This window comes from Weizmannia sp. CD-2023 (assembly GCF_036225245.1).
In the GTDB taxonomy this organism is placed as follows: domain Bacteria; phylum Bacillota; class Bacilli; order Bacillales; family Bacillaceae_C; genus Weizmannia; species Weizmannia faecalis.
On sequence record NZ_JARTJQ010000061.1, the window covers coordinates 1 to 40,741 of the forward strand.

Sequence of the window (40,741 nt, forward strand, 5' to 3'; positions counted from 1 at the left end):
TGCGGAATATGCGTTTTAAAACCTCCTGCTTGTTTTTAGCAGCCATTCTTCCAAAAAATCTCATGACTTCTTCATTAGCATATAAACTGAATAAACCGTCTAAGTCTTTTTCAGATATGCTCCTCAATATAATTTTATTATTTGCTAATAATAGCATAATATGATCCCTCATTTTTTAAATATTTGAGTCTATTATAATGAAAAGGTGACACAAGAACGAATGATAAGACATTGTTGTTGTGTAAAATATTACCCATTGAGAAAATTACCCCCCTTTTCCTACAGGGAAAAAATCATTCAGATACACCAACTTTATTACTATGATTTATCCTTAACATCCCGTACAATGCATGACTTAAAACATTTAAAAGGCGGCAACTTTGGCATTGATGCCAAACGCCAAACACTTTATAATATTTATTATCAAAAAATTCTTTCCAAAGGAGCCGTTGTCCAATGTGATGTAAGCCTCTTAAACAGCTATAAAAACTGAATAAAGGGGCTTGATCACAGTGAAGCAACGCTCATTCGGATGTCTGGTGTTTGGCCAGTGCCTGGCGAATGCAGGGGATGTGTTTTATATTGTCGCATTGATTTCCCTTGTCTATTCTGTCACGGGATCGACGCTGTTTGTGTCGCTTGTTCCATTCACCAACACGTTGACGATGTTTGTCAGCGGCTTGATTGCACCGATATTGTTGGACCGTTTTTCGCTCAAAAAGGTGCTGGTGTATTCGCAGTTGATCAAAACATTGCTCTTAATGGCATTAGCTGTTTACGCAATGGTTTTCATTCAGCCTGCTACAATTACCTTGCTGTTTCTGCTCGTTGGGCTGATTTCATTTTTTGACGGGTGGGCTTCACCTGCCAGGAGTTCCATGATCCCCCGGCTTGTTCCACGGGATCAGCTCGTAAAAGCAAACAGCCTTGTCTCTATTACAGACCAGTCCATCCAATTAGGGGGTTGGGCGCTTGGCGGGATCATCCTGTCCTCATTCGGTTCAACCGGGATGTTTTGGATCACCTTTAGTGTGTATATGCTTTCCACCTTGATGATGGGTTTCATTGTGGACAGGAAGCACGCAAACTGGCAGGAAAAACAGGGTAATGCTTTGAGGAAAGCAATGGTGGAAGGATGGCAGATCATTTTTAAAAACAGGGCGTTAAGAACGATTCACTTGCTGATGGTTTTTGAAACAGTTGCGAGTACGGCCTGGCTGTCTGCCGTCCTGTATGTTTTTATTCGGGAACGCTTGAAAACAGGGGTTGCGTGGTGGGGGTACTTAAACACGGCCTTTTTTATCGGCATGTTGCTGGCCGGCTTTGTCGGCTACAGGTCCGCCCTCATCAAAAACCGGCCGATCCTGACTGTGGTCACCGGTAGTGGGATGGTGTGCCTGACCACACTGTTTTTCGGTTTCAATACCGTTCCATGGGTAGCATTGCTGCTCATTGCGGCCAACGGGATATTCGACCAGCTTAAAGGTATCTCTTTACAAGTGATCTTGCAAACTACTGCAGACGACCGGATGCTGCCGAAAATCTATTCCACCCAAAATGCTTTGGTCACACTCGTTTTCGGGCTTTCTACCGTGGCGGCCGGGGCAGTCTCAGACCGGTTCAACATTATTTTTACATTCATCGGTGCATCCGTGCTTTTGATGATTTCTTTTGTTATTCTTTTAAAAAAGAAAAATACTTTAATCACGGAACAGCATGAAACCACCTCAGATGTACAGTAAAATAGAAACCTGCTCTCACTTCGAGCAGGTTTTTGCCAATTCGGGTGATAAAGCGGGAAGGCGGGAAGATTGGATCAGGAGGAGATCTGGTTGAAAAAATTTGCGGTTATTGAAGTGGTATTTGGATTGCTAGGTGTTCAAGTATTAAAACCATTTGCATCAATCCCACTTGATCACACTCCTAACCAGTTGTCTTAGGATTTCCAAACTCATTGGAAAACATTGACTTGGTGACGGGAATAACCTGGCCGATTCCTTTCTTTGCATGCGTTGTTCTGTTCATACTTGGGTTAACAACGCTGGGGATATTAGACCCTTTTCACCTCTCCCAATTCCGATTTTGTCATGAAATGGATGGATCTACGAGAAAAGGCACTGCCTCTGTTTCTAAAGACGGGTTATAGTTGTAGTGTATTTTTTATTAAACAATGCTTCTTTGGATCCATTTATTTTTTCGGCTATAATACTACTAAAAATAAATGATGAAACAAGATATTTCGTTATTTTCATGAGAATATCCCCAATAATAGTAAACATCTGTGCCTTTCACGTAATGTACTTTGACTTTCTCTTGACTTGGTTTATCCCATACTTCCTTTACATGCTTAGAACTTTTCCCGAATATTAAATTACCTTGAAGCACGAGAGCGTTTAATTGACAATCCGCTGGTTAGATAGAACTGTCTCGATAAAACCTCTAATTAGGGCTTGCTGAATTGAATAAGCAAAATTTCTAGATTTGGCAAGGATGCTGGCAGCTTTGGCAAGAATTAATGCAAGGGTTTTATAAAAAATGAAGGGAAAAGCTTACACTTTGAAACGCGCCCTATGTGAAGAAAGGACGTCGTTTTTTCGTGCTTCCTTAACATAGACGCGCTCTATGTAAAGAAAGGACGTCTTTTTTTCACGCTTTCTTAACGTAGACGCACTCTATGTAAAGAAAGGACGTCTTTTTTCCACACTTCCTTAACATAGACAGCCTCTATGTAAAGGAACAATGTCATTTTTCCGCGCTTCCTTAACATAGGGCTTACTGAATAACCAAAATCCCCAGATTTTTACAGTATGCTGACAGCTTTGGCAAAAAGTTCTAGAGCTTGCTGATAAATTGGGTGAAAACTAAAATCGGATTCGTTCAGCAAGCCTTCATTAGACATTTGGCGAGTTAGGGGAGCATATAGATAAAAGCCCACATCTTCCATCAATTAGGAAAAGTGGGCTTTTATTGCCGCTAAAGGCCATTCAGTACTTTGCTTCACCCCAGCACTTCTTCCGCAATAAGCCTGTAAGAATGGATCCGGTCCTGGGGAGAATGGGCAATCGTCAAAATCATGATTTCATCCGTTCCGTATTTTTCCTGTAACCTGGTGAATGCCGCGTGTACTTGTCGCGGATTCCCGATTACCATGTTTTGCTTCATTTTTGCCAATTTCTCTTTGTCTTTTCCGGTTAATGGATAAGATTTTGCTTCTTCAATAGACGGCACGGATGCTTGTCCCCCTTTTTCCGCCTGCAGCTGCCATATCAGGGAACTCCATGCCACTTCTTCCGCTTTCTCAGCTGTTTCGGCACATACTGCGGAAACGGTTAACAAAGTTTGTGGCACATCCCCCGGCTTACGGGGCGTAAAAGCCTGCTCATATTGCTTTAAAATTGCCGTGCCATCCTGTTCGCTCATGAACTGGCCAAACGCATACGACATGCCGTACCGGGCAGCCAACACGGCACTTTTGCCACTTGTGCCAAGCAGCCAGGCACGCGGCGGATCGGCCGGGACAGGGGCAGCCTTGACGCGGGAAAAAATATTGTCTTCCGGAAAATCGTGATGGAGAAAATGAAGCAATTCTTCCACCAGTTCCGGCATCTTGTACACTTTTTGCAAAAATTGATCGGATAATGCGCTGGTTGCTTCGGCAGAACCACCCGGCGCCCGGCCAATGCCGAGGTCAATGCGGCCTGGAAACAATACGGAGAGCAAATTGAACACTTCCGCGACTTTGTACGGTTTATAATGCGGCAAAAGCACGGCCCCGGAGCCGATCCGGATTGTGCTCGTATGCGCGCCGATAAATCCAAGCATCACTTCGGGCGCACTGCTGGCAAGACCCGGCAAATCATGATGTTCCGCAATCCAGTACCGCGTGTATCCGAATGACTCTCCTGCACGGGCCAGTTCCATCGCGTTGTTCAGGGCGTCTTTCGCTGTTTGACCGGAAGAAATAGGCGCCTGGTCTAAAATACTGAGTTTCACGCTTTGTTCTCTCCTTCTTTCACTTCCAGCAATGCTAAATGGTAGTCGCCGACCTGGCCTTTTTCATATAGATTCGTAATGGAAGTAGAATATTCCCGGATCGCACCCCTGAAAGCAAGCCCCTTTTCAGGCACTTCCACATCAAATTTTCCCTGATACAGCAAGGTGGCAATATCATGATAATCATCGCTTGTGACCTTGAAGTCAACCACGATCTGCTTCAGCCCCTGTACGTCCTCTTCCCGATAACGTTCCACATCAATCTTCCGTTTGTTTAATACGATATAGGATACCAAAACAACACCTGCTTTCACCTTTTGTCTCCTTTTAGTCTACATGCACGGCTGCACCAAGTACAGGAGAGAGGCTTGCCCGTGCGGCCGGTGTTTCTCGAGGGACGTGCCCAGACTAAAGCAACCCGTTGCGCTTGAAATGCACCTTAGCTGCTTTCTAAAACAAACCGGCCGAATCAAGCATCAATCGAAAGCCTTTAAAAATTGCTCCCCTTCTAGTTGTTTTGCCCAGCGCCTGAACTCGCTATGATTGATAAAGTAAATATTATGGCTTTTTTGCTTGGTTTCCGTGATGAGCTTGCAACTTTTCAAAATGTTCAGGTGCCTGGAGATCGTGGCAGGGTTCAGGTCTAATTTTTCGGCCATCTCCTGGGCTTTGATTCCTTCCTTTCTTGCAATCAAAGACAAAATCCGTATACGCATCGGCTCTGATAACGCTTTGCCAAAAAAGGAGATTTCATCCAATGTGGCCGGCGTGTCATTGATCTCAAAAGGGGAAGGAGCGGGCAATGGCTGGTCCACATATGCTGTAAGATCATAAACGAGATTTAATTCGCCCCATCCCCAAATCAGGATGAACTTTGGTGAAACAAAGTAAGAAGGAAAAAAGCGAACCACTTCGGTTTGCTTATTCTCAGGAAATTGTTCAGGAATCGTTTTTCCCTTCAGCAGCCTTCTCAAAACCTCATTTAGCCCTTTCGTATTCAGGTCCCTTGCCAGTTTGTCATTCGCTTGCTCCCAAAAAGACGCCACATGCCTTGCTATTTTAAAAAAATATTCCTCATAGTATGCAGACCATAAATCGACCAACTCTTGATGCCAAACAGGCCAATTTTCCGCAAAAGCCAACTGTTCCTGGTGCACGAATCCGCCCTTTTTTTCAATTCTTTGCTTTATTTCATTTGACGGTTCGGGCGAGTTTTCAAAAATGGTTTCAATTTCCTCCACCTCCAGATACCGGCCCAATAAGTAATAAAGAAAACGGGGACGATCCATCTGTTGAACCCAATGGATAAAATCCTGAATAGAATGGGGCTGGCTTAGCCCAATCACAAGCTCAGCAAGCTGGGCCCCCATCTCAAAACCGCCGTAGTACCTTTTGAGTAATCCTTGATTTTCCGTATAAAAATTTTGCAAGTTTATATCTTCCCATTCCAACCGCCCTTGCATGAGATAGCATTTTCTTAAAGATGCCATCATTTCAAAGACAGGAGAGGTTAAAAACTCCAATTTAATTTGAAATTCATTTGAATCAGGGGTTAATACTGCCATATGACCACAACTTTCTTATATTTTATCTATTTTCCATACAATACGAGAATAAAAATCATCGATGGCTTTAGCGACAAGTGCTTTGGAATCGGATGAAGCAATGATGTACCCGCCTCTTGTAAACGAGTCACGGCTTCCGGGGATGTGCTCCCCTACTTGATAAGCAATTTTCCATTCCACAACAGGCTCCGGGACAGAGGACCTCAGCTCCAAAGCACTCAATCGCCCTTCTTCAAGCATAAAAACTTCACTTGTGAAAATTTTGTATGCTGTGGCTGCATATCAAGATTGTGTTTCCCTTCAAAGCTTAATATGCCAAGTTCGTATTGGTTGAGACCGCTGGACAGAAAGTGCAGAAACGGAATAAAGTCCCCGCCCCGGTCTCGTATGTGCTTCAATTACAACCGGGCGTTTGTTGACAACATCCCATTTTACTTCAACATGCCCGGGACCGTATTGAACGCCCAGAACAGTCAGTGCTTTTTTGACGATCTTTTCTATTTGCTGTTTTTGCTCAGTTTCCAGGAGCGCAGGCACAATATGCCCGGTTTCGATAAAATTTGGCATACCACTCGTTTCCTTTTCCGTAATGCCAAGTACCGTATGCGTCCCTTCAGATGAAACTGTTTCTACGCTAAACTCCGGGCCTTCAATAAAAGGTTCCAAAATCCACTCAAGTTTACTTTGGGCATGAGTCCGCAGCCATTTTTCCCAATCCGATTGGTTTTTTATATAAGCAACATTTTGACTGCCAAATCCGTCATTGGGCTTGATGATCATCGGCAACAGACCGGAAATTTTTTCGGGGAGTCTGTCTGCCTTTCCGCAAAAAGTTTGCAGTTTCAAATCATCATGAGATGCAAAAGCATTTCTCATCAGATTTTTGTTTCTTGTCCGCCTTACTGTTTCAAACGGATTGGTTTTTAAATTGTATCGCTCACTCAAGTAAGCTGCTGTTTCAAGTCCCAGTTCCGTAAAACTAAGGATGAGTTTAATATCTTCATACTGGGAAAAAATTTTTTCGACCACTTTATGCGCGGCATCGGTATCCCAAATATCCGCAAAATAGATGGCCTCCGCTAATGCAGTTACTTTTTCAGAAATGCTTTTCTTTGGACGCTCAATTACGATAACATGATACCCGCATGCGTGAGCAGCTGAAATTCCCTCCTCACTCGCGCCCAATAAGATGAGCCGCTTCAATGTTTCCAACCCCCCATCGCAATTTCTTAATTTTCACCTTTTCTCATGGACAGTGATCGCAAAATCAAACTTAAACCGATTATCACAGTCATGACAGTCAACAGCAAGTATAATCTCCCCGGAAAGAATTTCAACAAACTTAACCCTGCATAACTTCCAAAGGACTCCCATAGCCCCCATACAACGCCGGCAATGCCAAAGGCCCATGAAGAGCTCAAATTTCCATGCTTTTGTAAAACCTCCGTATCTATCAATGGTGTCCAAATGATTTCACTCAGACTGAACAAGAACATAGATAAAAAGATAGAAAACACTGTTCGGTCAATCCATAGAAGAAAGAAGGAGCTACCGAACAACAAAAAAGACAACGAATACCATTGTTCCTTTTTCAGCTTTGGCTGAACGGAAGGAAAGATTCCTTGAAAGGCAATAACCGTTACAGCATTCAGTGTGAAGACAAGCCCCGTTGTCTTGCCGCTGATTTCACCCGATACATATACAGGCAGAGTGGAAAACATTTGAATATAAAAGAACCAGAGTAAGCCTGATCCGAATAAAAAACGGAAAAACGGACTCTTCAGCAAATGATACCTCTCTGAATACAGGTATTTAAATAGATTTAAACGATTCTCTTCTTTTTCCAAGGGTGGTTCAGGCAGTAGACAAGCCACTCCTCCCGCTATAAAGTAACTGCCAGCGGCAAAAAACATCACCCACAATGATTTTATATCCAAGATCCAGCCGCCTGCCAAAGGCCCAATCGAAGCTCCGAGGTTTACGGCTATATTTAATAACGCAAATGCGCGCAGGCGCTTATGCTCATTCATAAACGATATTTGCGTTTTTAAGGCGACATTGTATAAAGAGATGGTAGTACCGAGCAATGCGGACAGGGCAATGAATAACGAAAAAAAAGGAACGACTGGAATAAGCATCAGTATACCACCGCTGGACCATAATCCAAGGATGAGGCTTAAACGCACCCCCAGCCGGTCGATCAACCCGCCAACGAATGCACCCCCGGCTTTTGAAAACAAAGTCAGACTGGCAACAATGATACTGGCTTTGGACAAATCCAAGGACTTGGTTTCGGTTAGCCATAGTGCCAAAAGCGGGGTAAAGATATAGAACCCCAGGGAATTGAAAAATCTTACTAAAAAGGACATCCATCCTTCGTTCACTTTTCTAAACATATAAGGCGCTCCTCTTAAAACTTGCATAAACATCTTTTATGATGCGGGCTGCTTGTTCAACTTGCTCCTCCGATATGTTTCGGTGAACCACAATCCGTACAATGTCGGGTAACCAGGGAAATAATGGGAGCCCTTTTTTCTTACCCAATTCTATTAAATTGTATAATGAAACCCCTCTATCATTTGCACCGGAGGACATACGCTTTTTTTCCGGCAATAAGAGGGCTTCTGTTTCAATGCGCCTCATCCATTTCCGCCGGTTTTCTAAGGGCATAGTCATAACATGTCATCTCCTTTATTTTTACTATTGCGCAATTGTACAATTACGCAATCAATTATATAAAGCGGGAAACAACACGTCAACCATAAAACGTACAAAAACCGTTAAATTACTGTCAATGAAGCGCGGCCGCATTTGGGGTTTCCCTTTTTACCAGTAAAGAACGGCAACCATTTCATTATGGGGATGCCGTTATGTTAAGAATCAAATCCGTTTCATCCCATTACCCCGGTCAGAATACCGCGCGTATAAATGTCCTCCGTATTCGGCAAGCTAACTTAAATGGGCTTTTTAAAGGTGGATAAGATGGACAATTATCGTAACGATAATACAGCCAGGCGATATAAAGCACATGTTAGTATTTTAGGGACTACGCAATTGCATTTAAGAAATCCTTATATCATTGCATGGTGGTCCGCAGCGTTTCCCGGATTCGGGCATTTGCTGTTATTCAAATATATCAGGGGATATGCTTTATTTATCTGGGAAGTTGTCGTTAATTTGAAAGCAAATGTGAACCTTTCCATGATTTACTCGTTTCAAGGAAATATTGACATGGCAAAAGCCGTACTGGACACAAGATGGCTTCTCATGTATATTCCTGTTTACCTTTTTGGCATTTGGGACAGTTATCGCACAACCGTGGATATGAATAAGATTTATCTGTTAGCAGAACGGGAGGAACACCGTTTTAATTCTTTTTCATTGGGCGCATTGGAGATTAACTACCTGGATAAGCGCAACCCCCTACTTTCCGTTATGTGGTCATTATTTGTCCCGGGATTGGGGCAGCTCTATATACACAGAGTTTTAACAGCAATTTTTGTCATCGTATGGCTGGTGGTGTTTTATTACCAGTCCCATTTCCAGGAAGCGGTTATACTTTTATTTTGGGGCAAAATAAAAGAAGCAACTTCGGTTATAAACCCGGAATGGCTTCTTTTCATCCCTTCACACTTTGGGTTTGCCGCTTATGATTCGTATATGAATACAGTCGAAAACAACAAACTTTTCGATAAAGAATTACGACAATATTTAACCCGGCATTACCAGCCGGACGGTTTCCGGATACGAAAAGAACAAAAAGTGAAGTGATTGGTTTGCAGCTTTTTTCTACATTCGAAAGTAACGGATTTTTGGAAATGGCCATTTCAACACTGGAAAAGAAAGGGATTCCGAAAGAAAATATATTTGCGGTCCCGCTGGATAACCGAAAAGAAGAACGGAAAATTTTTGATACGCTCCACCGCTCGGACGGTACAAGCCTAATTGATATCGGCATGGGGATCGCCACTGCATTTTCTGTAATCGGCGCAAGCATCGGCTTTAAACTCGCCTGGGGGCCCATTTACTGGGGGCTGATTAGTGCATTTGCCGGGTTTATTGTGGGTTTTGCCATCCGGCTTGTAATGGAGCTGTTCATAAAGAAAAAGAAGCGTGTTTTAAAAGGGAAACACGCTGAAATCATTTTAATTGTTGAATGTGATTTGTCACAAGCAGAATCGGTTGAAAATATACTTTGGAGCCATTTTGCATTAGGGGTAGCAAAATTAAAATAATGGGTTTTGTAAGTACAAACAGGCCATACTCATTGCCAAGGGGATGGCCTCTCTTTACATCGTGAAAAACATTCCGCAGTGTTTTCCCTTCCCCTTGCCATTCTCTCAACAAGTGTACATGCATGGCGAGTGACCATAAATTTATCCGTCATGAAACAAATGTGATATAGAGCAGGTCCAATATTTCCTCGGGGGAATATCCGCGCACTTCCCGTTGATACAAGTAGGCATCACTTTTTAATGCCTCGAGCAGCATGTCCGCTTTGAAGACATTGTTTCGAACGGCTTCTTTTTCATTATTCATCTCATGATACAGTTCTACCAGCAACCGGTGCAATTCATCATATAAAGGGCTGCGTGTTCCTGCCTTTTTTCGATTTGTTGTACCGGCGTCCTCCACACCTTTAAGCAATTGCATTTTGCTTTCCCTGAAACGGAGAAATATACGGAGAGCGCCTTTTAATCGCTGTTCCGGCGGCTCTTTCCGATTGTGTTCCAAATACGTTTGAATGTCTTTGAAACACGAAACCACATTGCCTTTTATCAAATCCAGACATAATTCTCCTTTATTTCGATAACGGCGGTACAGCGTTCCCGGCCCAATCCCGGCTTCTGTGGCAATTTGATTCATGCTGACTTGTTCAACCCCGAACTGCTCAAACAGCCGGATTGCCGTAGCCAATATACGTTGGCGATTCTCAGCTGCATCACGCCGTTCCGCCCGTGCGGAGCCTGGTTTTTCATCCTTCAACTTTATCACTCCCGGAAAAAATCGTTGACAAACGGAGACATCTCCGTTTAATATGAACTGGAGAGCTCTCCACTTCTTAATATTAACCAAATGAACAGGAGTTGACAATTCATGCAAAATCAATCCAGTAAAGCTGCATTGTTGGTCTTGGATATGCAAAACGGCATGGTATCCCGTTTTGCCGGAAATGAAGCAATGCTGCGCCCGAATCAAAAAGCAATCGAAAGCGCCCGTGCACATCATATCCCGGTTATTTTCGTCCGTCTTGGATTTAGTAAAGGTTACCCTGAAATCAACCAAGGCCATCCAACTTATGCCCGGGTTGCCGGATACGGCGACATGACCATTTTCGATGAAGCGACACAGATCCACCCATCCGTTCAACCTTTAGAAAATGAACCGGTTGTTACAAAATACCGGGTAAGCGCCTTTTCCGGCAGCAATCTCGAAATGATCTTGAAAGCCCAGGAAATTGACACACTCATTCTTAGCGGCATTACCACAAGCGGTGTCGTTTTATCAACATTGCGGGAAGCCGCTGATAAAGATTATTCCTTAATCGTACTCCGGGATGCCTGCCATGATGGCAATCCCGACATTCACCACATGCTGATGGAAAAATTATTCCCTGTCCAGGCAAAAGTAATGACGGTCAGTACCTGGGCCGGCACTTTGGATTAAAAAAAGGGCCTGTTTTGAAATCAGCAGAACAGGCCCTGCCAACCAAGTCGAAGGAAGGAATGAAACTTGTTCCACACTGGTAAAAAGAAAAACGAAGCTGCAATTGAAAATCACTTTAATCAAAAACTGATATTGCCAATGATTTTGGGTTCCATTCTCAACCCCATCAACTCTTCTATTATGTCAGTGGCGCTAATTCCAATCGGACAGGCATTTCATGTTCCGCCTTCAGAAACCGCATGGCTTGTTGCCGCTTTATATCTTGCTACTGCCATTGGGCAGCCGGTAGTTGGGAAGCTGATCGATCTGTTCGGACCCCGTTCCCTTTTTTTAACAGCGACTTCATTGGTCGGAATTTCAAGTTTCATTGCCATTTTTGCCCTGGATTTTTGGTGGCTTGTTGCAGCAAGAATTTTGCTCGGATTGGGTACGTGCGCCGGGTATCCCGCATCTATGTACCTGATTCGCAGTGAAGCTGAACGAACAGGCGAAGCAAGCCCGGGAAGCATCCTGGCGACACTCGGAATTGCAAGCCAAACGATTGCCGTGATCGGGCCTGCCCTAGGCGGTGTACTCATCGGTGCCGGGGGTTGGAAAAGCATTTTTATCGTCAATATTCCATTATCGCTTGCTTGCATTTTATTGGGATACTTCCGATTTCCTAAAGCCCCGCCAGAAGCGGTGGAAGGGAAAAAGCTTCTTGCCATTGATTTTACGGGCATTGCCTTATTTGGCATCACATTAACTTCCCTTTTGCTGTTTCTCATGCATCCAAGCTTGTCGAAGATTGCTTTTTTGATAGTAGCAGGGATTGCAGGGGCCATTTTTGCTGCGGCCGAGTTAAAAATAAAAAATCCTTTTATCGATATTCGGGTATTCAGCGGGAATATCCCTCTGGTTCTCACTTATGCAAGAGGGTTGCTTTCAGGTCTGGTTGCTTATTCCTTCATTTATGGGTTTCCACAATGGCTGGAAGACGGAAGGGGTTTATCCGCATCTAGCGGCGGGCTGCTGATGTTGCCGATGTCTTTAACCGCCATTGCCGTAACCCGAGTGACCGGGAAAAGCCCCGCCATCCGTTTAAAATTAATAGCTGGCAGTATTGTTCAGTTTATCGCCGTCTCATTGCTGCTTTTTACTCATCATACAACGAGTGTTGTTTTGATCGCCTTTATTGTCCTTCTGCTGGGGATTCCACAGGGTCTTTTGAATCTGGGCAACCAGAATGCCGTCTATTATCAGGCGAATCCAAAACAAATCGGGGCTTCAGCCGGCTTGCTCCGAACATTTATGTACTTGGGCGCCATTCTTGCTTCGGCGGCAAACGGGCTGTTTTTAAAATCCGGGGCAAATACGCCGGGAATTCATCATATCGGCTTATTTTGTGGCGGCGTCACCTTGCTCCTCATCCTGATTACCGTGCTGGATCATTCGTTAAGCATCGTAAACGATAAAGCCGGAGTGAAAAGGTAAAGTTAAAAATGCCCGGTTTAATCAAACGTTTGATTAAACCGGGCAAATGCCGTTTCTTTCTGGCCATGTGCAGCGGGATATGTAGAATCCTTCCGCGTGAACTTTTGGCCGGATGTTGTCTGCTTTCCTTCGCTTAAATGCCTATGCCGCTTGCTATTTAAAAACCAGTTCACTTATAACTTAAATTTTGAAACAAGGGAATGAAGATGCTCCGCAATTTCCACCAGTTTATGCGCGCTTTCAGCCACTTCCTCCATAGAACTTCCAATTTGCTCGGTTGCTGCTGACGTTTCCTCAACACCTGCTGCTGATTGTTCAGTAATCGCTACGATTTCTTGTATAGAACCATTCATTTTTTCGGTTGTGCCGGAAATTCCTGACAAATTGGCAGCCACTTTTCGAATATGGGCAACCATGTCTGAAATCCGCTCATTGATCTGCGTAAAGGTTTCCTTTGTTACGCGAACGGTTTCTGTGCCTTGCTGTACTTCCTCATAGCTTTCATGCAAAGAATCCGTTACTTCTTTCACATCTTTTTGGGTTCCTGCAACAATCCCGCTGATTTCACTAATGGAACTTGCAACTTGTTCAGCCAGCTTCCGGACTTCTTCTGCGACAACGGCAAATCCTCTTCCGCTTTCTCCTGCCCGCGCCGCTTCAATTGCTGCGTTTAAAGCAAGTAAATTTGTTTGATCGGAAATCTCCTTAATGACCGTCACCAGTTTAGAAATTTTTTCCGAATGCTCATTCAAAGACTGAAGCTTCCCGGTAACTGATTGGATGACCTGATCAATTTTTTCCATTTGGCCCGAAGAGCGGTCCATTAGTTCATTCCCTTTATGCGCCAATGTCATAATTTCATTTGTAGATTGATGAACCTCATCCGCCTGTGCATTCGCCTCCTGCACATTGGATGTGAACTGCTTCATATTTTCAGACAGCTTTCCGGATTGATCTGCCTGTTCTTCAGCTCCGGATGCCAGTTCTTCCATCGTTGCGGTGATTTGCTGCGACCCTGTTTTTACTTCATTAGCCGCTTGCGCAAGCTCCTCGCTGGAATTTGACAACAGCCCTGAAGAATCTGCAATCTCATGGATCAGGCCCTTCAGTTCATCCTGCATATGGTTAATGCCGTCCGACAGCTTGCGGATCTCATCTTTCGTCTTGACCTTGATGTGCCCGGCCGTTAAATCATGGCCCGAAATTTTTCTGATATGATCCATTACCATTCCAAGCGGGGCTGCAATACTTCTCGTGAACAGCCATATGATGAACAGCCCGACGAGAAGTGTGATGCCCATAACGATTAAAAGTGAGTGAAGGATTTGTTCGGCCGGCTGGTTAAAATCTGACATATAGGCGCCTGCACAAACCGTCCATCCCCAGTAAGGATCCTTTTTTGCATACACCACTTTTTTGCCGACTTTGTGTTGATCATTCGGGTAACTGTATGAGAAATAGGTAAATCCGCCTGTTTTCCCGGCTCCAAGGACTTTATTGGCATAATGATTCCCGTCAGCATCTTTTTCATTTGAAATATTTTTTCCTTCTATAAAAGGATGCGCCACTTCAGTTCCTGTATCATCCAAAATAAACATGTATCCGTTTTTTCCCAAATCAATGCTTTTATTAACCGGACGTGTGCCATCCTTTTTCTTTTCACCGAGAATGGCAATTTTTACTTTTTCTTGTGCGTCACTTAAAGAAATTTTCCCACTTTTCACTTCCTCATCCAGTACAGCTATCAACCGGATTGTTTCATTGACATTATTTTTTAGATTGGTTTTTCCCAGTTCATTTAAACTGGCGGCACTGCGGTTATAGCTTAAGAAACCTAAAATAAGCATTGGCACCACCAAAAGAACAATGGAAATGGCCATAAGCTTTTGCCGGATGGAGTGAAAGTCTTTCAATTTGGCAATCTTCATTTTGCTATCCCTCTTTTTTCAGAATCATTCTTAGACCTCGCGTTTGGTCAAGAATATTCGGTTTTCTACCCTGTTTTATCGGATAAAGTTTGAAATCCTTTACTTTTATAATTTTCTGACCAGCGTTCCAACCTCGTCCTAGTGGATGTTTTCCAAAAATGGGTTTTTACACTGCCGCTTTCTTCCCCGGCACCAACTGCCAAAATTTTTTCCGGATTTTTGAAAAAAATGATTCCGGTACCTTGCAATAATTAATACTGTGTGTTATTCTCTTGTTAAACGCAGTACTGAATATAAAACAGTACTGGCCGGTGTGCAACGGGAAGGATGTGAAGAAAGTTTGAATGTCCAGTTTAAAAAGGGGGTTTTGGACCTCTGTGTGCTCGTTTTATTAGATAAACAGGACCGCTACGGATATGAACTTGTCCAAAAAATTTCGGAGCAGATTGACATTTCCGAAGGCTCTATCTACCCCCTGCTGAGGCGGTTAACAAAAGAAGGTTACTCTACAACGTATTTAAAGGAATCTACAGAGGGACCGCCGCGCAAATATTACAAACTGACAGACAGCGGGAGGACTTTTCTCCACAAACTGCTCCTGGAATGGAAGGCATTCTCTGATGGGGTGAATCAACTGATAAAAGAAGGTGTGACTCATGAATAAAAAACAATTTTTATCCAAATTGGAATCTTCGTTGAAAAGCCTTCCTGCCAATGAACGCCAGGATATTTTGCAGGATTTTGAAGAACATTTCACCATTGGCTTGCAGGAGGGAAAAACAGAAGAACAAATTTCAACTTCCCTTGGTTCCCCGCACCAGATTGCAAAAGACATGGTTGCGGCCTACCATCTGGAAAGAGTGGAGACAAAGGCAACGTTCGGAAATATTTTGCGCGCAGTATGGGCCACGATTGGATTGGGATTTTTCAACTTGGCCATTGTACTGGGGCCATTTATTGCGTTGGCCGGCATTATTTTTTCCGGCTGGATTACAGGAATTGTGTTTTTGGCTTCTCCTTTCCTGTTTCTCATAAACATCCTCCTGTATCCGGAAACATTCACGCTTTTTTACTTATTTGTTTCCATTGCCACTTGCGGGATCGGATTTTTTGTCGTCATCGGGATGTATTTTGCGACCCGTACATTAATGCAAGGCTTTATCCGCTATTTAAGATGGAATGTAAATCTGATCAAAGGGGGGCTGAAAAATGGATAAAATAAAGAAAATGTCACTTGTGGCGTTGGTACTGTTACTTGTAGGGATTGTTGGAAGCCTCCTTACATTCAGGCCCGTCTTCCGGCAAGAAGCCAAGTTGGAAGAAAAAGTCATCCACGAAAAGTTCAGCCGAATTCAGATCGCAACCGATAATACCGCAATTGAGATTTTACCAGCGACTGGTTCGGCAGCAAAAATCACAGTATCAGGCAGGGCCGAAAAAGGTTCTGCATATCACTTGTCTACGGATGTTAAGAACGCTGTGCTCTCCATCAATGTAAAATATAAACAACGAAATTTCGTCAACTTCTTCCCTTCATCCTCGTCTTTAAAAGTGTATGTGCCGAAAAAATGGTATGAATCATTGCAAATTAATAGTAACGACGGGCGCGTCCGGGCGGGGGATTTTCGGGCAAGAGAGATGCGCATCCATGTAAGGGATGGAAAAATTGAACTGAACCGTATCAACGCGGATACGATTACGACAGAGGCAAGTGACGGATCAAGCACCCTTGAAAATGTGAAAGCCTCCCTAGTCAAAGTAAAATCGGATGACGGAAAAATAGTTTTAAAGCATTTGGATAGCCGGGTTTCGGGTAAAACCACTGACGGAAGTATCCTTTTTATCACTCGTCACTTGAATCATCCGGTAGAACTGCGAGCAATTGACGGCAATATCAAAATACAAACGGAGAAAAAACCGGATAATGCTACAATCAGTGCAAGTACAGTAGATGGAAAAGTTAACGTTTTTGGCAGCTCTAACAGAAATATGACGTTCGGCAGGGGAAAATCTATGATCCAGCTTTTCACTGCAGATGGAAGTGTCACTGTGGAAAAAACAAAGTGAATTTCTAAAAACGGCGGGACGTTCGTGATGTCCCGCTCTTTCTATAGTGTTTTCGCATTTATTAAATCCGGGCACAAGCTACCGGAGTTGTGCTTCAATATTTGACAGCAATTCTAAGACCTGGTTGGAGGCTTCTTCCAACTGTTTTAGCGCACCTTCTCCAGTTTTCACCTCTCCCCTTTTAAAACTTTCCACTGCCTGTCTTGCATAATGATGGACTTCTTTATGCGGCTTTTCCAATTGTTTAAAAGCATCTATTTTCCTGATATTTTCAGGCAAATTTCCGTAATACCATTGGCCTAACCGGCAAGTTTCGTGAGAAGTCAACTCATTTTCATCAATATTTCCCAGTCCCATCAGCATGTTATATACTTTCCACTTCCAAAGCAGGTGATCCGTTTTCGTGATTCTTACAATATCTTTTGAGCTAAACTTAATGTTAATCGTAAAAAAGTTTTTCCTAAAGTGATCCATTTTTTTGCTTAAATCAAATACTAATTTTGCTGTTTTTCGTGCAATCTCCTGGGACTGCTGACTGTGATTTCTTATTGTATTATTTAAATTTGCAATTTCGTTAATGGTTGCGGATTGTTCTTCACTCATTGAGGCAATTTGTGTAATCGATTCATTGATACTTTCCATCATTTTTACAATTTCCATAATTTCTGTACCGGCAAGTTCGGCATGGCCGACACTTTCCTTTACAATTTTGCCTGTTTGCTGTATTTCTTGGATGACCTCATTGGCCACTTTTTGCAGCGCTTCCATGTTCGATGTAATACTGGAAATTTGAACTTTCGTATGTTCTGACAGCTCCCGGATTTCTGAGGCAACAACAGCAAAGCCAAGCCCGTTTTCTCCAGCCCTTGCAGCTTCAATGCTGGCATTTAAAGCAAGAAGATTGATTTGGTCAGCTATCCCCCTGATCACATTTATAACATCTTTCGTATTATGAATTTCTTTATCCAGCAGCTCCACTTTTTCAAACACGTTTTCATATACTTGCCCGACCATTTGAATATCCCCAAGCGCATGATCTACTACTCTTTTGCTTGTGAACACAGACTGGACTGCCTGGTCGGTCCCTTCCGCAACTTTGGTTGCATATTGGGCCACTTCCTGAATGGATGCGCTCATTTCTTCCGTTGCCGCCGAAACATTATCCGTCTCTTCTATTTGCCTGTTCATCGATTCAATTAATTGTTTGGTTTCATTAATTTTCGTTGTCTCATTCAGCATATCTGACATACCAAACAAAAAAGTTCTGAACGTTTCTTCCATATAAACTTCCACAATTAATTGTTGGTCAAACGCAGCTAACTTCTGAACAGCAAGGACAACCTTTGTCATTTTGTCGGGCGTATGATGTAAATGCTTCATGAGTATAGATCCCATCGATTGAATCAAAAAATGGTGGGCTGCAATAAAATTATCAGCCGTTAAATTAATCCTGCTATGGACTTTGCCAATTTTAATTCTTGTAAGCACATAGGTTTGATCCACTTCTGCTTGAAAAAACTGCTCCACATATGTTTTTAAAGTTTCATACAGCCTGTCGAGGGTGGAATATCGCATAATGAGTTTATGAAATTGTTCAACTGAAGTAAGCCTTTCATAAAAAATTTGAACCATCTTTTCCTTATAAGGCTCTATAATCGCTGCCGCTTCCCGAACATTTTGTAATGTTTCCTGATCCACACCGAGGTAATTTAATTTTTCCCGTGCCCTTCCTCCAATTTCCGTTATATCCGTATCATCGCAATAATGCATGTACTGGTCCCATGATTTTAACTTTTTTAAAAAGATCCCCATAACACTCTCCCTCTTTCCATTGATTTCCACATTATTACTATTTTCACAGGAAAAAAGTCACAAGTCAAGCGTTTCCATTCAATATTCTGTCTATATTTGGCGAATAGAAATGAACTTAAAGTCCTATTGTATGCCAAAAATATGACGCAAGGTTCACTAAAAAAGTAGAAACTCTGTATATTACTCGAAGGGGTAGATGAGCAAAAAAATGGGAGGGCACTCTGACATCTAAATGTACACTTTGAAATGAAAATGTAGGAGGTTTATATTCGCTTTTTGAAGTTTTCTGGCAGGTAGCGTACAATGATTTGTAGGGAAACTTATCTAACATAAATAAGGAGAGCGGATTTCATGTTAGAAGATTGGTTAAAGTCATCCCGTCATACGGTCGTCTTTACCGGAGCAGGGATGTCAACCGAAAGCGGACTACCGGATTTTCGTTCAAGACATAACGGACTGTGGAAAAAGAAAGATCCAAGTCAAATTGCCAGTACGAAAGCCCTGAATGAAAATGTCGAAGCATTTATCGCGTTTTATCGGGAACGCGTATTAGGTGTAAAAGAATTTGGACCGCATCAAGGTCATTATATTTTAGCCAAATGGGAACAGCAAGGGTTCATTCGCTCAATTATTACTCAAAACGTGGACGGCTTTCATCAGGAAGCGGGCAGTAAGCGGGTCGCTGAATTGCATGGGACCCTTCAAAAAGTCCATTGCCAAACGTGTGGAAGAGAATATAGTAGTGAAAACTATGTCAATAACGATTTCTACTGTGAATGCGGCGGGGTGCTACGACCAAATATCGTATTATTTGGTGAAGCGCTGCCACAAGAAGCTTTTCAATTTGCTCTGGAGGAAGCAGAGAAAGCAGACCTTTTTATCGTCTTAGGTTCCTCTTTATCCGTTACACCTGCCAACCAATTTCCTTTAATCGCCAAAGAGAACGGTGCAAAATTAGTGATTGTGAACATGGAACCGACCCAATTTGATCGGTATGCCGATCAAGTGATTCATGATAAAAAGATCGGTCAATTACTTATAGAACTGGATAAAAAGATATCATCCCCAATTAAAAAAGTGTGAAAATTCGATAGGTAAATATTTAGTAATTAGAATTATATGTTTGAAGGTATTGCTAAAAGTGGAATTATAATTGCCTGTTTTCGGGTTGTTATGGCCATACTCCCCCCTCCCCACATTTGCAGGCGTTTCAATTTCCAGTATTCCGTTTCAGCTTCGACACCCAGTCAATCAGCCGTATACTTTGAAATATTTGCCGGAATGCCTTTTTATGAGCGTATATTTCACAAATGTTCAAGATGACATTCGTACGCCAGCCGCATAGATAAATTCCCTTTGGAAACGATTGATCGTATAAGAGCGATACGCTGGCGTACAGTATTCTTTTTTAAAGATCTCAAATAAATTTTTTAAAAAAAGTTTGATCATTTTTTACTTCTGGTATTCCACAATCGTGTAGTTAATAGAACAAGTATTCATCAATTTAAGACGACTATACCTAGATCTTCTCATTAGCATGCTTCGCCAAAAATTGATAAAGTTTTAATCCAAGTTTAGCATTTTTAGTAGCCAGTGAAATTGACCTCTTTTTCCCAAAATCTATAATCGGCAAAGCGAAAAGTTGTTGATGATCGATATGTTTAGCACTTATTTCAGGAACAATTGTGATGCCCATTCCAGCCATTACGGCTCCAAAAATAAAATCACCAAAAGCTACTTCACTAATGATATTAGGCTTGTAACCCAGCGAATCCATTTGTTCTTTAATCCGCCTTCTTGTATCACAAGGAGCTTGATGAACAATGAGGGGTTCTTTGCATAGATCAACAAGCTGAACCGTTTTTCGTGATCGAAGACGGTGGTCTATGGGAAACACCGCATAATAAGGCTCCGTAAACAATTCCCAACTCCACAACGATTCCTTTGTACTCAGGGTATCGATTAAGACAACGTCAAGTCTTCCTTCCTCTAATGATTGTACAAGTTCATCTGAAGTGTTTTGAATCATTAATGTTGTTGGCTGATCCAAAGAACGTAACTCCTTAATTCTCGAGGGTAAATAATAAGTGGCCAAACTAGGTAGACTTCCTATCGCTATTGGTGCCGTCCGGGAAAACTGTCGTAATTCTTGACGAATCGAAGCTAGCTCATCTATGACTGGTAAAATCCGGGTGCGGAAATGTTGACCAGCCTCCGTTAGTTCAATGCCGGTTGACGTTCTATGAAACAACACGACGCCAAGTTCATTTTCCAAATTTCGTATATGCTTGCTCAATGCTGGTTGAGAGATGTTGTTGGATTTTGCGGCTTTAGATAAACTTTTTTGTTTCGCAGCCTCCACAAAACTTTGCAGCCACTCCGTATTCATTCACTTCACCTTATTCCGTTATAACTATTTGTTATATCCATCTAACACAATGATTATTCCTTTTATCCTGTCCTTGTAGTAATCTTGCACATATAGGGACCCATTCATTGTAACATATTGGTTTATCCTATACGAAGAAATATCCAAATAGTTAAATATTTAACAAGTATATAATAGAAGATTTGAGGAGGGGTAACATGAGGAGGGTATTTCTTCTTACCATAGGGATGTTTACGCTTGGGTTTGATGCCTATGTAATGGCTGGTTTGTTACCCGATATCGGGGCAACATTTAAAATCATCGATTCGCAGACGGGACAGGCTGTGACCATCTTCACACTTTGCTTTGCGCTCGCCGCTCCGATTTTCGCAACATTATTGGCCGGAAAACCAACACGTAGCATATTGGTACTGGCACTTGCGGTGTTCTCATTAGGCAATGCGGGCAGTGCACTGGCACCGAATTTTCTCTTTCTGCTTATTGCTCGTGCCATTGCAGGGATCGGAGCTGGTCTTTATTCTCCGCTTGCCACGGCAGCCGCTTCATCTCTTGTTTCCGATAAGAAGCGCGGACGTGCCTTAGGTATGACATTAGGCGGTATGAGCATGGGGACGGTCGTGGGGGTTCCACTCGGATTGATAGTTGCTGCGCATGCAGGTTGGGATGGGACGTTATGGCTCATTACGATACTTGGTCTCATTGCTATGATTGGGATTGTCATCTGGTTTCCAAACATTCCAGCTTCGCCCCCACCGTCATTACGGCAACGTCTTGCAATGCTGGCCAATGGAAGAGTAACAGCAACGGTTGGCATTACTTTTGTGACAGGCATTGCAAGTTTGGGGCTTTATACGTATATCGCTCCAATCTTGCAGAACTTGGATGGAATCCATTCTGTTACACCATATCTTTGGGCGTGGGGCATTGGTGGTGTTGTCGGCAGCTTATTCATTGGTACTCTTATTGATCGAATAGGACGTCCAGGCTGGATTACGGGCGGTATATTAATTCTATTAGCATTAGCCATGTTCAGTCTGCCGTTAGGTCTTAGAGTTCCTATTCTAATGTTTCTACCCTTCTTTATTTGGGGTGCAATGGGATGGGCTTCACTAGCCCCTCAACAGCATGTATTACTCGAGCTACAGCCTAAACACGGACCCGCTGTTGTCGCTTTAAACAGTTCCGCCAATTATTTAGGGAGCTCAGTAGGGTCTGCGCTTGGAGGGGTTGTTATGGTAGCTGGATTGACACCTTCCCAACTTCCATTTGCAGCCGGCTGTCTTGTGCTAGTGGCTTTACTAGGACAATTGGTGATTTTATCAACAAAAAGAAAGGGATAGAAAAATTGAATTTTGATTAAAAAAGACCATCTTGAAAACGAAAAAGGATGGTCTTTCTTGCCTCCTCTTAGAAAAGGATCAACCCCGCAACCTTTCTTAATAAAATGGTCTTATGTCGTAAATGACCTTTTTCTTGGGTCCAGATCATGATGAATGCCAATGCAATGTCATTCACCGACAGTCTTAAAAAACTTTTTCAATTCCCCTCCTAATCTGCATCGAGGATAGAAATTACACTGGTCAAAAGAAAAACTGAACCCGTTTTGGATCCAGTTTGAATTTGGTTTTCAATTGAATTTTGCCTGCCAAATCGGACTGTTTTCCTGTTGAATCCGGGACTGGCTATTTAGGACCTGTTGAATAAGCAAAAATTACAGATTAAAGAAGGATTTCGGCTACTTTTCGCGAATATAATGTGTAAGGAAAGCTGTCGGCAAATAGTTTCAATATGTAAAATGGGACACGGAGACCATTGGAATTATTTGGTACAAAAAGTTCTCCGTTACTTTTGAGCAGATAAGTATCTCCCTTTAAGGCAAGTCCTATAAGGTTGACATTTATTTGATGAACATACACATAAATTTCGGTAAGCCCTCATAGTTATAGTGATGTAGGAAATAAAATATGGGAGGTAAAGTATATGAGCAAACATTTTCCAAATGTGAGCGTGGACTTAATCGAGGCGGCTAGGAGGAGTGATGGGGTTTTAAGTAGGTTATCAGAAGAGGAACTTACATGTATAAAAAACAGATACTTGAAATTCCTATATTTAGTGAAAAAATATCCTCACACCTCAATCTGCCCTACGTATGATATTGACGAAATGTGGCACCTTCATATTCTTCATCCACAGAAATATTATAATGATTGCATGGATTACTTTGGTTGTATTTTAGATCATAATCCTGGTTATGGCAAAGAAGAATCTGAGCTTCCTCATTTATTGAATATATATAGGGAGTCTTTGAAAAAATGGTCCGTTGAATTTAAAGAAGACTATAATATACCGTTATCAGATAAAGTTAAAGAACTAGCCAAAAATAGCACGAATGCTGAAGTAAAGACTTGCTATAATGAACCATTGAAAGCTGGAACCTGCTACAATGAACCGTTGAAAGCTGCGACCTGCTACAATGAACCATTGAAAGCTGGAACCTGCTATAATGAACCGTTGAAAGCTGCAACCTGCTATAATGAACCGTTGAAAGGTGAACAAGAAAAAAAGACTTGCTTAAACGAACCATTAAAAACTGAACAAGCCAAGGTTCAGATTTAAGGTGAAAAGTCAGCAAACGATTGTTTATAAGGCAAGCCTATTTTAATTTAGGCTTGCCTTTGGCCATAAAAGCATTTTTTGGGGGTGCCAATATGTTAAACAACGCAGTAAACAGATTAATACTTGTTGATACCATTAATACGCTAGGTACCGCAATAACATGGACCGGTCTTCCCATTTTTGCCCTCAATCTAACAGGCTCATTCCTTTATGCCGGAAGTTTGTACCTTACAGAAACGATTGCGGGAATAATATCTACCATTGTAAGCGGACATTTTATAGACAAAGTATCTTCTAAAAAGATGATATTTACTTCCTTTTTTCTTAATTGCTTTGTTATGATAACATTATTTTCATTACTATCATTTAAACATTTTATTATTTTTTTATTCCCTTTGATGATCTTATCCCAATCACTTGGGCATTTTGCTAATCTGTGTCTTGAAGTATGGTTTAGAGATTTGACAATTAAAGATCCAAACATAGGATTAGCAAGGGCAATAAGCAAGAAAAACACGTTTACTACAACTTGTAAGACTGTAGGTTTTACTATCGGGCCACTCATTTTTGGTATTTTAAGTTCGTACGCCATTCTCATAGACTCTGCTTCTTTTCTCGTGTGCGCGTTTTTAATCATGAGGTTTGATGAAAAAATTCAAATCGAACACTCGCATGATACTGCATGGTTTTCCTTAGCATATTTGAAAAGGACTTTAAAAGATAAAATACTGCGGATTTACTTTTTCTCACATTTACTAGGTGGCATGATTGGCCCCGTAATGACGGGCCTTTCGGTGTATATTTTGGAAGGACATTTTAAAGTAGCTGACTTTGAAATATCGATTTTTTGGCTCGTTGGTGGTGTTTTTGTGATTTTATCCAATATGATATTATCAAGATCCAGTCTTTTATTCGCTTCAAAGGTATTTTTGTATTTTCTAACTGTCTTTTTGGTATGTGGGGGCATTGTTATGATGGGAGCCTCCTTAAACTGGATATTCTTTATAGTTGGATTTGCCATTATGACGATGGGAAACCCCGTAATAAATAATTTGCTCTCAGCTGAAACCTTTAAAGCGATCCCCCAATATGAAAAAGGTAAAGTAATGGGCGTGATGGAGGCATCAGCAGATCTAGGCACCCTTTCTTTTATGATCATTTCTTGGGGATTAATAGAAACCTTTGGGATATTTATAACTTGTATGATAATCGCCGTTATGGCCATCTTACGGATTACCTTGTTTTATTCTTCATTTAAGATAAAATCAGATATCCCGATAGAGAATATAACAAAAAACCTTTAGGAGAATATGTCAAACTCTTTGGAGAAAGCCACCAAAAACGCTGCCGGTAACATGGTTATCGGCAGAAAACACCAAAATGACCATATATTTTACGAATCGTTGCCATCCCCCTTATTACTCTAAAGAGGATCCAGGGTTAATTTTGGGCAGAGTTTCTTTTTTCTTGACTATATTCCGCAACTCCATTTTTTCAAAAACTACAAAATTGAGGGAAACCGACTAAAATTTGTATTCTTCTTTAAATAAAAAACACATTTGATTTTCAAGACAGAAGTGATATAATTCACCTTAAAGGTTCCTCTTTCTGGTTTAGTAGTTTTTGTCAAACCTAATTATACCAGAGGTTCGAGGCACCTTTTTATTTTAAGCTTCTATTTTACTTTCGTAATTCAGAAGAAAAAAACTGGCAAAGGCTTAACATACAAATTCTTTTCTACCGAATTGACCCGATTGAAAATTGCAGGCGCGGTTTGAAAATGATCGTATTTTTGTTTATCTGATACCAAGAATAAGTGACCGCGATTAACCGAATTCGGCCGCTTATTTTAAGTACTAAACACTTACAAAGCGTTCTTATGTTTGACGCTTTTTAAGCCTTCGGACTATTAAAAAATGAAGGTGTATAAGATGAAAAAATTCGTCTTTATGGTGGCCGGAGTGATCATCATTGGTTTCATCATCATGACAATCTCGTTCTATAAGTCCCAGCGATTGCCCTCTCCTCCATTTGATCAAACGATTGATGAACAATACGGCGACGGCGCGCCATTAAAGCCTAAACAAACAACGCCACTTCAGCCGCATTATATGGATGAAAAGAATGGCTATGCGTTAACAAACAATCAGCTTAAGATTACGTTTGATAAGGGCGGCCATTGGGTCACCGTCCCGGTAAAAAAAGATCAGTTATTTAAGGGGGAATATAACGGCAATGAACAAGAACTCATCGAAAATAGCTATGTTCTCACGGCAAAACGGGCGGCATTCCTCTATTCAGATGAATCAGAAGATAAGGAAACGTTACTCATTTATACGCTTGACCAAGGCAAAACGTGGCAGCGCGCGGTTGTTGAAAAAGACTTTCCCGGCATACGAATTCGAAAAGTCGCGTTTCTGAATGATCGTTTCGGTTATGTGATTCTTACCGGCTATCGGACCATGTCACAAGAAGGTTCAAATGCTTATTTAACCTATGATGGCGGTAAGACTTGGCATATCACCGGCTTTACAGGGGATTCGCGGCTGCTTTCTGACGGTGGATTTATCGATGAATCAACCGGATTTATGTCTTATGGGACGATTGATCCTGAGGAACCGGATTTCCATGTGACGCAAGACGGCGGAAAATCGTGGAAGAGGGCGGAAATAAATATACCGGCAAAGTATCATAAGATCTTTGTGACGGCTGAAATCCCCAAAAAAGAAGGCGATCACCTGGTCCTACTTGTTAATCAAGGTCCCAATGGCGATTATAAGGGTGGAAAAGTTAAAGGCAAGTTCATATCAAAAGATAATGGGTTGACATGGGAGTTTTCGACGGAGGTAGGCGAATGAGCCAGGTAAAAGGATTATATATCAAAGTGACCGGGTGGATGCTGCTTCTTTTCGCCGTTGGTTTCTTTTGTTTGCAAATGGGCTGCCTATATGCGCATGAAAGATTTCAAGCGGAGTATGTCGATGACAGGCTCTTTTACTTCATCAATATCCTTTGCTTCATCTTTTTAGCGCTGGCCATTATACTTCTCCTGAAACCTTCAAAAATATGGCTTTGGGCTATCAGTGGCTTGGCTGTCGTCTTCATCCTTGCAAGTGGAGGCTTGCTTGTTGCGAGTAACAAGGAAATAAAAAATATCACAAGCCTCTCGCCCGATTACAAACATGTGGTGTCGATCAAAGAAAAGACGAAGTCCGGCGACGCCGTCTATCTAAGGTCTTATTTCGGTATCCTTGCGCGGCCAAAAGAAAGACTGCCCTATAAGACAGACGGGGTGTTTAAGGTCAAATGGCTCGCCAACGATATCGCCGCAGTGACTTATAAGACAGCTGACGGAAAGATCGAGCAATTCATTGCGACATACGGTGACCGGTCAGATGGTCGTTCCTATTATTATGTCGGGTCGGAAATCCAAGGCAAGTGGCAAGGAAAAAATACCAAAGTGGTAAGCGATACAAAAGGGATAACGGTTATTGTGGGCGGGCGTACAGAATTTTTTGATTGGCGCCATATCAAACAATTTGGTACGCTTGCCATCGTTTTAGAGAAACAAAAGCAGGCGGTTTGGACGATTTCACTCAATGATAATTTTGTCGTTCCCGCATTATCTGGAGTGCCGAAAACCGGCGACATAAGTTTATATCAAGCGACGATGCGAGATAATAAACCAATCATTCTGCATGATCAATCGCAAAAGTGATGATATGGCTAACGATTATAACCGAATCTCAATAGGATTCGGTCATTTCTGAAACCAAACTTTAACAATAAAACTCGTTCTGCCAGACTTAATTAACTTGGTTATGGCCAATTGGTTCATCCTTTTGAAAAATAAGACAACACAGACACCATGATCTAAAGGAATTTCTGTACTTGGACCCTGATTGAGAGCCCCTTAATGAATCGTGATGTGCGATTTAAAAATGGTATGATGATCGGTTTGATTGATCCCCTCAACATAAAGCTCGTGCTCGTCCATTTTGGAAATATCTTTGTATAGTGTAATGGAATCTCCCGGCAAGGCTTCTTGATTGAAATTGATCTCTATTGTATGAATGGGGTGCCTTTTGTGAAAATCCGGAAGAAAGCAATCCATGATGTAATCGACATATTTGGAGTTATTGAGATGGCCGTTAAAATCGATATCACTGTATCCAATGACTTTTTGATAAGCGGGTTCTAATCCGCCAAAATCTTTGAACTTCCCAAATTTCCCTTCAATAGCGCGTTCCGTACGGTTTTCAGGGTAGTGGATGTTAATTGATTCTGTTCGTTTAATTTTCCGATCGTTTAAACCCATGACGACCCATTTTGATGCCGCTTTTATGATGACCGCTCCGGTGTGATCTTTGACAAGAAAGTCGCGGTCAAAATCAATCTTGCTTGGTTGAAGCGGCCACGTTTCAATCGTGATGTTTTCATCCCAAGTAGGATGGCGCAGGATATCCACGCGAATGCGGGTTAAAATCCATGCCACCTTATACTTCTTCTCCAATGTTTCAATACCATAACCAAGATCCTCGGCAGCGAGACTGGCAATGTCTTGAAACAAGCTGAACAATGCACTTAGCTTTAACTTCTTTGTAAAGTCAACATCCCTAAGTTCTATATGATACTGTCCTTTATATAGAGATGATCCGTTCGCCATATTGAAAACTCCCTTAAAATAAGCTGCCCTTATTTTACCATATTCGTTCGAAGACGAGCAGAGACAGCGCTTTACCGTATGTGGAAAATTTTTCTCGATAGGTTATACCGGCTACTTCAAGTCACTCCTTTTGTACCCTTTCGGCTGCGAAAGGTCTCTAAATTTATTTGATCCTGCAAATCCATTAAAAATTATATCCCTTTATCTTTTTCCATTTTCTAATTTTAGTTCTAAACGTTTTAAATGGCGCTACTGTATTGATATGAATCCACTTCCAAATTGGCCAATTGGATGGTGTTGAAGACGCCCACTGTCTGCCGCCTTGCTCAAATAATTCTTGGTCATTATAGCTTTCAACCAATTGAATGATTTTATGAACATCCTGATTAAACAGTTCAATTAACGTTTCAATCGAATCATTTGCATATTTATCATAAAAGCTCTGATAAAGCCCCCCTAGGTTATTCCATTTATAATCTGGCGCAGGTGTTATTACATTTTTTCCCTCTTTGTTATCTTGTTCCCATGATAATATTAAATTTAACCATCCCAGTTGGTAAGCAATCATCTGGGATGGCGTTCTATCCACTCCGTTTACAAATACATCTTTATCAAGATTATTAATAGAACGGAATTCATCAATAAATAACTTTGCACTCTTAGTAATTTCATCAATCAAGGCTTTTTTACTCTCATATTTTGGCAATCGTAATACCCCTTACCGAGTTTTGAGTGTTCATGCTTTTATTTTTGCTTTAAACCCTTGTAGAACAAGGGGTGAGAATAGATTTCGGTATTTCAACTTTTAGATAAAATTTCTTTTGCAACTGGAAATTCACCTATTTTGTCATACTTCTGAAGCAATTGTTTTGAGATTTCAATTGGATATTCTTCTTTTTCATTTTGAGTAACACCTAGTACATTACATAATCCAGAATGAAATTCTTCTAAATTTGGAACTTTACCTTCTTGCATATACTCTTTTTGAACTTTGAGAAGGAAAAATGAAATCTCAGCTCGCTCTTCACCACTTAAATCTTTTTTTACAGCAATGCAATCAATATCTAATAATAAATTAGGAGATATTTTTTGATTTTCAATAATTTTTATTAAAAGGCCTTCTAAAAGTTCAACCTTAGAATTTAAGTTATAAACTTCTTTATCTAATCTTTCTACCTGGTTCTCCAAATTTTCAATCACTTGCGAGGTATTTTTAGCATCCATACTTATTCTCCTATCTTTTTTTAAACGAGACTAAAGATTTGAATCACTTTTACAATGGCTTTAGCACCAAATCTTGCAGCTGTAGCTCCAAGTGGTCCCTTCATAGCATCGTATTAAAGTTTCTTTTAGTTTACCTTATCTAAAGCTTCTAATTTACGTAGAGCAGGTTTTACATGACTATGCATAACGCTTCCTACTTTTTTCACAGCTGTTTTACCAAAATATTTACCTACTAGATTAGTAATAGGAGTAGTACTATCAATTGCCCATCTTAAAGCCTTCTTATTTATGTAAGTTGGTTCTGATTGAGTAGACATCTGACCGTTAATAGATTGAATACCAGGATCTACTGCAAGAGATGAAGCTTGAGCTTGAGTTGCCTGACTTTGTTGTACTACAGAAGATGTGGTTTCACTCGGTTTCTCAGCAGCAAATGCTGCGGATCCTGAAAAGATACTTGAAGTACCACAACAAATTTTACCATAAAATAATATTATTGGTACCTATTTTTTGATATTTTAGATATATATTACTATTTATTCCCCTGTAAAAAAGTCCTTCCCCGCCAAAATCCCCCTTTCCTCTTACTCCCCCAAGGCTCCAACCGCATTTTGATGACCGCTGGCAATGTTAAAAAGTTGGTTCCCAAAACGCCTGATTTTTACCAGAAATTAGGTTGCTGGGTTGTTCAGCATAGTCTGGAAATGTCAAAAAGTTCTTCCCTGATTAGAGAAAAAATATTGGAGAAATGACGGAACTGAGCTGGCTGGGAACCACATGAAAAAGGACTGAGAATCGCCCAATTCCATACAGTGGAGCTTCTAACGCTATAGGATTAGAGAACGGCGGAGCCCATGCGGGACAAAGGATTGGGGCCGCTGTACAAAAGAAAAACTGGACCCGTTTTGGATCGAGCCCGAGTTTGTCTTTCTATTGAATTAGGGTTGAAAATGACCCGGAAAACAACCATATTTGCCTGCTGAATTGGCCTGGTCTCCTGCCGGTCAGGTACCAACTATTTAACAGCGGGTCCCAACTTTTTTGCAGGGGACGGACTTTTTAACAGGGAGATACAAGGCCTCATCCAAAGAAGCCGGGCCAATAAAATCGCCTTGTTTTACCTTGTATCATCCCTTCAATCAATCATTTGATTAAACAAAAAGCCCAGGAAAACCAGTCATTCTGGCTTCCCCGGGCTTTTTTGTTTATTCGACTGTGACCGATTTGGCCAAATTTCTCGGCTTGTCGACGTCGCAGCCGCGGTGCAGTGCTGCGTAATACGCAAGCAACTGCAATGGTACAACTGAGATAAGAGGTGTCAATAATTCGTGTACATGAGGAATGACGAAACGGTCGCCTTCCTCATTCAGGCCTTTCATCGAGATCACGCAAGGGTTGGCCCCGCGGGTGACAACTTCCTTGACATTGCCGCGGATGCTCCAGTTGACGTCTTTTTGCGTAGCAAGCGCGACAACCGGTGTACCGTCCTCAATCAGGGCAATTGTGCCGTGTTTGAGTTCGCCCCCTGCAAAACCTTCCGCTTGAATATAAGAGATTTCCTTCAGCTTCAGTGCGCCTTCAAGGCAGACAAAGTAGTCCATCGAACGGCCGATGAAGAAACAATTGCGGGTGACCGTCAAGTAGTCATATGCCATTTGTTCAATTTCTTCTTTTGAACCACACAGCACTTCCATCGCATTTGCCACAAGTCCGAGTTCATGTACCAGGTCGAAGTCTTCGCTGAAACCACGCGATTTTGCCGCTACATCAGCAAGGATCGCAAGGACGGCAATTTGCGCCGTATATGCCTTTGTCGAAGCAACCGCAATTTCCGGTCCTGCATGAAGCAATAGGGTATAATCCGCTTCACGGGACAAAGTCGAGCCCGGCACATTGGTCATCGTCAGCGTCTTGTAACCCAATTCTTTCACTTTTACAAGCACGGCACGGCTGTCGGCTGTCTCCCCGCTTTGCGAAATAAAAATGAACAGCGGTTTTTCTGACAAAAGCGGCATATTGTAAACAAATTCACTGGATACATGGACTTCAACTGGAATTTTCGCCAGCTTCTCAATGAGCTGCTTGCCAACAAGGCCGGCATGGTAGCTCGTGCCGCATGCGATAATATAAAGCCGGTCAGCTTCGGTTACGGCATCGATAATTTGGCTGTCAACAGACAATTTGCCGTTGATATCCTGGTAAGCCTGGATAATTTTCCGCATCACGAGCGGCTGCTCATCGATTTCTTTCAGCATATAATGCGGGTACGTACCCTTCTCTATATCGCTTGCATCGATTTCTGCTTTATACGGTTGGCGGGTGATCGTTTCACCGGCAAGATTCTGGATGGTGACTTGCCCGCGGGTAAGGATGACCATTTCACCATCTGCCAGTTCGATAAACTGGTCTGTCACTTGCAGCATCGCCATCGCATCGCTCGCTACCACATTAAAGCCGTTGCCGACGCCTACCAAAAGCGGGCTTTTATTTTTTGCCGCATAAATCGTATTGCCGTCTTTTTCGTCCAAGAGGGCAAGCGCATAAGAACCCTTTAAAAGCGTCAGCGTTTTCCGGAACGCTTCCGCCGTTTCAAGGCCTTCTGAAGCAAATTTTTCCACCAGTTGCACGATAATTTCCGTATCGGTATCACTTTTTAAAGGAACATCCGTGAGATACTCTTTTTGCAAAAGCGTGTAGTTTTCGATCACGCCGTTATGCACAAGCGTAAAACGGCCGGATGCACTTTGGTGCGGGTGGGCATTTTCTCTGCTCGGAACCCCGTGGGTTGCCCAGCGTGTATGGCCGATGCCGATCGTTGCCGCAATTCGCATATCCACGATCCGGCGCAAATCTTCAATCCGTCCCTTTTCTTTAAACACATGCACGCCGGCTTCATTCCGGAGAGCGATCCCTGCAGAATCGTAGCCTCTATATTCCAGCTTCTCCAAGCCTTTTAACAAAATTTCCTTCGCATCTTCAGTACCGATATAACCAACAATACCACACATTTGTTCTTCCTCCTCGGATCACAAGGGGGCAAGAACTACCGGGAGCAGTCCTGCCCCCTTATCTCTTGAAATTTTTGTAAAACTTCTGATCCGTTTTCTCTTCCCACATGCTTTTCCCTTTGTCCGCCGGGTCGCCCCGCCGATTTGTGGAAAAACATACGGCTGTGTGTGGCAGCCGGGAGGCATCCGCCGAAAGCTCGATACTCCTCCTCCTCGTCAACTGGACCTATCCGTCCCAGGCCCAGTTCTGGCGCTTTTAGAAAAAAATCGCAAACGATCCTCCTTTTCTGTAAAGTGAAGAGAAAACAACATCATTATCATAGCGTATGCGTGATACTTCGTCAACATATTTTACCATTCTCAACATAAAATATGCATAAGAGGGTTGTTGCGTGCCCCCTTATGCACAGGAAAAAATAATTCTTTTCAGCACCAATTGAAAAGCCGGGATGGATTTTTTAAAATTATTCTCTTAAACCCATTTCCGCTTCCACTGCCCCGGCAATCCGGGAAACAAACCGGCTGCAGTCTTCCGCCGTCTGTGCTTCCACCATGACACGCACAAGCGGCTCTGTTCCGGAAGGGCGGACAAGAACACGCCCGTTTCCGGCCATTTCCCTTTCCACCTCATCAATCACCGATTTTATTTTTTCGTTTTCTAAAACATGGTATTTATCGGTTACCTTTACATTCACGAGTTTCTGCGGGTACTTTTTCATTTCCGCAGCCAGTTCGGAAAGCGGCTTGTTCGCGATTTTCATAATGTTGATCAGCTGCAGTCCGGTTAAAAGGCCGTCCCCGGTCGTGTTATGGTCAAGGAAAATAATATGGCCCGACTGCTCACCGCCCAAATTAAAGCCGTTTGCTTTCATTTCTTCGACAACGTACCGGTCACCGACAGCCGTTTGAACACTGTTGATGCCGAGCGCTTCAAGGCCCTTATGGAAGCCGAGATTGCTCATTACAGTAGAAACGACGGTATTTTTCTTTAAAAGCCCTTCTTGTTTTAAGTATTTGGCACAAATATACATAATCTGGTCCCCGTCTATGATCTGGCCTTTTTCATCAACAGCGATCAACCGGTCGCCGTCGCCGTCAAATGCAAGCCCGACATTCGCGCCTTTTTCCTGGACGAAAGCAGCAAGCGCTTCCGGATGCGTGGACCCGACCCCGTCATTAATGTTCAGACCGTTCGGGGATGCTCCCATTGTCGAGACATCTGCATCAAGATCAGCATAAAGATATGTCGCCAGCGAAGAAGTCGAACCGTTGGCACAGTCAAGCGCCACATGAATACCGGTAAATTCTTCATCCACTGTCTGTTTTAAGAACTGCAGGTATTTTTGGCTGCCTTCAAAGTAGTCGCTGACAATGCCGAGATCTTTCCCGACCGGCCGCGGCAGGTCATCCGTGTCTTGATTGAGCAGTTCTTCGATTTCCGCTTCCTCATCATCCGACAGTTTAAAACCATCGGGGCCGAAAAACTTAATGCCGTTATCTTCCACCGGGTTATGCGATGCCGAAATCATGACGCCGGCCTGCGCCCCCAATGCTTTTGTCAAATAAGCAACACCCGGCGTGGTAATCACGCCAAGCCGCATTGCTTCCGCCCCGATAGACAGAAGCCCGGCAACAAGCGCCCCCTCAAGCATCTGCCCGGAAATGCGCGTATCGCGGCCAATCAGAACTTTCGGCCGCTCATTCGCATGCTTGGTCAAAACATATCCGCCGAAACGTCCCAGTTTAAAAGCAAGTTCAGGTGTGAGTTCAGAATTTGCTATGCCTCTTACTCCGTCTGTACCAAAAAATTTCGTCATCAGGTTTCGCTCCTTCTTTTCCGCATATCAGTTCTGTTATTCTGTCTTTTGTGCTGCGTCACTTATGCGTATTTTCGCCTTTTCACCGGAAAGCCTCCACGTTACATTTTTCGGGCCCGATACAATATAGCTAACGTCATGGTCCCCCTCCTTCAGACCGGACAGATTGATCGAAACGTTAAAATCAGAGGCGGAAATCTTGTCCAAATCGCTCTTTTTCCCGTCTGCAATAATATCAATCGTTCCGCTCTTTGGAGAAAGGAAATCCATTTGATAGCCGGCAGCCAGTCCTTTTTCCTTAATCGGAATATTGCTCAGCGTTTTCTCATCCTCATTCTTTTTTTCTTCCACTTTGATGGTCGCTGTGACCATTTCCGGATCCACCTTATTGATACCGTCCGGAAGAGTAATTGGAACATCAATGGTCGTATCTTTCGTAATTTTGCTGATGTCGATGTTAACCGGCAGCGTCTCAATCCCGGCAAGGCGGGCACTGGTGCCGTAGATGGTCACCTTCTTCGGATTTGTCGTGATACTTGTTATTGTCAAATTGTCGCGGTTACTGCCAACCGGGTTAATGGAAATCGGGACGGTTTTGCTCGGATTGGTCACATTCACCGAGACATTCACTTTATCCGGGTTGACCGAGACATCCAGTTTATTTAAATTCCGGTCGAGGACATTCACTGTCGCGGCCCTCGTAAAACTTTCCGTAATCGGCTTGCTGATTTCCACTGTCGCTTTTACATAACTGATCCTGTCAATGACGTTTTTCGCCCCGGTAATTTTCACAGTACCCGGCTCCACAGCAGGCACAGATGCTTCATACCCGGTTGCCAGCATATCTTTGTCGTATTCTGCCTCAACGTTGAAAATTTTGGATACTTTTTCTTGTACCGATACGGTAGCATACGTACGGTTGAGTTTGTATTTCAGTTTATCGGAAAGATCTTTTACTTTCAATTTGGCTTTTTGCTTGCCGATTTGTGCATTGCTTAAATCCATGTAAACGGTGAAATCCCTAGCGGCTTTCACCTGCTGGACGATGACTTTCGGGCCGGTTACAGTCACGTCCACCGTTTTCGGTGCGCCTGATACAACAAGGTTTTTATTATCATAAATCAGCTGGACCGGCATATTTTCAATTACGCCACTGCTGTTTTTTGTGGCGGAACCGATAATTTTATTGCCTTCGCCGTTTTCCACCGCAACTGAAATATAAAGCAGGATGGCTAAAACAAGCGCCAGCACCCTCATAAACCAACGATTGTCCATCAGTTTATCCATGTTTTCTCACCCTCCAGTTCCATTTCGACAAGGAAGGCTCCTTTGTTTTCTGGGTATAGTTCAGTTCGGCTTCCAGCATTTCCTGCAATTGCTCCAGGCTTAAATCCCTGTGAAGCTCGCCATTCTTCGTGACCGTTATCCCGCCCGTCTCTTCGGATACAACCACCGTCAAACAGTCTGTTACCTCACTGATCCCGACCGCGGCCCTGTGCCTTGTCCCCAGTTCCTTCGAAATAAACGGGCTCTCGGAAAGTGGCAAATAGCAGGCTGCTGCCGCCACTTTCCGCTTCTGGATAATCACGGCGCCATCATGAAGCGGGGTGTTCGGAATAAAGATATTAATCAAAAGTTCAGCCGACACAACAGAATCAAGCGGAATACCGGTTTCGATATAATCGCCTAATCCTGTTCCGCGCTCAATCGAGATCAGGGCGCCGATTCTGCGTTTCGCCATATAGCTGGTCGCCTTGACGATCGCTTCAACGAGGTGGGCCTGCTCATCTTCTTCCTGGCCGTTCGTTCTTGAAAAGAATTTTCCCCTGCCGAGTTGCTCAAGGGCCCGCCGCAACTCCGGCTGGAAGATAATAATCACGACCAGAAATCCGTATGTAAGTGCCTGATCCATCATCCATGCCAGCGCCTGCAACCCGAGCAAGCTGCTGAGACTCCTGACGATGATGATCACAAAAATGCCTTTCAAAAGCTGGACCGCTTTTGTTCCGCGGATCACCATTAATAATTTATAGATGACATACCAGACGACCAATATATCCACAATTTTGGAGAGATAGCTCCAGATGGGGAAATCAGCAATATGCATGACCCTGCCTCCATTAATTCATCAATCTTCATATCCTCTGTCTTCAACTGTTCTATTATATCATTTCCCACGGCGAAATAGCAGCTTTTGTATATCTGGAAAAAGAAACGGGAACCGGATCCGGCCCCGCTCCAATATATTTATATTCATTTCAAATGCTTCCATGCATCCTGTCCTGTATCTTTTATTTTATACCAAATCCATTCAAAAACTTCATTAATTTCTTCCACATTTCCGGTAACGTCCCCCGCGGAGGCCATATATTCATTTCCCCGGACCACCGTCACATTCCCTTCCACTTTCCCTTCAATCCGGAGATCGCCGTTTGTTACCGTAATGTCCTCTTTAATCACTTTTCCCTTCGGCACAATTGCGGTATGCCCCTGGACAATGATGTCTTTGTTTTTCGTTACGGAAAACTCGTCCGGGTTATGCCACTCGGAAAACATCGCGCCTGCCATTAAAATGAAGAACAAGCCGGCGGAGGCGAGAAACGGATGCATTTTCAACCAGCGGCCCGCCCCGACCCGCTTTTTCTCCCTTGGAAGATTTTTCATAACGCGGCCTGTAAAACCGGGAGGCGCCTGGACATTCGGAAGGCTTTGCACGTAAAAGATGCTTTTTTGCAGCTCATAAAAATGCTGTCGGCACGCGCGGCATGTTTCCAAATGGTACTCGAGCATTTTTTTATGGTCTTCCGGAATGTCTTCATCTAAGTATTCATGCATATACAGTACAATTCTCTCAGAACATGCCTCCATATTTTTCCCTCCTCACAGCCTGCCCAATTGCTTTCGCAGCGCTTCACGCCCGCGGTGGATTCTTGTTTTTACCGTTCCCAGCGGAATGTCCAGCATTTCGCTGATTTCATTTAAAGATAATTCTTCAATATACTTTAAAACGATAATAATTCGGTATTTTTCCGGCAATTTTAAAATTTCTCGCTGGATCATTTCCTGCATCTCAAGTGTCTCCACCTGCATATCCGGCAGCTTTTCCTCCGCCGGTACGGTTGAATAAAGGGTCAGCCCTTCCGTCCCGGAAATTTCCGCATCCAGATAAAAATCAGGTTTCTTCTTGCGGATCCGGTCAATACACAAATTAGTAGCAATCCGGTACAACCACGATGAAAATTTCCGTTCCTGCTTAAAACTTTTAATATGGATATAGGCGCGGATAAATGTTTCCTGCGCCAGATCCTCCGCTTCGGTGCGGCTCCCGATCATGCGGAAACAGATTTGGAATACTTTATCTTTATATAATTCAACGATATCATTAAAAGCATTTTGGTCACCCTTCATGACCTGCTTAATTTTTCGGTTTACAGTTGCTTCCATTTTCCCCCTCCGCCCTGTGCGGTACGTTATTTTTACGGTTTTCTCCTGAAAAGGTTTCAAAAAAAAGTAAAAAAATGTTCAAGTCTATTGTAGCAAAGTTATGGAAAAAATGTTTAAATCTTTAGTAAAATGGATATAAAATATTACAAATTTGAATATGAACGGGGAGTCAGGGATGAACCAGAAAAGCCGAGCCTTAATGTTGGAAATTGAGGAAAAAAGACGTGAAATGATTCAGCTCGCTTCGACCACTGCATACTGGGATGACCAGGTCTTACAGGCAAGCAGGCATCTGGACCAGCTCATCAATCAATTTAACAAATTGAAAAGCAGTAAACTTCAGGGATAAGTGAACAGAACACCCATGGAATAGATTTAAATAAAAAAAACGGCAAAACATCATTTGCCGTTTTTTTATTTGCAGTGCCGGATACCGGCCGGCAGGGGCTATTTTTAAAGAAGTTTTTTTCCAAACAATGTTTCAATCAGGCGGACAGCTTTTTCTGCCGTTTGATTGCGGCTGTCAAGGATCGGGTTTACTTCAACAACCTCGGCTGAAACAACGGCATCTGCATCGTGCAGCATCTCCATGGCGAGCCTGCTTTCGCGGAAATGAATCCCGCCGTATACAGGCGTTCCCACACCCGGGGCTTCTTGCGGATCGAGCGCATCTAAATCGAACGACAAATGAATGCCATCCGTTCTTTCTTTTAAATAGTTAATACTTTCTGTCATGACACTCTCCATCCCGAACCGGTCAATTTCAGCCATCGTGTAGATTTTTATGCCCAGATTACGGATGAAATCCTTTTCCCCTTCGTCCAAATCCCGCTGCCCGATCAGGACAACATGCTCCGCTTTCAGTTTTGGAATATAGCCGTAAACGCCCGTTAAAGAAGCATGCCCGTGCCCGAGGCTGGCGGCAAGCGGCATGCCGTGGACATTTCCGGAAGGGCTTGTCTCAGGAATGTTCATATCCGCATGCGCGTCAAACCAAATGACGCCGAGATTTCTGTAATGCTTGCTGATGCCGGCAATTGTGCCAATGGCAATACTGTGGTCGCCACCAAAAATAAGCGGAAACCGGTTGCTTTTTACAATTTCATCTGTATGCTCTGCAATGGACTGGCTTGCTTTTGAAATCGATTTCAAATTTCTCGCATTGGCTTCGTCATCAGGGAGCTGCTCCGCCCTGCCAATTTCAATATTGCCCAAATCGGTAACCGCGCAGCCGAGTTTCTCTAGCCCTTCTTTCACACCTGCATACCGGATCGCCTGCGGGCCCAGATCCACCCCTTTATATCGCTGCCCAAGATCCATTGGAACACCCATTATTGTAATATGTTTCTCCATCAGACTGCCCCCTTCCCTTCTCTCTATATATCATTGTAAAATTGTTTTCCAATTGGCTCAACTGTACAAAATTCTGTATAATTATACAGAAGAAATGGGAATTAGCTAAAATATCCTCCTTCAGACGGCAGTCAAACATTCTTGTTCACTGATTTTTTAGCTTTGCAGGTGGGGGCTTCTAAGGTAATTGCACCACTAGATTAAACATCAACCACCCATTAACAGACAATGAAGTGTACATGATGTTAAAACAATTTACAGATAAATAAAAAACGCTCAAAATCCTCTTATAAAAAAGGGTTTTGAGCGTTTCTCTTTGAAGCGGAAGACGGGACTCGAACCCGCGACCCACACCTTGGGAAGGTGTTGTTCTACCACTAAACTACTTCCGCATATTTATAGAATACCACACACTTTAAAAAAAGAAAAGAGTGAGCCATGCAGGATTCGAACCTGCGACCCTCTGATTAAAAGTCAGATGCTCTACCAACTGAGCTAATGGCTCGTAAAAATCTATATATCAAATGGCTACGCCAATTCAATAGCAAAAGGCTGGGCCAGCTGGATTCGAACCAACGCATGACGGAGTCAAAGTCCGTTGCCTTACCGCTTGGCTATGGCCCAATTATCTATAGTATGAACCCTCTCACCAAAAAAATGCACCAAAGTGCATGTCCAAAAAAATGGATGGTGGAGGGGGACGGATTCGAACCGCCGAACCCTGAGGGAGCGGATTTACAGTCCGCCGCGTTTAGCCACTTCGCTACCCCTCCGTAAATGGTGCCGGCCAGAGGACTTGAACCCCCAACCTACTGATTACAAGTCAGTTGCTCTACCAATTGAGCTAGGCCGGCATAAAAATGGAGGATGACGGGCTCGAACCGCCGACCCTCTGCTTGTAAGGCAGACGCTCTCCCAGCTGAGCTAATCCTCCAAATATGTAAATGGTGACCCGTACGGGATTCGAACCCGTGTTACCGCCGTGAAAGGGCGGTGTCTTAACCGCTTGACCAACGGGCCAAAAAACTATAAGCTTCCAATCGGGCTCGAACCGATGACCTCTTCCTTACCATGGAAGTGCTCTACCTGCTGAGCTATGGAAGCATATAACTCCGCAGGTAGGATTCGAACCTACGACCGATCGGTTAACAGCCGATTGCTCTACCACTGAGCTACTGCGGAATATCGGGCCCGGCAGCGTCCTACTCTCGCAGGGGGAAACCCCCAACTACCATCGGCGCTGGAAAGCTTAACTTCCGTGTTCGGGATGGGAACGGGTGTGACCTTTCCGCCATCGCCACCGGACCTCAATGACAAAAATCATTATAGCAAAGTTTCCATTGCTTATCAACAGGAATTATGTGATTCCCTGAAAACCGGATGGGAGAAAAAACTGTAAACGGAGAATGCGTTTCTAACTTTGAGAATTGTCTAGCTCCAGCGCCTATCGGCTAGCGTATTTCTACGCTTTCTCCCTACGATAAGTCAACATCGGCTCGCCTTTAGGGGCTCGCCGTGTTTCCTTTATCTCAGTCGAAAGCTCCGAAATCCGTACGCCGATGACCGAGGCGCTTCCGCTTTTCTATTGTCCAGCTCCGGTGCCTAGCCCCTCGAGGTCGAATAACCTGCCCGTCACGGAGCCAAAAGACGGCTCCATGCCGGTCAGAACATTCGCTTGTCGGGGCTAAACAAGGCACCTCCGCTTTTCTATTTGGTTAA

General features: G+C 43.0%; 35 protein-coding genes, 9 tRNA genes, 1 rRNA gene and 1 pseudogene. 15 read left to right on the forward strand and 31 right to left on the reverse strand.

Features of this window, described 5'->3' with window-relative positions:
* The first annotated feature begins 512 nt into the window (after positions 1-512).
* Complete coding sequence (locus P9687_RS08460) at positions 513-1,742, forward strand: MFS transporter (RefSeq protein WP_014096432.1); 1,230 nt, start codon at positions 513-515, stop codon at positions 1,740-1,742.
* A 1,255-nt stretch (positions 1,743-2,997) separates the two neighbouring features.
* Here P9687_RS08460 and P9687_RS08465 read toward each other — a convergent pair.
* The 6 genes from P9687_RS08465 to P9687_RS08490 all read right to left on the reverse strand — a co-directional run bounded on the left by P9687_RS08465 (position 2,998) and on the right by P9687_RS08490 (position 7,954).
* The gene (locus tag P9687_RS08465) at positions 2,998-3,993 is read right to left on the reverse strand and encodes an LLM class flavin-dependent oxidoreductase (protein WP_014096433.1); all 996 of its coding nucleotides are present in this window, start codon (positions 3,991-3,993) and stop codon (positions 2,998-3,000) included.
* Complete coding sequence (locus tag P9687_RS08470; protein WP_026104497.1) at positions 3,990-4,289, reverse strand: YkvR family protein; 300 nt, start codon at positions 4,287-4,289, stop codon at positions 3,990-3,992. Before P9687_RS08470 ends, P9687_RS08465 begins: the two co-directional genes overlap by 4 nt.
* Positions 4,290-4,469: 180 nt before the next feature.
* Positions 4,470-5,423, reverse strand: coding sequence for an ArsR/SmtB family transcription factor (locus P9687_RS08475; RefSeq protein WP_230951734.1), 954 nt, complete (start codon positions 5,421-5,423; stop codon positions 4,470-4,472).
* A 150-nt stretch (positions 5,424-5,573) separates the two neighbouring features.
* Positions 5,574-5,798, reverse strand: coding sequence for a hypothetical protein (locus P9687_RS08480; RefSeq protein ID WP_046721642.1), 225 nt, complete (start codon positions 5,796-5,798; stop codon positions 5,574-5,576).
* 60 nt (positions 5,799-5,858) lie between these two features.
* Entirely contained in the window at positions 5,859-6,761 is a 903-nt protein-coding gene (locus P9687_RS08485; protein ID WP_014096436.1) for an ATP-grasp domain-containing protein, read from the reverse strand.
* Positions 6,762-6,787: 26 nt separating this feature from the next.
* Positions 6,788-7,954, reverse strand: coding sequence for an MFS transporter (locus P9687_RS08490; RefSeq protein WP_026683800.1), 1,167 nt, complete (start codon positions 7,952-7,954; stop codon positions 6,788-6,790).
* A 586-nt stretch (positions 7,955-8,540) separates the two neighbouring features.
* Here P9687_RS08490 and P9687_RS08495 point away from each other — a divergent pair.
* Together P9687_RS08495 and P9687_RS08500 are read left to right on the forward strand one after the other, a co-directional pair.
* Positions 8,541-9,329 (forward strand): hypothetical protein, encoded by a 789-nt coding sequence (locus P9687_RS08495; RefSeq protein WP_035190190.1) that lies wholly within the window; start codon positions 8,541-8,543, stop codon positions 9,327-9,329.
* A 5-nt stretch (positions 9,330-9,334) separates the two neighbouring features.
* Positions 9,335-9,793: a hypothetical protein gene (locus P9687_RS08500; RefSeq protein ID WP_026104499.1), complete on the forward strand. Its 459-nt coding sequence runs from the start codon at positions 9,335-9,337 to the stop codon at positions 9,791-9,793.
* A 148-nt stretch (positions 9,794-9,941) separates the two neighbouring features.
* Here P9687_RS08500 and P9687_RS08505 read toward each other — a convergent pair whose 3' ends face one another.
* Positions 9,942-10,553, reverse strand: a complete 612-nt coding sequence (locus tag P9687_RS08505; RefSeq protein WP_225620934.1) for a TetR/AcrR family transcriptional regulator — start codon at positions 10,551-10,553, stop codon at positions 9,942-9,944.
* A 102-nt stretch (positions 10,554-10,655) separates the two neighbouring features.
* Here P9687_RS08505 and P9687_RS08510 point away from each other — a divergent pair, with 102 nt between their 5' ends.
* Positions 10,656-11,225, forward strand: coding sequence for a cysteine hydrolase family protein (locus P9687_RS08510; protein WP_035190188.1), 570 nt, complete (start codon positions 10,656-10,658; stop codon positions 11,223-11,225).
* A gap of 66 nt (positions 11,226-11,291) precedes the next feature.
* Positions 11,292-12,698, forward strand: coding sequence for an MFS transporter (locus tag P9687_RS08515; RefSeq protein WP_061565120.1), 1,407 nt, complete (start codon positions 11,292-11,294; stop codon positions 12,696-12,698).
* Between the two features lie 173 nt (positions 12,699-12,871).
* On the opposite strand, the gene P9687_RS08520 is transcribed toward P9687_RS08515, so the two are convergent.
* Positions 12,872-14,626 carry a methyl-accepting chemotaxis protein gene (locus P9687_RS08520; protein ID WP_061565119.1) on the reverse strand — a complete coding sequence of 585 codons (1,755 nt, stop codon included), beginning with the start codon at positions 14,624-14,626 and terminating at the stop codon, positions 12,872-12,874.
* Between the two features lie 340 nt (positions 14,627-14,966).
* Between P9687_RS08520 and P9687_RS08525 the strand changes: the two genes are divergently transcribed.
* The 3 genes from P9687_RS08525 to P9687_RS08535 are packed head-to-tail and all read left to right on the forward strand — an operon-like array spanning position 14,967 to position 16,693.
* The gene (locus tag P9687_RS08525; protein WP_035190181.1) at positions 14,967-15,290 is read left to right on the forward strand and encodes a PadR family transcriptional regulator; all 324 of its coding nucleotides are present in this window, start codon (positions 14,967-14,969) and stop codon (positions 15,288-15,290) included.
* Positions 15,283-15,843, forward strand: a complete 561-nt coding sequence (locus tag P9687_RS08530) for an HAAS signaling domain-containing protein (protein WP_014096444.1) — start codon at positions 15,283-15,285, stop codon at positions 15,841-15,843. Before P9687_RS08525 ends, P9687_RS08530 begins: the two co-directional genes overlap by 8 nt.
* Positions 15,836-16,693, forward strand: a complete 858-nt coding sequence (locus P9687_RS08535; RefSeq protein WP_014096445.1) for a DUF4097 family beta strand repeat-containing protein — start codon at positions 15,836-15,838, stop codon at positions 16,691-16,693. Before P9687_RS08530 ends, P9687_RS08535 begins: the two co-directional genes overlap by 8 nt.
* A 78-nt stretch (positions 16,694-16,771) precedes the next feature.
* On the opposite strand, the gene P9687_RS08540 is transcribed toward P9687_RS08535, so the two are convergent.
* Positions 16,772-18,505 carry a methyl-accepting chemotaxis protein gene (locus P9687_RS08540; protein ID WP_035190179.1) on the reverse strand — a complete coding sequence of 578 codons (1,734 nt, stop codon included), beginning with the start codon at positions 18,503-18,505 and terminating at the stop codon, positions 16,772-16,774.
* Between the two features lie 351 nt (positions 18,506-18,856).
* Here P9687_RS08540 and P9687_RS08545 point away from each other — a divergent pair, with 351 nt between their 5' ends.
* On the forward strand, positions 18,857-19,588 hold the full coding sequence (locus P9687_RS08545) for an NAD-dependent protein deacylase (protein ID WP_014096447.1): 732 nt from the start codon (positions 18,857-18,859) through the stop codon (positions 19,586-19,588).
* Positions 19,589-19,715: 127 nt separating this feature from the next.
* On the opposite strand, the pseudogene P9687_RS08550 reads toward P9687_RS08545, so the two are convergent.
* Together P9687_RS08550 and P9687_RS08555 are read right to left on the reverse strand one after the other, a co-directional pair.
* Positions 19,716-19,954: pseudogene (locus P9687_RS08550) on the reverse strand (hypothetical protein); the annotation flags it as partial.
* A gap of 70 nt (positions 19,955-20,024) precedes the next feature.
* Positions 20,025-20,894: a LysR family transcriptional regulator gene (locus tag P9687_RS08555; RefSeq protein WP_035182783.1), complete on the reverse strand. Its 870-nt coding sequence runs from the start codon at positions 20,892-20,894 to the stop codon at positions 20,025-20,027.
* A gap of 197 nt (positions 20,895-21,091) precedes the next feature.
* On the opposite strand from P9687_RS08555, the gene P9687_RS08560 reads away from it, so the two are divergent.
* The 5 genes from P9687_RS08560 to P9687_RS08580 all read left to right on the forward strand — a co-directional run bounded on the left by P9687_RS08560 (position 21,092) and on the right by P9687_RS08580 (position 27,228).
* Positions 21,092-22,234 carry an MFS transporter gene (locus tag P9687_RS08560; protein WP_035182786.1) on the forward strand — a complete coding sequence of 381 codons (1,143 nt, stop codon included), beginning with the start codon at positions 21,092-21,094 and terminating at the stop codon, positions 22,232-22,234.
* 640 nt (positions 22,235-22,874) lie between these two features.
* Entirely contained in the window at positions 22,875-23,510 is a 636-nt protein-coding gene (locus tag P9687_RS08565) for a glycine-rich domain-containing protein-like (RefSeq protein ID WP_328228887.1), read from the forward strand.
* 92 nt (positions 23,511-23,602) lie between these two features.
* Positions 23,603-24,814, forward strand: a complete 1,212-nt coding sequence (locus tag P9687_RS08570) for an MFS transporter (protein WP_328228574.1) — start codon at positions 23,603-23,605, stop codon at positions 24,812-24,814.
* Between the two features lie 627 nt (positions 24,815-25,441).
* Positions 25,442-26,368, forward strand: coding sequence for a WD40/YVTN/BNR-like repeat-containing protein (locus tag P9687_RS08575; RefSeq protein ID WP_104851081.1), 927 nt, complete (start codon positions 25,442-25,444; stop codon positions 26,366-26,368).
* Positions 26,365-27,228, forward strand: coding sequence for a hypothetical protein (locus P9687_RS08580; protein ID WP_035182809.1), 864 nt, complete (start codon positions 26,365-26,367; stop codon positions 27,226-27,228). Before P9687_RS08575 ends, P9687_RS08580 begins: the two co-directional genes overlap by 4 nt.
* A gap of 195 nt (positions 27,229-27,423) precedes the next feature.
* On the opposite strand, the gene P9687_RS08585 is transcribed toward P9687_RS08580, so the two are convergent.
* The 9 genes from P9687_RS08585 to sigW form a co-directional block, all read right to left on the reverse strand.
* Positions 27,424-28,176, reverse strand: coding sequence for an acyl-[acyl-carrier-protein] thioesterase (locus P9687_RS08585; protein WP_061566279.1), 753 nt, complete (start codon positions 28,174-28,176; stop codon positions 27,424-27,426).
* Positions 28,177-28,360: 184 nt separating this feature from the next.
* Positions 28,361-28,882 (reverse strand): ClbS/DfsB family four-helix bundle protein, encoded by a 522-nt coding sequence (locus P9687_RS08590; protein ID WP_035190176.1) that lies wholly within the window; start codon positions 28,880-28,882, stop codon positions 28,361-28,363.
* 92 nt (positions 28,883-28,974) lie between these two features.
* Complete coding sequence (locus tag P9687_RS08595; RefSeq protein WP_026683805.1) at positions 28,975-29,400, reverse strand: hypothetical protein; 426 nt, start codon at positions 29,398-29,400, stop codon at positions 28,975-28,977.
* A 1,205-nt stretch (positions 29,401-30,605) separates the two neighbouring features.
* A complete protein-coding gene (gene glmS, locus P9687_RS08600) occupies positions 30,606-32,408 on the reverse strand; it encodes a glutamine--fructose-6-phosphate transaminase (isomerizing) (RefSeq protein ID WP_014096453.1) in 1,803 nt (600 codons plus the stop codon).
* A 464-nt stretch (positions 32,409-32,872) separates the two neighbouring features.
* On the reverse strand, positions 32,873-34,225 hold the full coding sequence (glmM, locus tag P9687_RS08605) for a phosphoglucosamine mutase (protein WP_014096454.1): 1,353 nt from the start codon (positions 34,223-34,225) through the stop codon (positions 32,873-32,875).
* Between the two features lie 36 nt (positions 34,226-34,261).
* Entirely contained in the window at positions 34,262-35,512 is a 1,251-nt protein-coding gene (locus P9687_RS08610; protein WP_014096455.1) for a CdaR family protein, read from the reverse strand.
* A complete protein-coding gene (gene cdaA / locus P9687_RS08615; protein ID WP_014096456.1) occupies positions 35,505-36,332 on the reverse strand; it encodes a diadenylate cyclase CdaA in 828 nt (275 codons plus the stop codon). The genes P9687_RS08610 and cdaA overlap by 8 nt, the downstream gene beginning before the upstream one ends.
* A gap of 146 nt (positions 36,333-36,478) precedes the next feature.
* Entirely contained in the window at positions 36,479-37,093 is a 615-nt protein-coding gene (locus tag P9687_RS08620; protein WP_014096457.1) for an anti-sigma factor family protein, read from the reverse strand.
* Between the two features lie 12 nt (positions 37,094-37,105).
* Positions 37,106-37,669 (reverse strand): RNA polymerase sigma factor SigW, encoded by a 564-nt coding sequence (gene sigW / locus P9687_RS08625; RefSeq protein ID WP_014096458.1) that lies wholly within the window; start codon positions 37,667-37,669, stop codon positions 37,106-37,108.
* A gap of 175 nt (positions 37,670-37,844) precedes the next feature.
* Between sigW and P9687_RS08630 the strand changes: the two genes are divergently transcribed.
* A complete protein-coding gene (locus P9687_RS08630) occupies positions 37,845-38,018 on the forward strand; it encodes an aspartyl-phosphate phosphatase Spo0E family protein (protein WP_014096459.1) in 174 nt (57 codons plus the stop codon).
* A 104-nt stretch (positions 38,019-38,122) separates the two neighbouring features.
* On the opposite strand, the gene rocF is transcribed toward P9687_RS08630, so the two are convergent.
* The 11 genes from rocF to rrf form a co-directional block, all read right to left on the reverse strand.
* Positions 38,123-39,022: an arginase gene (rocF, locus tag P9687_RS08635; RefSeq protein ID WP_014096460.1), complete on the reverse strand. Its 900-nt coding sequence runs from the start codon at positions 39,020-39,022 to the stop codon at positions 38,123-38,125.
* Between the two features lie 320 nt (positions 39,023-39,342).
* Positions 39,343-39,414, reverse strand: a tRNA-Gly gene (locus P9687_RS08640).
* Positions 39,415-39,454: 40 nt separating this feature from the next.
* Positions 39,455-39,527: transfer RNA gene (locus P9687_RS08645), tRNA-Lys, on the reverse strand.
* Between the two features lie 47 nt (positions 39,528-39,574).
* A tRNA-Gln gene (locus P9687_RS08650) sits at positions 39,575-39,646 on the reverse strand.
* Between the two features lie 64 nt (positions 39,647-39,710).
* Positions 39,711-39,795: transfer RNA gene (locus tag P9687_RS08655), tRNA-Tyr, on the reverse strand.
* Positions 39,796-39,800: 5 nt separating this feature from the next.
* Positions 39,801-39,876: transfer RNA gene (locus tag P9687_RS08660), tRNA-Thr, on the reverse strand.
* A gap of 7 nt (positions 39,877-39,883) precedes the next feature.
* A tRNA-Val gene (locus P9687_RS08665) sits at positions 39,884-39,956 on the reverse strand.
* Positions 39,957-39,967: 11 nt separating this feature from the next.
* Positions 39,968-40,042 (reverse strand) — tRNA-Glu (locus tag P9687_RS08670).
* An 11-nt stretch (positions 40,043-40,053) separates the two neighbouring features.
* A tRNA-Thr gene (locus P9687_RS08675) sits at positions 40,054-40,126 on the reverse strand.
* A 6-nt stretch (positions 40,127-40,132) separates the two neighbouring features.
* Positions 40,133-40,204 (reverse strand) — tRNA-Asn (locus tag P9687_RS08680).
* A 7-nt stretch (positions 40,205-40,211) separates the two neighbouring features.
* Positions 40,212-40,327 (reverse strand): 5S ribosomal RNA (gene rrf / locus P9687_RS08685).
* Between the last annotated feature and the right edge of the window lie 414 nt (positions 40,328-40,741).

Bases quoted from the DNA above. Each gene is read 5' to 3' on its own strand.
- P9687_RS08480 (WP_046721642.1), bottom strand. From the start codon at position 5,798: ATGCTTGAAGAAGGGCGATTGAGTGCTTTGGAGCTGAGGTCCTCTGTC.
- P9687_RS08530 (WP_014096444.1), top strand. From the start codon at position 15,283: ATGAATAAAAAACAATTTTTATCCAAATTGGAATCTTCGTTGAAAAGC.
- sigW (WP_014096458.1), bottom strand. From the start codon at position 37,669: ATGGAAGCAACTGTAAACCGAAAAATTAAGCAGGTCATGAAGGGTGAC.
- P9687_RS08620 (WP_014096457.1), bottom strand. From the start codon at position 37,093: ATGGAGGCATGTTCTGAGAGAATTGTACTGTATATGCATGAATACTTA.
- P9687_RS08610 (WP_014096455.1), bottom strand. From the start codon at position 35,512: ATGGATAAACTGATGGACAATCGTTGGTTTATGAGGGTGCTGGCGCTT.
- glmS (WP_014096453.1), bottom strand. From the start codon at position 32,408: ATGTGTGGTATTGTTGGTTATATCGGTACTGAAGATGCGAAGGAAATT.
- cdaA (WP_014096456.1), bottom strand. From the start codon at position 36,332: ATGCATATTGCTGATTTCCCCATCTGGAGCTATCTCTCCAAAATTGTG.
- P9687_RS08560 (WP_035182786.1), top strand. From the start codon at position 21,092: ATGAGGAGGGTATTTCTTCTTACCATAGGGATGTTTACGCTTGGGTTT.
- P9687_RS08545 (WP_014096447.1), top strand. From the start codon at position 18,857: ATGTTAGAAGATTGGTTAAAGTCATCCCGTCATACGGTCGTCTTTACC.
- P9687_RS08630 (WP_014096459.1), top strand. From the start codon at position 37,845: ATGAACCAGAAAAGCCGAGCCTTAATGTTGGAAATTGAGGAAAAAAGA.
- P9687_RS08580 (WP_035182809.1), top strand. From the start codon at position 26,365: ATGAGCCAGGTAAAAGGATTATATATCAAAGTGACCGGGTGGATGCTG.
- P9687_RS08555 (WP_035182783.1), bottom strand. From the start codon at position 20,894: ATGAATACGGAGTGGCTGCAAAGTTTTGTGGAGGCTGCGAAACAAAAA.
- P9687_RS08535 (WP_014096445.1), top strand. From the start codon at position 15,836: ATGGATAAAATAAAGAAAATGTCACTTGTGGCGTTGGTACTGTTACTT.
- P9687_RS08495 (WP_035190190.1), top strand. From the start codon at position 8,541: ATGGACAATTATCGTAACGATAATACAGCCAGGCGATATAAAGCACAT.
- P9687_RS08510 (WP_035190188.1), top strand. From the start codon at position 10,656: ATGCAAAATCAATCCAGTAAAGCTGCATTGTTGGTCTTGGATATGCAA.
- P9687_RS08520 (WP_061565119.1), bottom strand. From the start codon at position 14,626: ATGAAGATTGCCAAATTGAAAGACTTTCACTCCATCCGGCAAAAGCTT.
- P9687_RS08490 (WP_026683800.1), bottom strand. From the start codon at position 7,954: ATGTTTAGAAAAGTGAACGAAGGATGGATGTCCTTTTTAGTAAGATTT.
- P9687_RS08595 (WP_026683805.1), bottom strand. From the start codon at position 29,400: ATGGATGCTAAAAATACCTCGCAAGTGATTGAAAATTTGGAGAACCAG.
- P9687_RS08540 (WP_035190179.1), bottom strand. From the start codon at position 18,505: ATGGGGATCTTTTTAAAAAAGTTAAAATCATGGGACCAGTACATGCAT.
- glmM (WP_014096454.1), bottom strand. From the start codon at position 34,225: ATGACGAAATTTTTTGGTACAGACGGAGTAAGAGGCATAGCAAATTCT.
- P9687_RS08575 (WP_104851081.1), top strand. From the start codon at position 25,442: ATGAAAAAATTCGTCTTTATGGTGGCCGGAGTGATCATCATTGGTTTC.
- rocF (WP_014096460.1), bottom strand. From the start codon at position 39,022: ATGGAGAAACATATTACAATAATGGGTGTTCCAATGGATCTTGGGCAG.
- P9687_RS08570 (WP_328228574.1), top strand. From the start codon at position 23,603: ATGTTAAACAACGCAGTAAACAGATTAATACTTGTTGATACCATTAAT.
- P9687_RS08585 (WP_061566279.1), bottom strand. From the start codon at position 28,176: ATGGCGAACGGATCATCTCTATATAAAGGACAGTATCATATAGAACTT.
- P9687_RS08565 (WP_328228887.1), top strand. From the start codon at position 22,875: ATGAGCAAACATTTTCCAAATGTGAGCGTGGACTTAATCGAGGCGGCT.